The organism is Acrocarpospora pleiomorpha (assembly GCF_009687885.1).
Lineage (GTDB): Bacteria > Actinomycetota > Actinomycetes > Streptosporangiales > Streptosporangiaceae > Acrocarpospora > Acrocarpospora pleiomorpha.
This window is the reverse complement of the sequence record NZ_BLAF01000030.1, coordinates 49,866-106,058: the sequence shown is the minus strand read 5'-3', so window position 1 is coordinate 106,058 and position 56,193 is coordinate 49,866. Positions and strand designations below refer to the sequence as shown.

Genomic DNA, 56,193 nt, shown 5'->3' with positions numbered 1-56,193 from the left:
AAGTCGCCCGCCGCCACCCGGAGGGTTCTGAGCAGGTCGAACATGGCGGTGAGGTCGGGCTCGCCGTACATGCCCAGGCCGAAGTCGGCGGCCATCAGGTCGGCGGTGGCGGCGCGGACGGCGGCGCGGCCCTCGTCGGTGATCTCGGCGAGCACGCCCCGGCCGTCGTTCGGATTCCGGCGGCGGATCACCAGACCCGCCCGCTCCAGCCGGTCCACCGTGTTGGTCACGCTGGTCGGGTGCACCATCAGCCGCTCCCCGATCTTGGAAAGCGGCAGCGCCCCGGCCCGGCTGAAGGTCAGCAGGACCAGCGCCTCGTACCGGGCGAAGGTCAGATCGTACGGCTTGAGCAGCGTGTCCAGTTGCGCGAGCAAGATCTGGTGCGCTCTCATGATCGAGGTGACGGCGGCCATGGCGGACGAGGGCCCGAAGCGCTCCCGCCAGGTCCCGGCGGCGCGCTCGATGGGATCGAACGGCAGGTTGAGAGGCACAGCGTTACGGTAGCGCGGCGATCGTCCAGATTCGCACTTCACGTAGCGTGACCAAACTCAGTCCTTGACCCAAGAATCGGCCCACCAAACATCACGCTCCGTTATGGTTGTCACGTCAAACAGTGAGGCGACGGCAAACTCGCCCCGCGCCACGGGGAAACGGGCGCGGCCGAGCGGGTGGCGGCGTCTACACAGGCACGGGGGGTGCTTGATGGGCAGCACATTGACATGGGTAGGTCGTGCGTGAGCATCGGGGCGTTTCACGCGAGGAGCTGAAGCACAGCGCGGTCGTCACGGTGACCGTGCTGATGGTGCTCGGCCTGGTGGCGGCGTGGAGCGTCCTCATTCCCGGCGTGATGGTGTGGGACAACATCGTCGTCGCCGTCATCGGCTCGCTCCGGCTGACCGGCCCGGTCGCGGCCGCGTTCGCCGCCTGGGTCGCGGTCAGGAAGCGCCGGGCAACCCGGGGCGAACGAACCATCCGGCAGGCGTTGAAAGCGCCCCTGGCGATCCTGGCCGTCGTGGTCGGTTCCTTCGGGGCGACCGTGCTCGTGCTCACGCTGCGCGCGGTGCTCAGCGAGCAGGCCGGCCGACTACTGCCGAGCGGCCTGGCCATGGGCGCGGCCGGCTTGACGCTTTACGTCGTGCTGGGCTGGATGCTCGGCTGGGCCGTGCCATACGCCATCACGCCGATGCTGGCCGGAATGGCCACCTACGCCCTGTTCACCTGGATCGTGGAGGGCTCCGGCTGGGCGGATCGACTGGCACCGGCCCCACCCGAGCCGTACGACCTGTTCCAAGGCCTGAGCGACGGAGCCTTTCTCGATCAGACGATATGGCTCCTGGGCATCAGCGCCGCGCTGCTACTCGGCTGGGCGGCCGCGGTGACACGGCAGCCGCTCGCACTGGCGGCGGCGATGCTCGCCGTGCTGACGGCCGGCACCGGAGTGGCCCGCCTGCTCTCAGAACCCGATGCCCTGGCCAGCGCCCAGAAGATCGTCTACAGCTGCCAGGAGTGGCCGATCACAGTCTGCGTGCACCCCGGCATGCGCGGCGGCCTGACCGAACTGGGCAGCGCGTTCACCGGCATCGCGGCGCGCCTGTCCGGCACCCCCGCCGCCTTCCAGCGAGTCGAGCAGCGCTCCCGCCTGACCGCGGGCGCCGAGGACGCGGCCCGGGGCGTAATCCCCATCCACGTCGACGACCTGGACACCGGCTACGCCGACCGCGCAGCCGCCGAATTCGTCGAACGCCTGTCCCGCCCCTGCACCGAACCCGTCTCCGCCGGCTACCGAGCAATCGTGGCCGCCTGGTTGCGCGGCGAACCCCTCCCCGCCGGCCCACTCGTCGAGCACCAAAACGCCTCCGCATGGTTCTCCGGCCTGAGCGAGGAGCAACGCCGCGAGTGGCTGCGCATGTTCTACGCCGATTTCGCCAACTGCCGGCTGAGCGTCAACCACTTCGGCGGCCCCGCCTACGCACCACGACCAAGCCCAACCCCGCTGATGCCCGTCCCCCTGATGCCCGCGTCTCCCGGCGGAATGCCATCCTCCGCGAGGTGATTGCCGCGTATTAGCGGGAAGATGTCCCTTCGTGAACCGCCAGACACGCGCCCCCCTGACCGAGCCGACCCCCGTCACGCGCCGTTCCCGCCGTGGCTGGCGCTGGTTGGCCGCAGCGCTCTTCGTCGTCCTGCTGCTGGTCGTGGGCGCACGCCTGGCCTGGTCCTGGCTGGACCCGTTCCGCGAAACCACCATCGACCGCAGCCAGCCGGTCCTCCTCCAATCCATCCACAACCTGAGCCGCTTCGAAGCCGCCACCGGCAACTTCCAGGTCGTCGTAGACCTGGAAAAGGACGCCGACTTCCTCCCCGACGCCATCAAGGGCACCCGCACCCTCTTCGTCGGCGCCGGCAACGTCGACGCCTACGTCGAATTCGCCGACCTCGCCAAAGACGCGATCACCGTCTCCCCCGACCGCACCTCCGTAACGGTACGGCTCCCGCGCGCCCAACTCGAAAAGCCCAACCTGGACAACAAACGCTCCTACGTCTACCACCAGGAACGCGGCATCCTCGACCGCGTCGGCGAGTTCCTCTCCGACGCCCCCGGCAACCAGCAGGAGCTCTACATCCTCGCCGAACAAAAAATCGCCGAAGCCGCCACCACCAGCGACCTCCGCGCCCGCGCCGACGCCAACACCAAGTCCATGCTCGAAAACATGCTCAAAGCCCTCGGCTTCACCAAAGTCACCATCACCCACACCGACGAGCCCTAAAGCATGCGGCTCAAAGACCGGCACAAAGGGCTCTAAAGACCGGTCCGAAGTACGGCGGGTCACCCTGCGGGTGGGCAGGGCGGACACGTAGGCCGACATAAGACCGTGCCAGAGACCACCGCGCCCGCGATGGCCGCTGACCAGCGGCTAACGAGACGCTAGCTATCACGGTCGGCCGGAGTGTCCGCCCTGCCCACCCGCTACGGACCTCAACCATTGGCGCAACCCAAGGCTAGAGATAACCCCATTTGGCGCACATTTCGCGCATCTCCTCAGGAACCTCATCAGGTTCCGGGAGCTCCCGACCAGGCTGGACCGTACCGGTCTGGATTTTGTCCCGCCAGTCTCCGATGCCCTTAACGAACGTGCCGTGGTCATGATCGCCATAGCGAAGGATGCCCGGTTCCCACGGAACGCCAAGACGGTCGCAGATCGCCCGGAGCTCGGCCTCTGGGTTCGATGTGAGCCTTTCGTAGGTGACAGTGAGGCCTCCGACCTTCTGGCGGGCTTCCTCGAGGTATGTGGCGTATCTGAGGGCGTGCGGGATGGCCTCCTCCATCGGCCGAGCCTCGGGATCGGCCTCATGCCAGGAGGTGGCGATCGACAACGGATGCCGGATCAGGAACACGAACCGCGCGTCCGGCCAGCAGGTGGAGATCCGTTTCCAGGCGAAGACGTTGCTGGGAGTCTTCTCCACCAGGATCTTCTTGCCACTGCGCAGGAGCTCCCGGTGCAGCATGCGATCCCACAGAATGTGCTCGACATCGCTGTGCGTGTGCCCGAGCGCGGTCAGCGCCTGCTGGAGCGGATCGGTGGGCAGGTTGACGGTCATCCGCCGGAAATGCGTCTCGTGCGGCGCGTGCAGGTGGGAGTGGCTGTTCAGCATCACCCGCAGCAACGTCGACCCGGAACGCACAGAAGCCAGCAGGAATACGGGCTCGCGCAGCAACCGGTCCGCCGCCGCGTCGACCGGCCCCCTGATCATGTCGTCCGGCATGCGCGGCGGCAATGGCGGCAAGGGCTTGGGCGGGAGGCGTACACGCTTGATGGCGTAGCCGGTGACCCCTTCCAGGGTCGAGTTCACAACCTGCTTCCACTTCATGTCGCGAACGTAAAGAGCTGGGGTTACGCGAGGGTGAACAAGGCCTGGGAAAAGCTAGAGCGATGCGATGAGTTCATCGGCGGCCGAGTAGGGATCGATCTTCCCTGCCAGCGCGCGTTCCGCCAGAACGTCCAGCCGCCGGTCGCCGTGAATCGGCCCGCCGATCCGCGCCCGCAACGCCGCCAGCACGATCGCCTCGATCTCGTCCCGGGCCCGCGCCAGCTTGCGTACCCGGCCCTGACCTGATTTTTCGAGATACTCCGCGTGCGCGTCCAGCGCGGCCACGACATCGTCCACACCCTCGCCGCGCACGGCCACCGTGGACACGATCGGCGGCCGCCAGGGCGCCCCGGAAAGCGCGACCATGTTCCGCAACTCCCGGATCGTCGCCTGCGCCCCCTCCCGGTCGGCCTTGTTCACCACGAACACATCGGCGATCTCCAGAATGCCCGCCTTCGCGGCCTGCACGCCGTCGCCCATACCCGGCGCGAGCAGCACGATCGTGGAATCGGCCAGCGAGGCGATGTCCACCTCCGCCTGCCCGACACCGACGGTCTCCACCAGGATCAGGTCGAATCCGGCGGCGTCCAGCACCCGGATCGCCTGCGGCACAGCCCACGAAAGCCCACCCAGATGCCCACGCGTCGCCATGGACCGGATGAACACCCCTGAATCGGTCGCGTGCTCCTGCATCCGCACCCGATCGCCCAGCAGCGCTCCCCCGGTGAACGGCGACGACGGATCCACCGCCAGCACGCCGACCTTCTCGCCGCGCTTACGCGCCGCCTCGATCAGGGTCCCGGTCGAGGTGGACTTCCCCACCCCGGGCGATCCGGTCAAACCCACCACCCTGGCCCGGTACGGCTGTCGCGTGCCGATTACCGCGATGAGGTCACGCAGGGCCGTACCGGCGTTCTCGACCAGGGAGATGGCCCGCGCGATGGCGCGCGGCCGACCGGCCAGAACGTCGTCGGCGAGGGGCGTCACGCGGGAACGCGGATGATCAGGGCGTCGCCCTGGCCGCCACCGCCGCACAGCCCCGCCGCGCCGAGGCCACCGCCCCGACGGCGCAGCTCGTGGGCGAGCGTGAGCACGATCCGCGCACCCGACGCGCCGATCGGGTGGCCGAGCGCGATACCGCCGCCATTGACGTTGACCTTGTCGAGCGGCAGCCCGAGCTCCTTCGCCGACTGGAGCACGACCTGCGCGAACGCCTCGTTGATCTCGACCAGGTCGAGGTCGGCCGCGGTCAGGCCCTGCTTGCCGAGCGCGTGCTTGATCGCGTTGGCCGGCTGGGACTGCAGCGAGTTGTCCGGACCGGCCACATTGCCATGAGCGCCGATCTCGGCCAGCCAGTCGAGACCGAGTTCCTCCGCTTTGGCCTTCGACATCACCACGACCGCGCACGCGCCGTCGGAGATCTGCGACGCCGTCGCGGCCGTGATCGTGCCATCCTTCGTGAAGGCCGGGCGCAGGGTGGCCAGCGTCTCCACGGTGGTATCGGGCCGTACGCCCTCGTCTGCGGTGAACTGCGCTCCCTTGGCGAGCGGGACCGGGACGATCTCGGCGTCGAAGACGCCGTTCTTGGTCGCGGCGGCGGCCAGCTGATGCGACCGCGCGGCCAAAGCGTCCTGATCTTCGCGAGTGAGCCCGAAGCGGGCGTTGTGCCGCTCGGTCGATTCGCCCATCGACACCTGATCGAAGGCGTCGGTGAGGCCGTCCAGCGCGGTCGCGTCCAGGATCTCGGTGGGGCCGTACTTGACGCCCTTGCGGAGGCGGGGAATCAGGTGCGGAGCGTTGGTCATGGACTCCATGCCACCCGCGACCACGATCTCGAACTCCCCTGCCCGGATCAGCTGATCGGCCAGCGCGATCGCGTCAAGCCCCGACAGGCAGACCTTGTTGATCGTCAGCGACGGCACGGTCATCGGGATCCCCGCCAGCACAGCCGCCTGCCGCGACGGGATCTGGCCCGCCCCGGCCTGGAGCACCTGGCCCATGATCACATACTGCACGTCGGCCGGGGCCACGCCCGCGCGCTCCAGCGCGGCCTTGATGGCGATCCCACCGAGCTCGACGGCGGACTGCCCGGCCAGCGCACCGAGCAGCCGTCCGATGGGGGTACGGGCTCCGGCGACAATGACGGAACGGGACATGGGCGGGGCCTCCTCGATAGACCAGGGGCGACGGTGTCACCATACCCAGAGGGGGTCGGAGGATCGCCAAGGAGGGGTGGGCTCAATGTTTCTGCGGATCGATCATGTGGGCATCGCGTGTCACAACCTGGAGGAGAAGATCGAATTCTATGAGTCGACGTTCGGTCTGGTGGTCGTGAGCCGGGAGGTGAACCAGGAGCAGGGCGTGAAGGAGGCCATGCTCCACGTGGCCGACGGCGACAGCGGAGCCTCCTACGTCCAATTGCTCGAACCCCTTCACCCTGACAGCGCCGTAGGGAAGTATTTGAGCAAGCGTGGCGAGGGCGTGCACCACATTGGATACGGCGTGCCAGACGTGGCCAAGGCCATGGCGGACATCGGCGCCAAGGGGGTGCGTCTCATCGACGAACGCCCACGTCACGGCTCTATGGGTGCCTCAATTGCGTTTCTTCACCCCAAGGATGTGGGAGGAGTCCTAACGGAGCTGGTAGAGACATCGAGGCATTGACCAAACGCAAGAAAGGTTCATACGTAACAAGTCGCGCAGAAAGTCCGAGGAGGCCTCCAACACGGCAGCGCCGGAGTACGCTGGCCTACCACCGGACGTGGATCCCGCAATGGGCTCCTCGCCTCGGATGTCCGAAACCCCCCGTCCGGCCCGTGTAGCCGTCTCGACAACCCAGGATCGAGCCTCATGCAGTCCGACATCGACGCCCAGTTGAACAATTTCTTTGAAGACGCCCCCTCCCGGGAATTCGACGTGGTGCTCCGCGGCTATGACCGGCACCAGGTCCACGACCACCTTAAGACGCTGGACACCGACCTGCGTCAGGCCCGGGAGCAGGTCACCGCCCTTCAGCGTGACCTTTCCGACTCCCAGCGCCAGCTGCAGGAGCAGGAGCGCCCGACCTATTCCGGGCTGGGCGCCCGCATTGAGCAACTGCTGCGTCTGGCGGAGGAACAGGCCACCGAGCTGGTCCAGGCCGCCCGGTCGGAAGCCAACGAGATCAAGGCCGCCGCCAAGGTGGACGCCGCCGACGTCCGCGCCGCCGCCGAGAACGAGGCCGCCGAGAAGCGCGCCCTCGCCACCCGCGAGGCCGACGAGATGCGCACCACCGCCGAGCGGGACGCGGAGGAGATCCGCTCCACCGCCAAGCGCGAGTCGGACGAGCTGACCAACACCACCGAGCGTGAGGTCGCCAAGCTCCGCGCCACCGCCGACCACGAGGTCGCCGAGAAGCGCGCCGACGCCGAGCGTGAGATCGCCAAGCTGCGCACCACCACCGAGCGTGAGGTCGCCCAGCTGCGCGCGTCCACCAAGCGCGAGCGCGACGAGGTGCTGACCACCGCCAAGCGCCAGGCCGACGAGATGCGCGCCCAGGCCCAGCGGGTCCTGGAGGAGTCCGAGGCCAAGCGCGCCCAGGACGAGGCCGAGTTCGAGATCCAGCTGGCCGCCCGCCGCGAGGAGTCCGAGCGCCAGGAGTCCGAGCGTCACGCCACCGCGCAGGCCAACACGCAGAAGCTCGTCGCCGAAGCCGAGCAGCGCGCCGCCACCGCGGAACAGCGTGCCACCAAGGCCACCCAGCAGGCCGACCAGACCCGCCGCGAGGCCGACACCCACGCCAAGCAGCTCCTGGCCAACGCCCGCAAGAACGCCGACCAGCTGGTCGCCGAATCCAAGTCCAGCGCCGACTCGATAGTGAGTGACGCCAAGGCCGAGGCCGAGCGCACCCGCTCCAACATGCAGCGCCAGGTCGACGAGCTGACCCGCCAGCGGGACAGCATCACCAGCCACCTGGCCCAGCTCCGCCAGCTCCTCGGCGGCGCCGCCCTGCCCGGCATGGACCCCGAGCCCGCCCCCGTGGTGGCCGCTCCCATCAAGCCGGCCTTGTCCGCCGCGCCCAGCGTCAACGACAAGCCCACCCCGAAGCCCGCTCCGCCCGCCCCCAAGGCGGACGACGACGCCGAATGGTGGCAGGAGTAGAACTCACATCCTCGGGGCGACGTCTACACACTGACACAAGCCCGGCGAAACTTCCGTTTCGCCGGGCTTTGTCACGTTCCTACAACCATCGAGCCTGGTGATCGCCACTTCAGAAAGCCGGACACTTGTCTCCGACGGGTACGCCATTGGGATACGTCTCCGGCTCGGGCATGTCCAGGTCCTTAATCCTGTGGTCGCACCAGTTGGGGTCGGGGTTGACCACCACGGCGTTGGCCACCGAGGTCTGCGCCAACACCATGATGCCGCTCGCGGCGATTGCGAAACCCATCGCCAGAACTATCTTGCCCAGAAATTTCATGCGCTGTTCCCCTTTAGAGAGGACTTCTTACATTAGGTCTCGCCGAGCGTAAGTTAACGTCCCGGCCTCTCGATAGATCACCGCAAGCAACCCATTAACGGACGATTACTTGTAGATTTACTAAATAGACGGTCGGCACTAACCCTCTGGACGGGTGAATCCAGGTCCGCAAGGATGGGCATCCGGTCACCGCCTACGCTGGAGCGGCACGCCTGTACGACACCACGCTCGGCGATCTGCCCGACACCAACACGCAGATGCGTCACATGTGGAGTCGCTGGATGCAGTGCGCCATCCACGACGTCGGCTCGCCCTCAGCCGGCTGACTTCCTCGGATCAGGTCACCCAGGAAAACGCGTGTGCGTGGCGTAGGGCTTGTTGCCCGCCTTTTCCAGAAAGGGCACCGCGCGGTCGAGCTTGTCCTGGCGTACAAGCGTGTCGGCTAGGGAGAACTTGTCGTCAGGCGCAAGCTCGGTGGCCTTGGCCAGGTACGTCTCGACGTCCTGGAACCTATTGGAGGTCAGGGCGATGTAACCCCTGCGCAGCCGCGTGTGCATTTTCTGGATCTGCGCGCAGCAACTGTCCGTAACCCGCTCGAACTCCTCGAACTATCGCCTTCTGAACAGCTCATCAAGGTCATCGCAGGTCGCCGGTCAGAATCCGGGAACGGAACTCCGCGACGATCCGCCGGTAGGGCGGATCCGAACGTTGCGTTGGCATGTGACCTCGATTCAGAGGGTGTCGCGCGCTGCGGCAAGTGTACTAGTTCAATTCTTGGTGAACTAGTTCGCTTTCTGGAGGCACATAGCCTGAATATGCGAGTATTCTGCGCAGTTTGGATACCATGCCCGCATGACAATTGATACACCGTACGCACTCGTACGACGTGCGGATGACGCAGAAAGGCATGCGCTGCTGGACGTCCTCGCCGCAGCGTTTCTGAGCGATTCCGTTGCCACCAGCATGGGCGACACCGGAATGGGGATCGTATGAACCAGTTGTCCGACGCGTTCGCCGAAGTGCGGTCGTGGCACCGACCATTGATGATCATGGTGGCGGCGATGTCCGCGCTCGTCGTCGTCGCGAGCTTCGGTCTCCTCGTAGACGGTCGTGAGCTCCTGCGGGCATCGATCTGGGAGAAGCCGCTGAAGTTCGGGGTGTCGTTCGTCATCTACGGCGCGACGCTCGCCTGGCTGTTGCCGAAGCTTCGCCTGGCAAGGCGCACGATGTGGACCCTCGGAACGGCCTTCGCCGTCACCGGGCTGATCGACGTCGGTTTCATCGCGGTGCAGGCCGCCCGCGGCACCTACAGCCATTTCAACACCAACACCGATGCGTTCAACCAGATCGGGCAGGTGGTCTTCTCCTCAGGCGTGGTCGGGTTGTTCGGGGCGAGCCTGCTCATCGCTGTCATGCTGCTGTTCCAGCGGGTCGGCGACACGGCACTCACCTGGGCCCTGCGCGTCGGGATCGGGCTGTCCGTCATCGGCATGGCGCTGGCGTCCTTCATCCGCGGGTGGGCCGCGACTGGACCACGGACGGTCGAGGACGCCTACGGGGACCCGGTCACGCTGTTGGGGCAGCACGGGGTCGGGGCACCGGACGGCGACGGCATGCCGATCACGAACTGGAGCACTGCGGGTGGCGACCTGCGCGTTCCGCACTTCATCGGCTTGCACTCCGTCCAGGTGTTCGTTCTCGCGGTGCTGGTTCTCACCGCCCTCGCGGCCCGGATCAGCTGGCTGCGCAGCGAACGCGTGCGCGCCCAGCTGACCGGGGTCGTCATCCTGGGCTACACCGCGCTGTTCGCCATCACGACGTGGCAGGCGCTGCGGGGCCAGTCCCTGGTCCACCCCGACACGGCTACGTGGACCGCGCTCGCCGTGACGGTCGTCGTGACCGCGCTGCTGGCGGCTCTGGCCATCTCGGCCGCCCGCCGCAGCGAGGTGGCGCCCGCCGGCGACGGGCACTCGCCCGGCGCACCGCCTCGCGGGCCCGTCGGGTCCTTGAGCCGGGACCATACCGCGGCTCGATGAGAAGGAATCTTTACCATGCCTAAACGGATCCTGGCCCTGACCGCCGTACTCACGTTGGCCGCGGCCGGGTGCGGGATGCTGCCGACGAAGGAAGCCGCGCCCCCGCCCGCCACCACCGCGCCGGCGTCGAGTGACCCGGCCACCAGCGCTCCGCCCGCCACCGCCACGGCATCAGATCAAGACACCCGACCGGCCCTGGCCGAAACCCGCAGCACCATGACCGAGAACCTCAAGGTCGAGGTCGTCGGCCTCAACCGCGTCAAGGGCAAGCACCTCATCGCCCAGATCCGGCTGTCCAACACCGGCACCGAGAAGCACCTGTCCTGGGCCGGCGAGATGGGCGACCGCACCCGCCCCCTCGGCGCGTTCAAGTGGGCCTCCGGCATCGGCGTCCTCGACGCGCAGGCCCGCACCTGGATCCTGCCCTACAAACCCGCCGGCTCCCCCTGCCTGTGCAGCGACCTGGACCGCGACGGCCTCGGCCGCTTCATCGACCCCGGCCAGTCGATCACCGTCTACGCGGTGCTGCCCGCACCGGCGGGCAACCCCGCGACAACCACCGTCGTCACCCCCGTGGGCCCGCCGATGCTCAACGTGCCCATCAGCGACGAAGCTCCGAGCGGTGACTTTCCCGACCCCGAGGCCGAGCCCGTCACGCCGGTCACCCGCCGCCTCATCCTCCCCTCCGAGTCCCTGGACAAATCAGAGGAGACCGCCGACGACGGAAAGGACCTGCACGTCAACCTCTCCTCCGACGTGCTGTTCGCGGTGGACAAGGCCACCCTCACCCCCAACGCCAAGTCGATCCTGGCCCGTACGGCAAAGCTCATCGACGCCTCCCCCGCCACAGTGGTGACGGTGGCGGGCCACGCCGACTCCTCCGGCAACGACGCCATCAACGAGCCGTTGTCGCTGCGCCGCGCCCAGGCGGTGCAGCGCGCCCTGTCGGCAATGCTGTCCGGGGACGGGATCCGCTTCCAGGCCAAGGGGTACGGCTCGCGCCGCCCGCTGTACAGCAACGACAGCGATGAGGGCAAGCGCCGCAACCGCCGCGTTTCGGTGACCTTCCCCAAACCTCAGCCCGCCGCCCAGGAACCGGTGGCCACTACCTCTCCCGGCACACCCGGCCTGACCGGCACCACCAAGGCGGACGGCCAGCCCATCGCCATGGAGATCACGGGCCTGCGGCGGCTGCCCGGCGGCCTCGGCCTGCTCACCTACAAGATCACCAATGAGGGGGCGGCCGAGACCTGGTTCAACGACCTTCACATCGCCCAGGACTGGGAGGCGTACAAGTACCAGGCCGCAACCAACGTCCGCGTGACCGACGTCGCCGCCCGCCGCCAATACCTGCCCGGCCGCCTAGAGGTCCCCACCGACGACGGCGTTGACTTCTACTGCGCATGCACCGACGTCTCCGGCGTCCGCATCAGCACCGAGAAGTTCGCACCGGGCCAGACCCGCGAGTTCTGGAACCTCTTCGCCCTGCCCGACACCGCCGACACCCTCAAGGTCACGATCGGCCCGTTCCGCGACCTCCAGGTCCCCATCCAGTAACGGCATCCGGGGATCGCAGCCCGGAATGAAGCCCGGTGGCCCCGCGTGCGGCTATCCCACCAGGTCGAGCTTGGCCAGCTCGCCCCTGGACACCACAACGAAGGCATCGCGCGAACACACTCGGCACCCTGGAGCGGCTGGCCGCCGTGATCGGAGCGCAGCCCGAGAAGACATACTTCCAGGCCTTGCGAACCGCCAGCGCCGGAAGCTGAACCCGCGGCCCGTGAACCGAGGCAGCTGGGCCCGCGGGCTGGCGGGACCAGCCTCGACTCGATCTCCCGCGCGGCCGATCCCTCGACGACCTCGATCACCCGGCCGGTGTGTGCACCGTCTCCGGCGGCACCTACATTGTCCGGGCCCATCGTGAACCCGAACGCGCAGCCAATGAGATGATCATCCTCATCGGCCACGGCTACCTCAAACCCTTCTCTACCGGTCTGCGCTGGCAAGTTGTCGGTATTTCACAACCTGCACCGCCATCCCGGTCCTTGATAGAGGTCTCGGCGAGATCGGCACACCATGGGGCGCACCAGGCTCTTTGTCTGGAAATCCGCACGGACAGTGACCGAACGGCTCCAACTACCCTCCGCGACGATGACGGCGCAGACTACCGTCATTTCGGCGTCTGAAAGTCATATGCTGAGGGCATGACCGCGTTGCCCGACTGGATGGTGCTGTCGCCCGAAGGGCTCAGTGCCGAGGCCTACGAAGGGCTGCCCGAGGACATCTCCAGGCGCATTGAGATCGTGGACGGAGCCATCGTCGTGAACGCCGCCCCCCGCCGCGCGCACCAGATCCTCGGCCGCCGCCTGGCAAACGCGATCGAGTACGTCTGCGGCGACCACCTGGCTGTCTCCACCGACATTGACTTGAGACTTCGTGACATCCCGCTGCTCAATCGACGTCCTGATATCGCCGTCTACGACGCGTCGCTCCCCGACGAGGAGACTCTGCGCCCTGGACACTGCTTGATGGTCGTCGAGGTCATGTCACCCGCGTCGGTCACTGCGGACCAGAAGGACAAGCCTGCGGAGTACGCCGCTGCGGGGATCAAGCACTATTGGCGAGTCGAACTTGACGACCATGATCACGGACCGGCGGTGTTCCGTTATCGCCTGGACCCCACTACTGGCCTCTACGCTTCTGCCGGGGTCGATACAGGCAAGCTCAAGGTGTCAGCTCCGCTATCTCTGGAAATCGACCTCATCGAACTGATCTGACCCAGCCTTCCCCATTTGCGACTTGCCGGAGTCGAGCACTCTCAAAGATCCCTGCCCAAGCGGGGCGCAGACAGTTCGAGAGATGAGCGAGTGGCTAAATCCAGCCTTTTCGGGCGGCTTGTACGCCGGCTTGGAAGCGGCCCGTAGCGCCGAGGCGGTCGAAAAGGGAGGCTATGCGGCGGCGGAGGGTGCGTTCGGAGATGCCTAGTTGGCGGAGGATGGATTCGTCCTTCATACCGACGGCCAGGAGTTCGAGGATCTGCTGGTCCACGCCGTCGCCGGGGGCCAGGGCGGAGGCGCCCCAGACGGGGGACGATTCCCGCCAAAGGGTTTCGAAGAGGGCTACCAGGGCGTTGGTGAGGGCGCTGCGGCCTACCACTATGGAGGTGAAGCGGGCGCCTTCCTCGTGGTCGGTGAGGGGGAGGAGGGCGGTGCGGCCGTCTACCAGGATCAGCTTGATCGGGACTCGGGAGCGGACTCGGGCCTGCTCTCCTAAGCCGGTCATGCGGCGGATCTCGTCGAGTTTCTGGGGGAGATCCAGGACGATCGAGGAGTAGATGGCCCGGCAGCGTACGCCGCGGGCCAAGGCCGCCTCCTCGGCATCCAGGGATGTGCCCGTCGCGGCGTACGGCGGGGCGTCCAGGGCGAGCACCTCGCGGGTCGCTCCGGCGAGCAGTTCCACGACCCGGCGTCCGGCCGCCGCCGACCCCTCGACGACCTCGATCACCCGGCCGGGGTCGGCGCGGAGCAGACCCTCCTGGAAGTCGGTGGCGAGTTCCTCGGCGGTCATGGCGAGGCGATCCAGCTCCGCCCGCCGTCGCCGGATGGCGGACGACAACGCGACCCGCGGGTCCGCCGGGCGATACCCATACGGTCCGGCGGATTCAAGCAGTCCGGACTCCTGCAGTCGGTCCAGCGCGGCCCGAACTTCAGCGTGTGACGATTCCAGCCTTCGGGTGGACTCCTCGGGGGAAATCTTGGGATCGCGCAGCAGAAGGCGATACAGCCGCTCCTCCAACCCGGACAAGCCGATCGCTTCCCACATACCTCTACCTTGGCAGATTCCGGCCACTGGCCGGTACCGGCCAGCCCAATCGGTACATCACACGCCAGATCCACGTCATCGTTGAAGTGTCTTTCAAGGCAACACCTTGAGGGAGGAAGACCTACGGCCGGCGTTGAGGGAGGCGCCGGCCGTTGTCTGTCATACGGCCGGCCCTCCGGCGCGAGCTCAGCCGCTCTTCCGACCTCGACCGATTCGGCACCAGCCCTCCGCCCGCCATCCCCCGCCATCCGCACCCTCACCGACCTGATTGGCCCGCTGTGTACGCTGCGGCACCATCTACTCCTCGATCGTCCTGGCCCTCCCCCAGAAACTCGACAAGATCCGCCGCATAACCAGCCTGTGTGCCTTCTCTTGTCTCTCCGGTCACTTCGCTCCTTCCGAAGGGACCCGAATGCTGGGTCCGGATCCCTTATCAGACGCGTTTGCGATCTTCGGTTGACCTTGTTGAAGGAGTCGAAGGATGGCGAGGGCACGCCGTCGGCGAGCGTCGTTCCGGGAGAAGAGGGCAACCAGTCCGGCGAGCAACCGCAGCAGGGCATCCGGGCCGCAGCGGAGCACAACGATCACCACGAGGACGGAGGTGGGGATGGCTGCCAGGATGGCCGCGATGCCGGACATAGCGATGTTCTCCTACGGCTTGAGAAACATCGCTGTGCGCCATCCAGGAGGTGCGGTGACGTCGGAGCGACGCAACCGTATCCCTGGACAAACGCGCGGCGGAACCTGTTTGACTCCATCATGCAAGGCAACCCCAAGCCCTCAAAGCGAGGTGAGCCGAATCTCACTGCCTGGTATGCCGACTCTAGGAACTTGATCGGCGGTGCCCGCCAGCGTAAGCCGCAGACAAGATTGCCCACATCGAAGTTCACGAGGCCAGAGAGCCTGTTGGGCTAATGCACAGGGCCCTCGGGCTCCCCGATAACTTTCGAAGACCTGGCTTTACCACGGATAGCTGTGGCCCCTCAGCAGGGCTTCTCCCACATATTTGAGTCTTTGGCCGGGCATGGAATTGAGGCTCACCGAGCTGATCGAGGACTATCGAACGAGTGAGCAGACGTCGGAATTGTTCCGTTGACCTGGGGTAGCCAGGAGAGGATACCGTGGGTGGATGCGATTGTCGTTTCGTGAGGCCGGTCAGGGTATTCCGGTAGTGCTCCTCCATGCTTTTCCGTTTTCGTCGGCTATGTGGTTGGGGCAGCGGGAAGGGCTGGCGAGCCGGTGCCGGGTGATCACTCCGGATATGCGGGGGTTCGGTGGGTCGCAGCTCGGGGATGACGATCCGTCCATGGATGTGATGGCCGATGATGTGGCCGAGTTGCTCGATGGCGAAGGGATCGAGCGTGCTGTTATAGGTGGTCAGTCCATGGGTGGGTACGTGGCCATGGCATTCTGCCGCCGTCATCCGGATCGCGTACAAGCGGTCGTCCTGGCCGACACCAAGGCCGCACCGGACTCCCCCGAAGCCGCCGCCAATCGCGAACGAACCGCCCAGCGTGTGCTGTCTGGGGGTGATCTCACCGACACGATCCCCAATCTGGTGGGACCCACGACGCTGACCCATCGGGCCATGGTTCTCGGCCGTGTCCGTGGCCTGGTGCAGGCGGCGCCGCCCGCCGCCGTCGCTTGGGCGCTCCGAGCCATGGCCGCCCGGCCAGACTCCTTCGACACTCTCCGCGCCCTGAAGATCCCCGCCCTGGTCCTGGTAGGCGAAGAGGACGAGTTGACCCCACTCACCGAGGCCAAGGCCATGACGGAAGCCGCTCCGGACTCTCATCTCGAAGTCCTGCCGAATGCCGGTCACCTGTCGGCGATAGAAACCCCTGAAGCCTTCAACAAAGCGGTGGCGGCCTTCCTCGCGAAACTGTGACCCATTCTCGTACCGATAAAGGAAAAGAAGTATGGACCCAGCCATGTCAGGGACGGCCACGCGTTTTGAAAACATGTGCCGTAATGCCAACGCGGCGCTGGCGTCGTGTGAGGGCTATTTCATTCATCGGATGTCGTTCGACATCGTCAATGACCGCGACGCGCTGGAGATCAGCCTCAGACGAGGCCCGGAATGGCCCGATATCACCATCTCGTTGGAAGGTCTGTATCACTTGTCGATCAGCAAGCCTCCCGACTCCGCGGCCTGTTTCGTCGACGAGATCTCAGTGCGCCACCTTCCGGAATTACCACACCCGTGGCCTGACGGGTTCACCATCGTCCGGCGATTCCCTGGGCAGACCGAACTGGCCTTGTTGCGAGTGGTCGGTCCGATGGAGATCGAAGTCGTCGCATCGATCCTGACGGTCCTTACCGCGATGAGCGACAACCTGGCCGCTACCGAGCCGACGGTGTGAGGACCACACACGAGGGCTGAAGCCACTCCTGTGGTTGGGCGAGCTCCTCATCGAGTGGGTCTGGGAGCTACCGTGCAGCCGTGACCGACTCTGCGCAGCGTCCGCTGCTCTTCCTCGATGTCGATGGACCGCTCATTCCATTCGGCGCGGCAGCGCAGCAGTATCCGACTTATCGAACAGGCGAACCACGGAAGGCTGACTCGAATCCGCTGCTGGCCAGGATTAATCCCGCGCATGGGCCCCGGCTGGTGGCGCTGCCGTGCGATCTGGTCTGGGCCACGGCATGGATGGACGACGCGAATGAGTGCATTGCGCCGCGGATCAGGCTGCCGCGGTTGCCGGTGGTGATGTGGCCGGAGCCGTCCGAGGCTGATGAGCGGGACGAGCGGGAGGGGATGCACTGGAAGACTCGGGCGCTCGTCGACTGGGCGGCAGGGCGTTCGTTCGCCTGGGTTGACGATGAGGTCACTGACATAGATCGAGCCTGGGTGTCCGTACACCACCGAGGACGTGCCCTGCTTCATCGTGTCGACCCCGGACGGGGTCTCGGCGACGCTGACTACGTTGCTCTGGATGAGTGGTTGCGTGGTCACGGAACGCGGTCGTCGCATGGTGCGGGTTGAAACTGTTCGAGACGGCGGGGATCCATCGGCAGACTCTTGCGGTCGCTGCGGGACAGCCGACGTCTGGAACCGCCGTCGACAATTAGGGAAGTACGTATTAAAGTAGTGCTTCATCATGAAGGACGTACATAAATCATTCGAACGTGATCCTGATGGTTCCCTCTTCGACCCACAGGCCAGGGCTGCTATGACCCGGTTCGCTGCGGGAGATGACACCCTTGCCCTTGAGGCCGCGACTGCGGTTCGCACCGCCTTTCATGCCGTCGAGCGCATGCGTGCGCACGGGGCCCAGGGGCGTGGGCTGAGCTCGGGGGCGCTTGACGTGCTGATTCGTTTGAGCGCCGGAGCCGAAGACGGGCTCAGTATCGGCGAGTTGGCCCAGTCAGCCGGGGTGAGCTCCCGCAATGTGACCGGGCTGGTCGACACGCTCGAACGTGATGGACTGGTGCAGCGGGTTCCTGATCGGCGTGACCGGCGCTCGGTTCTGGCGCGGATCACGCCTGATGGGCAGGCGTGGATCGAAGCCTTTCGCCGGCCCACCCAGGCCGCCATGGCGGCGATCTTCCGGGGCTTCACGTCCGCCGAGCTGACCCAGCTTCGGCACCTGTGCTTGCTGCTCGCCGATAACCAGCACCGGGTCTCGGAGTACCTCAGGCAAGCCGATGGCGCGGGAGCCCTTCAGTAGTACGGGCATTGATGCAGGTCACCGCTCCCTGGACAGGCGCGACGACATCGATGAAGCACTCGGACAGGAGATCGGAATGGCTTCCATTCACACAGAAGTCGTGATCAATTCCCGGCCGGAGCAGGTGTGGGCGGCGATACGCGATGTGGGGGCGGTGCACGTGCGCCTTCTGCCGGACCGCGTTGTCGACACCCGCCTGGAAGGCCACGTCAGGATTCTCGTTCTTCCCGATGGCAGAATCATCCGCGAACTGATCGTCGATGTCGACGACACGGCTCGTCGTCTCGCCTATGCCGTGATCGAAGGAGCGCGACCGCCCATCACTCACCACCACGCTTCGTTCCAGGTCTTTCCCGAAGGTTCAGACCGCAGTCGGCTCGTGTGGATTACCGACCTGCTGCCGGATGCGCTGGCGACCGACACCCGCGCTCGCGTCGAACGGGGAGCGCAGGACATGAAACGAACGCTGGAAGATGCCGCAATCGTTTAGTGGTGGGGCGGCCGTCGTGCCGCCCGAATACCTCGATCAGCACCGGACCCGAGGAAGTCACCACACCGAACACACACTCGGCAGCAGCCGTTCTGGAAGCCGGGCCGCCTGGCGATCCATTCTCTCGGCCAGCTCCGAATTGAAGCGCTCCTGTGTGCAGGCCGGAAGTCGACGATCAGAACAGCGTGGGGTTCTCGGGTTCGATGCCGCGCAATGCCGCGTAGTCGAGGGTGACGCAGTCGATGCCGCGGTCGGTGGCCAGGACGCGGGCCTGGGGTTTGATTTCCTGGGCGGCGAAGATGCCGCGGACCGGGGCCAGTAACGGGTCGCGGTTGAGGAGTTCGAGGTAGCGGGTGAGTTGTTCGACGCCGTCTATTTCGCCGCGGCGTTTGATTTCGATGGCGACGGCGGCGCCGGTGTGGTCGCGGCAGAGGATGTCGACCGGGCCGATGGCGGTCATGTACTCGCGGCGGACCAGGGTCCAGCCGGCGCCCAGGGTGGTGATGTGTTCGGCGAGTAATTCCTGCAGGTGGGCTTCGACGCCGTCTTTCTGGAGGCCGGGGTCAACGCCGAGTTCGTGGCTGGAGTCGTGCAGGATCTCGTCGATGGTGAGGATGAGTTTCTCACCGGTCTTGCCCTGGGTGACCGTCCACTGGCCCTCTTCCTCGCGGACCTTGCAGGGCGGGTTCATCCAGTTCAAGGGCTTGAAGGCGCGGTCGTCGCAGTGGATCGACACGGAGCCGTCCGCCTTCATCAGGATAAGCCGGGGCGCCATCGGGAGATGAGCCGTCAGTCGTCCCACGTAATCCACGCTGCATCGCGCGATGACCAGCCGCATGACCCGCAACCCTACCCGCGCGCGTGGCCGTACCAGGACACTCTGGGAGACTACTGAGGAGTAACCGAGGAGGGCGTGCGGTGGAGACTGTTGGGGTTGTCGGGCTGGGGATCATGGGCGCGGGAATCGCGGAAGTGTTCGCCCGGGCGGGGTTGCGGGTTATCGGTGTGGACATCGACGAGGGTGCGGTGAGCCGGGGGCGCGGGCATCTTGAATCGTCCACGGGGAAAGCGGTCGAGCGGGGGCGGCTCGGGGCTGAGGAGCGGGCGGCGATTCTGGGGCGGATCTCGCTCACCGTCAATCGGGAGGAGTTGGCCGACGCGGATCTGGTCATCGAGGCGGTGCCCGAGGTGATGGAGCTGAAGCGGGCGCTGTTCGCGGATCTGGATCGTATCTGCAAGCCGTCGACCGTGCTGGCGACCAATACCTCCTCGCTTTCCGTGACGACAATGGCGGCGAACACCTCCCGGCCTGGGCGGGTCGTCGGGATGCACTTCTTCAATCCCGCGCCGGTCATGAAACTGGTCGAAGTGGTCACCACCGTGCTGACCGACGACGGGCTGGGCGGGGAGATCGCCGAGCTGGCCACCAGGCTGGGGAAGACGCCGATCGTCGTCGGGGATCGGGCCGGGTTCGTGGCCAACCGGCTGCTGCTCGGTTATCTCAACCAGGCCTCCCGGATGCTGGAGGAGGGCGTCGCCTCCCGGGACGCCATCGACACCGCGATGCGGGCGGGCGCGGGGTTGCCGATGGGGCCGTTCCAGCTGCTCGACCTCATCGGGTTGGACACCGCGTACGAGATCTGCGAGGTGCTCTTCTACGAGACCAAGGATCGCCGCCACGCCCCGTCCCCGCTCCTGCGCGAGCTGGTCACCGCCGGAATGCACGGCCGCAAATCCGGCCAGGGCTTCCATCCCCGTACGGCCACGCCGACCGCTCCCCCGGGCGCCGGGCCGAAGGTGGCCGTGACGACGATCGGGCTCGTCGGTGACGGGCCGGACGCGGACCTGCTCCGGGAGCGGCTGGACACGGCGGGCTTCAAGACGACCGACGGGCACCAGGATGCCGATGTGGTGCTCGCTGTGACCGCTCCGCCGGTGGTCGATGTCGCGGTACGGCTGCCGAATCCGGAACGGGTGGTGGGCGTGCGCCTGGTCGGGGCGGAGGTGGCCGAGGTGGTCCTCACGGTGCTGACCGCGCCGGAGATCGCCACGGTGGTCCAGGACCTGATCCGGGTGATGGGGCGCACCCCGGTGGCGTGCGCGGATCGGGCGGGGCTGGTGGTGAACGCGCTGCTGTTGCCGTACCTGAATGATGCCGTTCGGATGGTCGAGTCGGGGTACGCGTCCTTCGCGGACGTGGATACCGCGATGAAGCTGGGCTGTGGGTATCCGCTGGGGCCGTTCGAGATGCTTGAGGCGTTCGGTCTGGAGACCGTACGGGATGGGTTGCGGGCGCTTTACGCCGAATACCGGGAGCCGTCGTTCGCGCCTGCGCCGCTGCTGGAGCGGCTGGTCGCGGCGGGAATGAAAGACGTCAAACAGTGAAAAATGGGAATACGCTCGATGGTGTGGAGGAGAGATGAGCCCGCGCCGGGCCAAACGGCGGGATCAGGATCTCGGATTCGTCGGGCGGTTCGGCATCGGCGAGGTCGAGGAGTGGCCGGACGGTGAGTGGCAGGTGCGGCGGATCGTCGGCGGCGCGGCCGATAAGGTCTACCGGTGCCCGGGCTGCGATCAGGAGATCCGGGTAGGGATGGCGCATCTGGTCAGCTGGCCCAACTGGTCCGGCGGCGAGGGCGAGCGGCGGCACTGGCACACGGCCTGCTGGCGAAACCGGATCAAACGAGGACCGGGCCGCAGCAGGTACTGAAAGGAACTCATGGAGATCAGGGCGTCCACGGTGCTTCCGGCGAAACGGGAGAACATCGAGCTGCAGACGGGCGACGGCCTGACTCTGGTGGGAGAGCTGGCGCTCCCCCACAACGACCCGGTCGCCACGCTGATCTGCCTGCATCCGCTGCCCACGCACGGCGGCATGATGGACAGCCACGTCATGCGCAAAGCGTCCTACCGTCTGCCGGCGCTGGCCGACCTGGCCGTGCTCCGTTTCAACACCCGGGGCACGACCTCGGAGCGTGGCACCTCCGACGGCGTGTTCGAGGACGGCGTCGGCGAGCGCCTGGACGTGGCCGCCGCCCTGGAATATGCCGAATTTCATGATTTGCCGCATCCGTGGCTGCTGGGCTGGTCGTTCGGGACCGAGCTGGCGCTCAGATGGGGCCGCGACCCTCTCGTCGACGGCGCGATCCTGCTCTCTCCCCCGCTGAAGCGCGCCACCGACGAGGACCTGGACGCCTGGGCCGCCTTCGGCCGCCCGCTGACCGCGCTGGTCCCCGAATTCGACGACTACCTGCGACCGGAGGAAGCCACCAAACGTTTCGCCCGGGTTCCCCAGGCCGAGGTTGTCGGCGTTGAGGGCGCGAAGCACCTGTGGGTCGGCGAGCCGTATGTCCGTATTGTGCTCACCGAGATCGTCAAGCGCGTCAACCCCGAAGCCCTTCCCCTTCCCACAGAGGTATAAATGACGGCATTTGATCTTTCCGGGCAGAAGGCGTTCGTTACCGGAGCCTCGCGCGGCATCGGGCGGGCCATCGCGCTCGCGTACGCGGAGGCGGGGGCCGACGTGGCGCTCGTCGCGCGCTCCGCGGAGACGCTGACCGAGGTCGCCAAGGAGGTCGAGGCGTTCGGCCGCCAGGCCGCGGTCATCCCGTGCGACGTCATGGACCGGGATTCCATTCCCGCCGCCGTGCAGGCGGGCATCGACGCGCTCGGGCGCCTCGACATCGTGGTCAACAACGCCGGGGGATCCAACTTCATCGTCGAGTTCAAGGATCTGCGGCTGTCCGGCTGGGACAAGCTCATCCGGCTCAACCTCGACTCCGCCATGGCGGTCAGCCACGCGGTCGCGGGGCACCTGCTGGAGCGCGGCAGCGGCACGCTGATCAACGTCGCCTCGGTCGCCGCCAAGGGCGCGCCCTTCCTCGCCGCGTACGCCGCCGCCAAAGCCGGCGTGGTCGCGCTGACCAAGTCACTCGCCCTGGAATGGGCTTCTCGCGGCGTACGGGTGAACTGCCTGTGTCCCGGCTGGACGGCCACCGACCTCAACCGCGCCCTCTGGCAGAACCCCAACGACACCACGACGGCGTCGGTTCCGATGGGTCGCTGGGGCACCCCCGACGAGATGGCCGCCCCGGCGGTGTTCCTGGCGAGCCCGGCCGCGGTGTACATGACCGGCCAGGTGCTCTACGTGGACGGCGGCCTCACGACCACGCAGTGATCGATCTGACCTCTGGTCCCTCGCTTCAACGTGCTCGTGTGGCTTGCCTGCTTCTGGAACGACCGTGACCAACGAGATTGAGACCTCTTTCCATCAATCATTCACGATCATGAAGGGACCGTGACACAGTGCTGCCCATTACGCGATGGCGGCGTTTACCAAGTTGGTTAATACTTAAGAGTGGAGGATGGGCGTTTGGAGGTGAGATATGTCGATCCACGCCTCCGTGACCTAGTTGCCTCCGACAGGGCACTTCGAGCCAAATTTGGCGATGTCTGTGCGAGGAAGATCAAGATCCGGCTCAGCGCGCTCCGCGCTGCGGAGACGCTCGACGACATCATGAACGGACCCGGACGATGTCACCCGCTCAAGGGTGACTACAGCGACTGCTACGCGCTTCGCCTCGATGGAGGCATGCGTCTGATATTTCGCCTGGAGAACTCCGAGGAACAAGATCGTCCCGACATCACCGTCGGGGTTTGCATCCTCGTCATTGACATCACTGACTATCACGAAGGCTGACGGAGAGTGGAGAGGAGCGACAACCATGGCCGACGACCTAGAGTCCTACCCGACAACCGAGCCTGACTACGCGGTGCCCCCGGGCGAGACCATCCGTGAGTTCCTCGATGATCTCGGCATGAGCCAGCGTCAACTCGCCACCCGACTCGATCTCACTCCGAAGCACGTCAATCAGCTGATTCAGGGGCTTGTCCCGCTCAGCTCAGAGGTCGCACTTCGACTCGAGCTCGTCACCGGACTGTCCGCTCGGATGTGGAACCGCCTTGAGGCCGACTACCAGAGCACCCAGCGGCGTCTGAGGCAGCGAGAAGATCTCGCTGAACTGACGTCGTGGCTCGCGGAGATGCCGGTGCGGGAACTTCAGAGCCGAGGGGCCCTGCCAGAGCAGCCGAAGGACAAGATCAGCCGAGTTCAACAACTTCTGGCATTCTTCGGAGTCGCACATGTCTCCACTTACCGGGAAATCTACGAAAAGCCAGCGGTCCGATTCCGTAAGGCCAAGGCTTACGAGGCAAATCCCGGAGCGGTCGCTGCCTGGCTACGCATGGGCGAACTGGCGGCATACGATAAAGTATGTCAACCTTTCGACAAGCACGGTCTCCAAGAATCTTTGGACCGGCTCCGGCAGCTTACCCTGCAGCCGCCAAAAGTATTCTTTCCCATCATGCGCGACATCTGTAGTCGCCATGGTGTCGCCGTGGTGATGATCCCCGAGATCAAGGGCGCACGGGCGAGTGGAGCAACAAAGTGGATATCCCCTGATAAGGCGATGGTCCTGCTCAGCGGACGACACAAGTGCGACGATCAGTTCTGGTTCACCTTCTTCCATGAGATCGCCCATGTTCTCAAGCATGGCCGCTCGGATGTGTGGATTGAGGACGGTCACGCGATCGAGGATCCACGGGAACTGCAGGCCAACCAGTTCGCGATGGATATATTGATCCCCCCAGAAGATGCGAAGCGCCTTCCAGATCTGCGCACGCTGGCCAAAGCACAGGCCTTTGCCGCCGAGCTTGGCATCGCGCCAAGCATCGTGATCGGCCAATTGCACCGGAAAGACATTCTTCCCTATCGGGTCGGGCAAAAGTTCAAGCGCAAGATCGATGTCGCGGACTTCGAAGAGTGATCTGGTTCCGGGGTAGGTGATGTCCTCCGGAAGGAGGACAATCGGGTCGGTCGGCCGATGGTGCCGCGGGAGGCGTACAGGCCCGACGCTGGAGCCATGACAACAGCGATACATGTACGGGGGCTCACCAAACGCTACGGCGACGTGCAGGCCGTCGGAGGGCTGGACCTGGAGATCAAGAAGGGGGAGGTCTTCGCCATCCTCGGCCCCAACGGGGCCGGCAAGTCGACCACCGTCGAGATCTTGGAGGGCTACCGGACGCGGGACGCGGGCGAGGTTCGCGTGCTCGGCGTCGATCCGCAGAAGCCCACGCGGGAGTGGCGGGCCAAGCTCGGCATCGTCCTGCAGACCGCCAACGACGCGGCCGAGCTGACGGTGCGCGAGACGATCCGCCACTTCGCGGCCTACTACCCGATGGCGCGCGACCCGGAGGAGGTCATCGCCAAGGTCGGCCTGACCGAGAAGGCCGACGTCCGGATCAGGAAGCTCTCCGGCGGCCAGCGGCGCCGGGTGGACGTGGCGCTCGGCGTGATCGGCAACCCGGAGTTACTGTTCCTGGACGAGCCGACGACCGGCTTCGACCCTGAGGCACGCCGCCAGTTCTGGGACCTGATCAAGGGCCTGGCCGCCGAGGGCACCACGATCCTGCTCACCACCCACTACCTGGACGAGGCCGAGGCGCTGGCCAAGCGGGTGGCCGTGATCGCGCGGGGGCGGATCGTGGCTGCGGGCGACCCGGCCACGCTCGGCGGCCGGGCCACCGCGAAGGCCAAGGTGACCTGGGCCGACGGCCTGGTCGAGACCGACACGCCGACCCGGACGGTGCTGGAGCTGTCCCGCCGCTACGACGGCGAGGTCCCCGGCCTGGCCGTCACCCGCCCCACCCTTGAGGACATCTACCTGACGCTGATCGAGGCCCCCGAATGACGACGACCGCCGCCGAGAAGGCGACCACCACCGCCCCCCTGCCCTCCGCGCTCGCCCTCGGCCTGTCCCGGGCGGCGGTGGAGACCCGGATGTTCTTCCGCGAGAAGGACGCCGTCATCTTCACGTTCTCCTTCCCGATCATCCTGCTGGTGCTGTTCGGGTCGATCTTCTCCGACCAGTTCAAAGGCACCGGCATCACCGTCTCCCAGGTCTACACGGCCGGTCTGATCGGCGCGGGCGTGATGGGGGCCGCCTTCCAGAACCTCGGCATCGGCATCGCCATCGACCGGGAGGACGGCACCCTCAAACGCCTGGCGGGCACGCCCATGCCGCGCAGCGCGTACTTCGTCGGCAAGATGCTCAGCTCGCTGGTGATCGCCCTGCTGGAAGTGCTCATCCTGCTGGCCATCGGCGTCCTCATGTACGGCCTGGAGCTCCCCACCGAGGTCTCCCCCTGGATCACCCTGACCTGGGTGCTCGTGCTCGGCCTGGCCGGGGCGGCGCTGCTCGGCATCGCGGCCAGCAGCATCCCCCGCTCGGCCAAGAGCGCGGCGGCCGTGATCTCGATGCCGTTCGTGGTGCTGCAGTTCATCTCCGGCGTCTACATCCCGTTCACCGAGCTGCCGCCATGGCTGATCAACATCTCCTCGGTGTTCCCGCTCAAGTGGATGTGCCAGGGCCTGCGCTCGGTCTTCCTGGGCGAGGAGGGCGCGCGGCTGGAGCTGACCGGTTCGTACGAGCTAGGCAGGGTTGCCCTGGTTCTGGGAGCCTGGGTCATCGGAGGCTTGGTGCTGTGCCTGATGACGTTCAGATGGAAGGGCCGCAGGGACGGATGAACCGGGCCTTCGACGGCCGGCGGCGGGACGAGATCCCGCAGGAGGCCAACGCGTGGCAGTCCTTCCGAGGCTGGGAGATCCTGTTCGCGCTGACCTGGACCGTCTCCACCGTCTTCGTGATCGTCGACGACGGCCATTCGGTCCTGACCCGGTCGGCCACGGTCGGACTCATGGTGGCGTGCGCGGCCGGGTACCTGCTGCTCGGCCGCTCGGCGATCATGGAGGACGAGGACAACAGCCTCCGGGCCATGTGGTACATCGCACTGGTCGTGGTGATCTTCGTCCCCGCGTCACTGCTGGTGTCCGCGGCCACGTTCGGCCTGTTCGCGCTCTGCCCGCAGGTGTTCATGCTGCTCAGCGGCCGGCGCGCGGTGGCCGCGATCCTCTTCCTCAACCTGGCCCCCGCGTTGCACTTCGTCACAGAGCCGGGCCGGGGGGTCGGCGAGATGGTGATATTCACCGGGACCACGCTCATCGCGATCACCTACGCGCTCGTGTTCGGGCCGTGGATCTCGCGGATCATCCACCAGAGCCGGGATCGGGCCAATCTGATCAAAGAGCTGGAGGCCAGCCGAGCGGAGGTGGCCCGGTTGTCGGCCGAGAGCGGCGCGCTGGCCGAACGGGAACGCCTGGCCGGGGAGATCCATGACACCCTGGCTCAGGGGTTCACCAGCATCATCATGCTCATCCAGGCCGCCCAGGCGCAGCCGGATCCGTCCCGGCACCTGGGGCTCGCCGCAGCGACCGCGCGGGAGAATCTGGCCGAGGCGCGCGCCCTGATCGCGGCGCTGGACCCCGCTCCCCTCGACGGCTCCACCCTCGACGACGCCCTGCGCCGCCTGTCGACCCGCCTCTGCGAGGAGGGCGGCGTCACCGTCGCCTGCACCATCGACGGCGAATCCCGCCCGCTCCCGCCCAGCACCGAGGTGGTCCTGCTCCGCGCCGCCCAGGAAGCCCTCACCAACGTCCGCAGGCACGCCGCCGCCTCCTCCGTGCGGCTGGCCATGCGGTACTGCACCGCCGACGTCACCCTCCTCGTCGAGGACGACGGCGCCGGCTTCGACCCCAGCACCTCATCCGGGTACGGCTTGCGCGGCATGCGCGCCCGGATCGAACAGCAAGGCGGCACCCTCACCGTGACCAGTTCCCCCGGCCGGGGCACCTCGCTCCAGGTGACCATATGATCCGCGTGATGATCGTCGACGACCACCCGGTGGTGCGGGAGGGCCTGCGCGGCATGCTCGACGCCGACCCGGGAATCACCGTCGCCGGGGAGGCAGGGTCGGGCGACGAGGCGGTGGTCCGGGCCCGCGAGCTCCAGCCCGATGTGACCCTGATGGACCTGCGCATGCCCGGCGGCGACGGCGTCAGCGCTATCACCCGGATGCTGGCCGATCGCCCCGGAGCGCGGGTGATCGTGCTGACAACCTACGAGAGCGATCAGGACATCGTTCGCGCCGTGGAAGCGGGCGCTGCCGGTTACCTGCTCAAGGACACCTCCCGCGCCGACCTCCTCAGCGCCATCTCCGCAGCCGCCCGCGGCGAAACCGTCCTGTCCCCGTCGGTCGCCACCAAGCTGGTGACCCGGCTGCGCGCGCCGGTGGCGGACTCGCTGTCCCCGCGCGAAACCGAGGTGCTCTCCCTGGTGGCCCGGGGGCTGACCAACGCCGAGATCGGCCGCGAGCTGTTCATCAGCGAGACCACGGTCAAGACGCACCTGCTCCGCGTCTTCGGCAAACTCGGCGTCTCGGACCGGACCGCCGCCGTGACCACGGCGCTGGGGCGCGGCCTGTTGTGAGCTCGATCAGACGGCCGGGGGTTCGAAGTCGACTTCGAGCCGGTGGTGCTCAGCTACGACGACGACGTCGGAATGGTCCGGCCCGAGCGTTCGAATGAGGCGCTCGATCGCATCGTCATGCAGTTCCGCGGCGCGCTCGAACTCATTCACCATGCGGAGATCCAGGCTCAGATTGACCGCGCACGCCAAGGTGAGCGGATGGTCCTCGCCCAGGACCTCACGCAAAGCCTCCAGGCTTCGTTCACCGATGCGGCGTGCTTCTTCCCACTCCCCCAGCCCGGACAATGTGCTGGCGAGATTGATGGAGCACATCAACGTGTAGTGGTGTCGCACACCGAACACGGTGGCGAATTCCGCCAAGGTCGCGTCGAACCGCGCCCGGGCCGTGGGTAGTACACCCCGCACGTACAGCATGAGGGCCGCGTTCATCGTCGCGCCGAGCGTGCACGGGTGACGCGGGCCGAGGACTTCGGCGCATCTCCTGGCGGCATCCGTCACGAGCTGCGAGGACGCGTCGTAGTTCGCCACCACCCGGTAACAGTTGGCCAGGCTCAGCTCGGCGGCGAGAGTGCCGGGGTGATCCTCGCCGTAGGTGGTGTGGTACTTGTCGTACACGTCGAGGGCGAGGTCCCTCGCCTGGTAGGACCATCCAGCCATACGGCGGGCGACGGCCAGTTCCCGAGCCTGGTTGAGCACATCGAGGTGGTTCACGGGGATCATGCCCTGGTCCACGATGTCCCGGTAAATGGCGAACATGCGCTCACCGTGTTCGCGGGCCTCCCGGTAACGGCCGAGCAGGCGCAGGTCACGGGCGATGGCAGTGCCGCTGAGCGCGACGCTTGGATGGACTTCAGTGCCGTAGTGATCGCGGCGGATGTCGTAACTCCGCTGGTCGCGACGTAACGCGTCCTCATATTCCGCGGCGGGCACCTTGTCGACGACCAGATTGCTCAGCGCCTCCTCAGTGTTCATGTGGTTGGCCCCGAAAACGACCTCATGGTGGAGGCCCTGGGTTAGCAGCAGATTCGCCTTGAGCCGCCGCAGTGCCCGCAGCTGCGGGTCGTTTTCCGGGGTGGTCTGTTCCCATTCCTCAAGCGCATCGTCGATCCAGTCCGCGCACGTTCTCAGGTCGCCCTTGACGAGGAGGAACCGAGCCATATTGGTGACGAGCCTGCGTGCGTCCGGTTCGTCGGACTCGATGAGCCTGCTGGGATAGATGTGCCGAAGCAGACCGTCGTATGTTTCCCAGCTGTCCCGGTCGTCCGGCCGATCCGGATCCGCTGCGGCCAGCAGTAGGTGCACATCCTGCTGGGCAGCACTGCGCGCGCTGGCGGAGAGCTCGTTCATGATCCGGACTTGAATCAGGCGGTGCATCTGGATCGTCCGCCGCGAGTCGTCAACCCAGGCCAGGGCGTAGCGCTCGATTGCGCGGAGCGTGTTAGTCATCCGGTCGGGATCTTTGATCGCATTCCTGAGCTCGGACCCTGCCAGCACATGACGACCCTTGGTGATCAGGTCGAGCCGAATGGGCTCCGCCCCGAAGTAGGCGAGCCGATGGAGCAGTTCCATCGCGACGAAGGGCACGTGTCGGCTGATCCTCGCCAGCGAGACATTCCAGGCTGCTCCGAACGGCAGCGGGTATTCGAGCTGAGTTCCCTCCGCGAGAATCTTGCTCGCCTCCTCGCGCATCTCGTCGAGGTATGCCTGGATGCTCGTCGCCGTCTCTCCCATGAGTGCACGGGCCTGCTCCAGGGTCAACGGCAGGTCGCCATGCTCGTCGCTCACCCGGTGCGCGTCGTCGTCATCGATTCCGGGGACCCGGTGCCGGAGGAATTCCAAGCTCTCCGCACGGAAGAAAACGTCCACGTCCAGCACGGTGGCGTGTGAGCTCCACCGCCGGTTGCGCGAGGTGACCAGAACATGTCCGCCTGCTGCCGACAGCAAATCCTGGAGGTCTTCCGGCTCATGGGCGTTGTCGAACACCAGCAACCACCGCCGGTACGGGATGCCCTGCCGCAACGCTTCACACACGGCGTCGATCACATCCTCCTGGCTGCGGCCCGGAACGTCAGCGATGCCAAGGCGAGGAGCGAGGGCCGCCAGCGCGCCGTGAAGCAATGGCAACTGGTCGGCGGGAACCCACCAGATCAACTCGTAGTCGCTCGAATATCGGTGGGCGTATTCGACCGCGATCTGCGTCTTACCGACACCGCCCATTCCCACCAGGGCGAGCGGCCCGGCCTCGCCCCCTGCCCGCACGGCGGAGAGCAGTTCATAGCGCCCGATGAAGTCGGGGTTGCGTGGAGGTATGTTGCCCCAGACCGTCCGCGCGGCGGCTTCATCCCTGTCGGAATCCCATTGGGCGAGCAGATCCTCGCGCCCCGTGAACCTGGGGTTGCGTGAAGGTACGTTGCCCCAGGGCGCAGCGGTTTCATCCCTGTCAGAATCGGCCACCCAGGTCTCCCCGTTGAGGTTCGCTGGAACGATCGTAGAAGGTTCTGGTCGCCTTGAGCCGAGGCGACAGGGGCCATTTCGCGCACGAATACGCCCGCTGCCCGCCCTCACCTTCGCCGATTCGGCCGAGGGTCGGCGCTGTTGTAAGTGCGGGGTTACTAGCGTTATCGTGCCCGCAGGAGGAATACCGACATGTCGCTCACTGAGCTGGAAACCTTCGAGTCGTTAGACCCGGCTACCGGCGAGGTGCTCGCCTCGTATCCGCGGCACGACGCGGCAGCCGTACGAGCCGCGGTGGAGCGGGCCACGGAGGCGGCGCGGTGGTGGGCGGAGTTGGGCTTCCAGGAGCGGAAACGGCGGCTGCTGGACTACAAGGCGGTGCTGACGCGGAACCTGCCGCGCGTGGTCGCCATGGTGTCCCAGGAGACCGGCAAGCCGGAGGGCGACGCCATCCTGGAGACCGCGCTGGCGATCACGCATCTGGACTGGGCCGCCAGGAAGGCCGCCAAGGTGCTCGGGCGGCGGCGGGTGGCGAGCGGTCTGGTGGCGATGAACATGGCCGCCACGCTGGAGTATCTGCCGCTGGGCGTGATCGGCGTGATCGGACCGTGGAACTACCCGGTGTTCACGCCGATGGGCTCGATCGGGTACGCGCTGGCGGCCGGGAACGCCGTGGTCTTCAAGCCCAGCGAGTACACCCCCGGCGTGGGCGTGCTGCTGGCCGAGCTGTTCGCCGAGGCGGTGCCGGAGCAGCCGGTGTTCCAGGCCGTGACCGGGCTCGGCGAAACCGGCGCGGCGCTGGCTGGCGACCCGGGGGTCAAGAAGATCGCGTTCACCGGGTCCGCGGCGACCGCGCGCCGGGTGATGGCGGCCTGCGCGCAGAACCTCACCCCGATGGTGGCCGAGTGCGGTGGCAAGGACGCGTTCATCGTGGACGCGGGCGCGGACCTGGGCGCCGCCGCCGACGCCGCCCTGTGGGGGGCGATGTCCAACTCCGGGCAGACCTGCGTGGGCGTGGAGCGGGTGTACGCGGTGGACTCGGTGTACGACGAGTTCCTGCGCGAGCTCACCAAACGGGCGCAACAGGTGAAAGCCGGGGAGCACTACGGACCGATCACCATGCCCGGACAGCTGGACATCATCCGGTGGCACATCGACGACGCCACCGGAAGCGGGAAGGCGATCGTGGGCGGCCCCGAGTCGGTACGGGCCCCGTTCGTGGACCCGGTGATCGTGACGGACGTGCCGGAGGACTCGCGCGCGGTCCGCGAGGAGACGTTCGGCCCCACGGTAACCGTCAAGCGGGTCGCCGACGTGGCGGAAGCACTGGAGAAGGCCAACGCCTCGGCGTACGGGCTGGCCGGGACGATCTTCTCCGGGGACCGGAAGCGCGCCATGGAACTGGCGCGGCGAATGCTCACCGGGATGACAGCTATCAACTCGATCATCTCGTTCGCCGGAGTGCCCGCGTTGCCGTTCGGCGGGGTCGGCGAGTCGGGGTTCGGGCGCATCCACGGCGCGGACGGCTTGCGCGAGTTCACCAGGCCGAAGGCGGTGTCGCGGCAGCGCTTCGCCATGCCCGGCATGAACCTGACCTCGTTCGCGCGAACACCAGCCGAACTTGACCGGCTTGTCAAGCTCGTGACCTTACTTCATGGTCGTAGAAGAGGCTAATTTTCCGATACTTCCACAAAAAAGATCTTGCGTCCATAATGGTGGCTTCTGGGGGGCCATGACGGCGTGAGGTGAAAATTTTGGCGGGACGGGACTATCGGGGGATGACGGCTGAGGAACGGTTGGCCGATCGGCGAGAACGGCTGATCCTGGCTGCGTACACACTGTTCGCGAACCCAGGGTTTCACGCGACGACGATCGAGCGGCTCTGCGCGACCGCGCGGATCTCCAACCGGGCCTTCTATGAGTGCTTCTCGGGGAGGGAGGCACTCATGCGCGCGGTCTACGACCGCTGCGTGGAGGAGACGCTGCAATCGATCATCAAAGCGATCGATCAGGCGCCACCCAATTTGGACGCCCGAATAGTGGCGGGAATCACGGAGTATGTCAGATTTGTGACCGCGGACGAGCGACGTGCGCGGATCATGCACCTGGAGGTGCGCCGGGCCGGTGACGTGCTGAGCGGCGCCCGGCAGCGCGCGGTCACGGAGTTCACCAAGATCATCGAATCCTCGGTCGGCGATCTGCCCGTGCAGTTGCCCTCCGAACTGCACCTCCTTGCCCTGGCCTTGATCGGCGCGATCACCGAGCTCTTGATCGAGTGGGTGGTGTCGGACCATCCGCCGTCCACCGAGGTGATCATCAAGTCCGCGGTGCACGTGTTCCGCCGGTCGTTCTCGCGGTGAGTTTTTGGCCCGCCTCCCGAAGGAGGCGGGCCAGCATATGTGAAGGCCCGAAACCTAGGCCCGGGCTCAGATCCCGCAAGGACGGCAACACACGCGAAAAGCGCGCAACTGCCTGATGGCATGCGTCCCTTCAGCGAAGCCTGCTATCACGCTCCGTAATCGCACAATGGCACACGAGACGGCCCGACCGGGGCCCTCCACCGACGTGGCGCGCCAAGAACTCGTTAGATCCAGCCCATGTCCTGGGCCGCGCGGATGGCGGTGATGCGGTTGCCCGCGCCGAGTTTGGTGATGGCGTTGGAGAGATAGTTCCGAACCGTGCCCTCGGTCAGGTGGAGGGCGGTGGCGATCTCGCTGACGGCGGCACCCCCGGCGGCCAGGGCGAGGGCGTCGCGCTCGCGGTCGGTCAGCGGGCTCTCGCCGGCCATCATGGCGGAGGCGGCCATCTCGGGGTCCAGGTAGCGGCCACCGGCGTGCACCCTGCGGATGGCGGCGGCGAGCTCGTCGGCGGAGGCGTCCTTGGGGATGAAGCCGCGCACCCCGGCGGCCAGGGCGCGGCGGAGGTAGCCGGGGCGGCCGAAGCTGGTGAGGATGAGCATGGCCTGGCCGGGGAGGGATTCGGCCACGGTGAGACCGTCCATGCCGGGCATTTCCACATCCAGGATGACGACATCGGGGTAATGCTCCGTGACAGCGGGCTTGACGTGGTCACCGCGCCCGACCTGGGCGACGACTTCGATGTCGCCTTCCAGGCCGAGGAGGGTGGCGATGGCCTGCCGTACCAGATGTTCGTCGTCGGCGAGGAGGACACGGATCATGCGGGGACCCCGGCGAGGACGGGGGCGACCGCGCGCAGGGTGAACTCGCCGGAGCCGTTCGGGCGGGCGGTGAGCGTGCCGCCGACGGCGGCGAGGCGTTCGGTCAGGCCGGCCAGGCCGCTGCCCAGGTCCTCGACCGGTTTGGGGGTGACGCCGTCGTTGCGTACTTCGAGAACGGCTTCCTCGCCGGTGAAGCGGACGGTGATGTCGCAGACCGAGGCGGTGCTGTGGCGGAGCACGTTGGTGACGGCCTCCCTGATCACCCAGGCGAAGACCGGGGCCACCTCGGGAGGCACATCCCGGTACGGCAGATGCAGGCGGCAGTCCACGCCGGCCGCCTCCAGGACGGCGCGGACGCTGCCCAACTCGGCCACCAGGTCGAGTTCCCGATAGCCCCGCACGGCCTCCCGCAGCTCCCGCAACGCCTTCCTGGCCAGGGCTCTGACCTCGGCCATCTCGGCCGCGGCGGCGTCGGGATGGGCGGCCAGGCGGGCCGCCAGCTCGCTCTTGACCGCGATCGCGGAGAGCTGGTGGCCGACCAGGTCGTGCAGGTCGCGGGCGAAGCGCAGGCGTTCCTCGGCGACGGCCAGGCGGGACTGGGCCTCCTTGCCGACGTGGGCCTGCTCGGCGAGCTGCCAGATCCAGACCCAGAGCCGGTTGGCCCACGGGAAGGCTGCGGCCAGCAGCAGGTTGTAGAGCAGCACCCCGACGACGACCCCCGTCACCGAGCCATCCCAGTCCGGGTCCTGGAGCATGGCCAGGATCATGATGGGCGAGGCCACCAGGGCGGTGCCGACGCCGAGCAGGACCGCGTTCCTGCGGCTCACCCCGACGGCCGCCACCGAGAGCCAGCCCAGCGGGACGAAGCCCCAGCCGGTCGGGTTGCCGCCGCCGAGCGCGGCGAGGGCGAGGGCCAGGATCCCGGACAGCACGACCTCGCGGGTCGCGTAGGAGCGGTTCAGGATCGCGCGGGTGATGCGCAGGAACAGCCAGCTGAACACCACCAGGCTGATCAGCGTGGCGATCGCCCGGGCCAGGGAGACGGATTCCAGGCCGACTCCGACCAAGGTGCTGACAAGGGCCACGAACCACACGAGCGCGAGCGTCATGTTCAGCATCCAGCGAACGATGCGCCGCGCCCGAGTGATTCCGTTGTCTCCCATTTCAGGCATTTTACGGCTTGTTGCCCATGACGACCTCGCCCAGCCGGACCCGGGCGCCGGTCCGCAGCACCGCCCGCTGATAGATCCTGGCCCCCAGCGCCAGCATCCCGGCCACCGCCGCCACCATCAGCGCCCCGGAGAGGGCGACCTCCCAGAGCGGAACGTCGGCGGCTGCCATACGCACCGGCATGACCATCGAGGAGAACGGCGGGATCAGCGACAGCACGGACGCGATGGGCGCGGTCGGGTCGGCGGAGGCGTAGAAGGAGACGCCGTAGCTGGCCACCAGCAGCAGGGTCATCGGCTGGAGCACGTTGCCGACCTCCTCCTGCCGGGAGACCAGCGAGGCCAGCGCGCCGGCGAAGGAGGCGAAGAACGCGTAGCCCAGGATGAACCAGACCAGCGCGCCGAGCACGATGCCGGTCATGCCGGGCGGGAAGTCGGCGGCCACGCCGGACACCAGCGCCGCGCCCAGACCGGCGGCCACGGTCGCAGCCAGGTTGATCAGGCCGACCACGCCGAGCCCGAGGATCTTGCCACCGAGCAGCTGCCAGGGCCGGATCGAGGTGAGCAGGATCTCCACGATCCGGCTGCCCTTCTCCTCGACCACGCCCATGGCGACCATCATCACCGAGCCAATGATCATGAAGAACAGCAGCAGCACGAGCACCGTGGCGATCCCCCGGCGGGCGTCCTCGTAGCGGGTGTCCGCGCCGACCGACTCCATGGCGAGCGGCGTGATCGTCACCCCGGACGCCCCGATCTGGGCCTCCCGGTTGGCGCTCTGCAGCAGCACCCCGAGCTCGCTGTCGATCTCCCCGTCGGTGAGCACCCGGTTCCCCGCGACCAGGGCCGCGTCCAGGTCACCGTCCAGCACGGCCGCCTTGGCGGCCGCCTCGTCCGGGAACTGCCGCCACTTGACCTCCACATCCGGCGCGAAGGTGGTCAGCTGCAGCTCCGGCACCTGCACCCGCCCCAGCGTGTACGAATCCGGCCCGCCCAGCAGCTTCGGCGCGAACGCGATAGCCCCCACGAGCACCACTGAGACGATCAGACCGATCACGAACGCCTTGGTCCGCACCTGGGCCCGAATCTCCCGCCCAGCAACCAGAAAAAGGTGATTTTTCATGACACGGCCTCCTTGAAGATCTCGGTGATGCTGGGACGCTCGGCCCCGAAGTGCTCGACCCGCCCCGCCTGTACGGCCGCCCGCAGGATCGCCTGATCGTCGCCCCCGGTCACGACCAGGGTCTCCCGGTCCCCCGCCACGGTCAGCGTGCCAGGCAGCTCGTCGGCCCAGCCGGGCTTGGCGTCCCGCACCACGACACGCAGCCGCTGGCCTTCGGCCGAGCGCAGCTCGTCCACGGTCCCGCTGGCCACCATGCGCCCCGCCGAGATGATCCCGATCGAGTCGCAGAGCCGATCGACCAGCTCCAGCTGGTGGCTGGAGAAGATCACCGGAACCCCGCCCCTGGCCCGCTCCTGCAGCACCTCGGTCAGCGCGTCCACCGCCAGCGGGTCGAGCCCGGAGAACGGCTCGTCCAGCACCAGCACCTCCGGGTCGTGCACCAGCGCCACCGCCAGCTGCACCCGCTGCTGGTTACCCAGCGAGAGCGACTCGACGGTGTCGCCGCGCCGCGCGGTCAGCCCCAGCCGCTCCACCAGCTCGGTCGTCGCCTTCGCCGCGTCGGCTTGGGATAGCCCGTGCAGCCGTCCGAAGTAGTCGATCTGCTCGCCGACCTTCATCTTCTGGTAGAGCCCGCGCTCCTCCGGCATGTAGCCGAACCGCCGCCGCTCGGCGAACCCGAGGGTTCGGCCCTGCCAGGTCACCTTGCCGGCGTCCGGGCTGAGCACCCCCATCACGATCCGCATCGTGGTCGTCTTCCCGGCGCCGTTGGCTCCGACGAACCCGAACATCTCCCCGGGCCGTACGGCGAAGCTCACCCCGTCGAGAGCGACCTTGTCCTGAAAGGTCTTGCGCAATCCAGTGATGTCCAACATGCCACCGATCATTTCTTGGCTGGTTCTTGCGCGGTAGACGTGGATATCAAGGGGTTGAGATGGCTTTCACCCGCTCGTGAGGTGACAGATGTCATCTCGTACGCTGAGCGGCATGACACGTGGGGACAACGACCAGCCGGTAGTGCTTTCCAAGATCTACACGCGGACCGGGGACGACGGCACGACCGGGCTCGGGGACATGAGCCGGACCAGGAAGACCGATCCGCGCCTGGCCGCGTACGCCGACGTGGAGGAGGCGAACGCGGCCGTCGGGATGGCCCTGGCCACCGGCGGGCTACCGAACGAGATCGCCGAGACGCTCACGCTCATCCAGAACGAGCTGTTCGACGTGGGCGCCGACCTCTGCACCCCTGTCACGATAAATCCGGAATTTCCGCCGTTGCGGGTGACGGAGGCGTACATCGAGCGGCTGGAAGCGCAATGTGACCGGTTCAACGCGAACCTCAAGCCGCTGCGCAGCTTCATCCTCCCCGGCGGCGACCAGCCCACCGCGCTCCTGCACGTCGCCCGCACGATCGTCCGCCGCGCCGAACGCACCACGTGGTCGGCCCTGGAGGCCCACGACGACGTGAACCCGCTGACCGCGACCTACCTCAACCGGCTCAGCGACCTGATGTTCATCCTCTGCCGGGTCTCCTCGGCAGGCGCGGAAATCCTTTGGAAGCCCGGTGCGACCCGCTAGGCGGGATCTAAGTGTGCACTCGGGGGTGCCGACTCCAGCCAGGCTAGGAAGCCGGTCAGCGCATCCTCGCTCATGGCCAGCGCGATCGGCCCCGCCTCGACCATCCAGTAGCCCTCAGGGCCTTCGCCCTCGTCCAGCGGGCGGCGCCGGGAAACGATGAGGCCGCGCCTCGCGATCGCGTGGCGCGGCCTCAGTCGCAGTCCTAGGAAGGGCACCCAGTGGAGCTCTCCGCCGGCATACCGGGCAACTCCCGATTGCCAGCCCCGCTCCCCTGTCCGTACGCTGCAGGCGACCGAGCCCCGGCGTACGTGCAGGGCCACGGCCCTGATACAGAACAGGGCGGCGAGCACCGCGATCCCCGCGATAATCTCCATCGCCGCCCTTCCTGAACCTGTTGGCTATACGTCTTCCCCGGCCGCGCGCAGCCGGGCCCGGTTGCGCTGGGCCTCGACCCGGGCGTCCGCGTCGTCCTGGTTCGCCTCGATGGACGCCTGCGCCCGCTCCAGCGCGTCCTTCGCCTTCGCCACGTCGACCTCGGAGCCGAGCTCCGCCGCCTCCGCGAGGATCGACACGTCGTTGTCGGCGACCGAGATGAACCCGCCGTGCACCGCGGCCACCAGGTCACTCTGGGAGTCGCGCTTGACGCGCAGCACGCCGCCCTCGACCAGGACGCCGAGAACAGGGGCGTGACTCGGCATAATACCGATCTCGCCGTCCACGGTCTTGGCAATCACCATGTCGGCCTCGCCGGACCAGATCTCACGCTCCGGCGAGACCACGCCTACTCGAAGCTTTGCCACCACATACCTCCCGAATGCCGGCCCGGCGAACCGGGCCGGCGATTCACGATTAGCGAGCCAGTTCCTTGGCCTTGGCGATGGCCTGCTCGATGCCGCCGACCATGAAGAACGCCTGCTCGGGCAGGTGGTCGTACTCACCCGCGCAGAGGCCCTTGAAGGAGGCGATGGTCTCGTCCAGCGACACGAACTCGCCCGGCTGCCCGGTGAACGCCTCGGCGGCGTACATCGGGTGGGAGAGGAAACGCTCGATCCGGCGCGCCCGCTGGACGGTGACCTTGTCGTCCTCGGAGAGTTCGTCGATGCCCAGGATGGCGATGATGTCCTGCAGTTCCTTGTACTTCTGCAGGATGCGCTTGGTCTCCTGGGCGACGCTGTAGTGCTCCTCGCCGATGACCTGGGGGTCCAGGATCCGGGAGGAGGAGTCCAGCGGGTCCACCGCCGGGTAGATGCCCTTCTCCGAGATCGGCCGGGAGAGCACCGTCTGCGCGTCCAGGTGCGCGAACGCGTTGTGCGGCGCCGGGTCGGTGATGTCGTCGGCCGGCACGTAGATCGCCTGCATGGAGGTGATCGAGTGACCGCGGGTGGAGGTGATGCGCTCCTGCAGCACGCCCATCTCGTCGGCCAGCGTCGGCTGGTAACCCACCGCGGACGGCATGCGCCCGAGCAGCGTCGACACCTCCGAACCCGCCTGGGTGAACCGGAAGATGTTGTCGATGAACAGCAGCACGTCCTGCTTCTGCACGTCGCGGAAGTACTCCGCCATGGTGAGCGCGGACAGCGCGACCCGAAGACGGGTGCCCGGCGGCTCGTCCATCTGGCCGAAGACGAGCGCGGTGTCCTTGAGAACCCCCGCCTCCTCCATCTCCAGCCAGAGGTCGTTGCCCTCACGCGTACGCTCGCCGACGCCCGCGAAGCACGAGGTGCCGGAGAACTTCAGCGCGACCCGGCGGATCATCTCCTGGATCAGCACGGTCTTGCCCACACCCGCGCCGCCGAACAGGCCGATCTTCCCGCCCTTCACGTACGGCGTGAGCAGGTCGATGACCTTGATGCCGGTGGGCAGCATCTCGGTCCGCGACTCCAGCTGGTCGAACGCCGGGGACGGGCGGTGGATGCCCCAGGTCTCGGTGATCTTCAGGGAGGCGGTCGGCACGTCCAGGGACTCGCCCAGGGCGTTCCACACGTGCCCCTTGACCACGTCGCCGACCGGCACCGAGATCGGCCGGCCCGAGTCGGACACCGCCGCGCCGCGGACCAGGCCGTCGGTGGGCTGCATGGAGATCGCCCGGACCAGGTTGTCGCCCAGGTGCTGGGCCACCTCCAGGGTCAGGGTCTTGGTCACGTCCTGGCCCTCGGTGTTGAGGGTGACGTCGACGTTCAGGGCGTTGTAGATGTCCGGCATCGCCTCGACGGGGAACTCCACGTCGACGACGGGACCGGTGACACGGGCGACGCGGCCCACGCCGGTCTCAACAGTCTGTGCGGTCATTTCACTCTTTCCCCGCGGCGGCGTCGGCCAGCGCGTTCGCGCCACCGACGATCTCGCTGATTTCCTGGGTGATCTCGGCCTGGCGAGCCTGGTTCATCTGCATGGTGAACACGCGGATGAGCTCGTTGGCGTTGTCGGTCGCCGACTTCATCGCGCGCCGCCGGGCGGCCTCCTCCGAGGCCGCCGACTGGAGCAGCGCGGTGAAGATGCGCGACTCGATGTAGCGCGGCAGGAGCGAGTCCAGCACGGCGCTCGCGGTCGGCTCGAACTCGAAGTACGGCAGCGGCACCGGCGGCGGCTCGGTCGTCTCCTCGACCACCAGCGGCAGGATCCGCTTGACCACGACCTCCTGCGTCAGCATCGACACGAACTCGGTCGAGACGATGTGGATCTCGTCGATCCCGTTCTCGGCCGTGAACGCGTTGATCAGCGTGTCCGCGATGGCCTTGGCGTCGGTGTAGGCGGGCCGCCGGGAGAACCCGGTCCACTGCCCGCCCATCTCCCGATGCCGGAAGGTGTGCCAGGTGACACCCTTGCGGCCGGTCACGAACGGCGTCGGCTCGATGCCCTTGCCGCGCAGCAGCCCGGCCAGCGCCTCGGCCTCACGCAGGATGTTGGCGTTGAAGCCGCCGCAGAACCCGCTGTCGCTGGTGACGATGAGCACCCCGGCGCGCCGCGGCTGCTCCTTCGCCACCGTCAGCGGGTGGCTGACCGTGCTGGTGTTGCTGACGACCGCGGAGACGGCGTGGGTGATCTCCCGCTCGTACGGCACCGCCGCCTGCATCCGCAGCTGCGCCTTCACGATGCGCGAGGAGGCGATGAGCTCCTGCGCGCGGGTGATCTTCGCGGTTGACTTGACCGACTTGATCCGCCGCCGCAGCAGTCTGAGCTGGGCGCCCATCGGTCAGCTCTCCTTGGTCTTGCGTACGTGCTTGACGATCTTCTCCTGGCCGACCTCGGCGTCCTCCAGCGGCGCCACCGGCTCGTCCTTGACCAGCTGCTCGCCGGAGGAGGTGATGAAGCTCTTCTTGAACTCGGTGATCGCGCTCTTCAGCGTGGTCAGCGCGTCGTCGCCGAGGTCCTTGGACTCCCGGATGCCGTCGAAGACGCCCTTGTGGCTGCTCGACAGGTATTCCAGGAACGACGCCTCGAACCGGCGGATGTCCTCCAGCGGGACGTCGTCGAGCTCGCCGGTGGTGCCGGCCCACACCGAGACGACCTGCTTCTCGACCGGGAACGGCGAGTACTGCGACTGCTTGAGCAGCTCCACCAGGCGGGAACCGCGCTCCAGCTGGGCCCGCGAGGTCGCGTCCAGGTCGGACGCGAAGGACGCGAACGCCTCCAGGTCACGGAACTGGGAGAGCGAGAGGCGGAGCGTGCCCGCCACCTTCTTCATGGCCTTGATCTGGGCCGAGCCGCCGACTCGGGAGACCGAGACGCCGACGTTGATGGCCGGGCGCACGCCCGAGTTGAACAGGTCGGTCTCCAGGAAGCACTGACCGTCGGTGATGGAGATGACGTTGGTCGGGATGAACGCCGACACGTCGTTGCCCTTGGTCTCGATGATCGGCAGGCCGGTCATCGAGCCGGAGCCCATGTCCTCCGACAGCTTCGCGCAACGCTCCAGGAGCCGCGAGTGCAAGTAGAACACGTCGCCGGGGAACGCCTCGCGGCCCGGCGGGCGGCGCAGCAGCAGCGAGACCGCGCGGTAGGCGTCGGCCTGCTTGGTCAGGTCGTCGAAGATGATGAGCACGTGCTTGCCCTGGTACATCCAGTGCTGCCCGATGGCGGAACCGGTGTAGGGGGCGAGGTACTTGAATCCCGCCGGGTCGGACGCCGGAGCGGCCACGATGGTCGTGTACTCCAGCGCGCCCGCCTCCTCCAGGCGGCCCTTGACCTGCGCGATCGTCGAACCCTTCTGGCCGACGGCGACGTAGACGCAGCGCACCTGCTTCGCCGGGTCGCCGGACAGCCAGTTGTCCTTCTGGTTGAGGATCGTGTCCACCGCGATGGCCGTCTTGCCGGTGCCGCGGTCGCCGATGATCAGCTGGCGCTGGCCGCGGCCGATCGGCGTCATGGCGTCGATCGCCTTGAGGCCGGTCTGCAGCGGCTCCTTCACCGGCTGCCGCTGGACCACCGAAGGCGCCTGGGTCTCCAGGGCACGACGGCCCTCGGCCTCGATCGCGCCCTTGCCGTCCAGCGGGTTGCCCAGCGGGTCGACCACACGACCGAGGAAGTTGTCGCCGATCGGCACGGACAGGACGTTGCCCGTCCGCCGCACCTGCTGGCCTTCCTCGATGTTGCTGAAGTCGCCCAGGATGACCACACCGATCTCCCGGACGTCCAGGTTCAGCGCCAGGCCACGCGTGCCGTCCTCGAACTCCAGCAGCTCGTTCGCCATCGTCGAGGGCAGGCCGGAGACATGGGCGATGCCGTCGCCGCAGTCCACGACGGTCCCGATCTCCTCGCGCGCCGCGCCTTCCGGCTCGTACGCCTGGACGAAGCGCTCAAGCGCGTCCCGAATCTCGTCCGGCCGGATCGTCAGCTCCGCCATCTCTTCCTGTCTCCCTATTTCGCCTAGCCGGCCAACCGGCGGCGGACTTCTTCAATTCGTCCAGCGATGGTGGTATCGATGATCTCGTCCCCGATCTTGATCGAGAACCCACCGAGCACCTTGGGGTCCACCTCCACGTTCAGGTGGACGTCACGGCCGTAGGTCGCCCGCAGCCAGGCGGCGAGCCGCTCCTTCTGCTGATCCGAGAGCGGTACGGCGCTGCTGACCACGGCCACCAGGCGCTGCCGCTGCAACGCGACCAGCCGGCCGTACTCGTCCAGGCCCGACTCCAGGCTACGCCCGCGCGGGTGCACCGCGAGATGCGTGAGCAGGCGAAGCGTGGCCGGAGCGACCTTGTCGGCGAGCAGTTCGGCGAGCAGCCGCTCCTTGCCGGGCTTGGCCGGGTCGGCGAGCACGCGCCGCAGCTCCGGGTTGGCGGCCAGGATCCGGCCGAACCGGAACAGCTCGTCCTCGACGTCGTCCAGCTGCTCGTGGCTTTCCGCCTCGGTCGCGGCGGCGATCACGCCGAGCCGCTCGACGGCGTCGGCCAGGTCACCCGACGTCGACCATCTGGCCTCGACCACGGCCACCGTGGCCTCCAGCGCGGCCGTGCTCACCTTGCCGTCCAGCAGGGCGCGGATGGCGCCCGCCTTCGCGGCCGCGGGGCGGGACGCGTCGGAGAGCGTGCGGCGCAGACCGTGCTCGCGGTCGAACAGGTCGGCCACCGCGAAGAGCTCGTCGGCCAGCTCGCCCAGGTCGGCCGAACCGGCGACGCTGTTGAACCGCTCCTCGACCTCGGCCAGGGACGTCCTGCTCAGACCGCGCATTACCGAACCGCCGCGTTGGTGGTCTCGAGCTCCTCGAGGAACCGGTCGACGATGCGGCGCTGGCGGGCCTCGTCCTCCAGCGACTCGCCGACGATGCGTCCGGCCAGGTCGGTGGAGAGGCGGCCGATCTCGGCGCGCAGCTGGGTGAGGGCCTGCTGCTTGTCCGCCTCGATCTGGGCGTGCGCGGCCGCGATGATGCGCTGCGCCTCGACCCTGGCCTCCTCCTGGAGTTCCGCCTTGATCTGGGCGCCCTGCTCGCGGGCCTCGTCCCGAAGCCGGGCGGCCTCCTGGCGGGCCTCCTGGAGCCGGTCGTGGTACTGCTTGAGCACCGACTGGGCCTCGGCCTGCGCGTCCTCGGCCTTCTTGATCCCGCCCTCGATCGCCTCGGTCCGGTCGGCCAGAGCCTTCTGGATGCGCGGGGTGAGGATACGACCGACGACGATCACGACGACCGCGAACGAGAAGACGCCGACGACCAGTTCGTACGTGTGCGGGAGTAGGGGGTTGGTGCCCTCCGCGGCCAGGAGCGTAGCTGCCAATTTCATGGGTGCAGCCTTCCGTCAATAAGTCGTTCGTTACTGACCGAACATGAACGGCGCGACCAGGCCGATCAGGGCCAGGGCCTCGGTAAGGACGAAGCCGAGCAGCATGTTCTGGCGGATCAGGCCGTACGCCTCAGGCTGGCGCGCGATGGCCTGGACACCCTGACCGAAGATGATGCCGACGCCGATGCCGGGGCCGATGGCGGCGAGGCCGTAACCGATGGAACCGAGGGAGCCGGTGACCTCAGCGAGGACGCTCATTTTCTCTTCCTTTACTGGGTGGGCCGATAGGGGATGTCCCCCCACCGGTCTGGGCAAACTTGGTGTTGCTGAAGCTCTAGTGGTCGGCGTGCAGCGAGTTGCCGATGTACATGGCGGCCAGCATCGCGAACAGGAACGCCTGCAGGAACTGGATGAACATCTCGAACCCGGTCATCGCAATCGTCATGACGACGCCGACGACCCCGAGGCCCGCGCCCAGCGGGGTGAGTTTTTCGAACACGAACCAGAACCCGACCAGGCTGAAGAAGGCCAGGATGATGTGGCCCGCGAACATGTTCGCGAACAGTCGGACCGCGTGCGTGAAGGGCGCGATGATCAGGTTCGACAGGAACTCGATGGGGGCGAGCAGGAAGTAGATCGGCTTGGGCAGGCCCGGGGGGAACATCATGTTCTTGAAGTAGCCGATCGGCCCCTGGTGCTTGATGCCCAGGTAGATCTTGAGCACGTAGATGGTGGCGGCCAGCACGATGGGGAAGGCGATGTGCGAGGCGACCGGGAACTGCAGGAGGGGGATCACGCCCATCAGGTTCCAGATCCACACCAGGAAGAAGATGCTGAGCAGCAGGCCCATCCACCGGTCGGCGTCCTTGCCCAGGAAGGGCCGGGCGACCTGGTCGCGGACGAACATGTAGCCCATCTCGCCCACGTTCTGGATGCCCCGCGGCACCAGCTTGGGCTTGGCGAAGGCGGACCAGCAGAAGACCACCACGATCAGCGTGCTGAGGATGGCGAGCAGGACCGGCTTGGTGAGCCAGGTGACTCCGGCGATCAGCGGAGGAGCGTCAAAGAGCTCCAGGCCCGGAGGGGTGAACACATCCTCGGAAGCCCCGGAAGCCCCGGAAGCGAGGACCGTCAGCGTATTCACGCGGCGTTCCCTTCAGCGTGATAGTGGATCGTCAAAGAGGCTTCGTCGGCCGGACGGCCAGGGGCTAGCTGCCGTACTTCCGGTAGACCAGGTAGACAGCGAGGACTACGCCCAGGATCAGGCCGATGGGCGTGAACGCGACCACGCCTGTCCACCGGCTCAGCAACCAGCCTGCACCGCCATACAAGATCATCCCGCTGAGCAGATAGCTGGGGACCGACCAGGCGGCGCTGGCGAAGTCGCGGCCGTCGTCCTCGGGCCGGAGTTTCCTGTCGCTCATCGCGGGGCCGACGATAGCAGTCTAGGGGGTGACTAGTCATATCGGGCTGCTCACGCGCCATCGGAACCCGGGACTTTGGTATCCGGGTCTGCATAGAGCATCTTCAACTTCATGAATCCGCGCATCTCACCCACCGTCCAGGCCACGGTGCCGACGATGGCCGCCCAGCCGAAGGCGCGCGGCTCGAAAACGGTGGCCGTCTCGAAGGTCTTCAGCAGCACCATCAGGACGATGACCTTGACCAGGTAGCTGAGCACGGCGGCGGTCATCATCATCATCGGCGAGATCCGGCTCGCGTAGGCGACCACGACCAGGCCGACGGTAAAGAAGACGACCACCACCACCAGGCCGATCACGGCGCCGAGCGCGCCCGGGAATCCCGCCAGGACGGCCGCCAAAGCGATAACGACCAGCCCCACCAGCACTGTAGGCACGGCGGCGCCCTTGAGTACGCGCACGTCGTTGGCCTGCATCACGACTCCCAAAGCCTGTTGTCAACAACCGAGCGTTTGCTTCCCCCTACTTAGGGGTCCCTGCTAGTGAAAGCTATCACAAGCTCTGCGGGGAACGCCTTTACCTGCTTTTTCGGGGCATTTCACCCGGTTGTTGCCGTGGCGCGGGGTGTGGCGGTGGCGGCAGCCGTACCCGACTGGCTGTCGGAGGAGTCGGCCGGCGGGGGCATTCTATTGGCGGCGTGCGCCCCGCCACGCCCGTTCCTGCCGGTGGTCCGCCAGCGCTGGCGGGACAGCAGGACCAGGATGGCGAGGGCGACCGCGATGATCGGCGGGAACACCGCGACGGGCACGCCCTCGACCGAGAGCGCGACCAGGGCGAAGGCGAACAGGAACGTCCAGGCGTACATGATCAGGACGCTGCGGCGGTGGGAGTGGCCGATGTCCAGGAGGCGGTGGTGCAGGTGGCCGCGGTCGGGGGCGAACGGGGACTGGCCCGCCGAGGTGCGCCGGACCACCGCCATGATCAGGTCGGCCAGCGGGAGCACCATGACGGCGACAGGGAGCAGCACAGGCAGCAGCAGGGGGAACCGGTTGACCTGCAGGGCCGCGCTCGGCACCGAGGAGATGATGGTGACCAGCGAGGTGGCCAGGATCAGGCCGATCAGCATGGCGCCGGTGTCGCCCATGAAGATCTTGGCCGGGTTGAAGTTGTGCGGCAGGAAGCCGATGCACATGCCGATCAGGAGTGCGGCCACCACGGCGGTGAGGTTGATGCGGGTGGCCTGCAGGCTCTGCGACAGGACCATCGAGTAGACCAGGGTGGCCAGCGCCGCGATGCCGACGATGCCGGCCGCCAGGCCGTCCAGGCCGTCGACGAAGTTCACCGCGTTGATGGTGACGACCACGATCAGGATGGTGATGACAACCTGGAGGTTGGTGTCCAGGCTCAGCTCGCCGCCCATGTTGGAGGGCAGCGGCAGGTAGCGCAGGGTGACCCCGTAGTAGACCAGCAGGCCCCCGGCGGCGATCTGGCCGCCCAGCTTGACCAGCGCGTCCATGCCGAGCCAGTCGTCCAGGAAGCCGGTCACCACGATCAGGCCGCCCGCCGCGAGCAGCGCCATCGCGGTCTGGCCCGACTGCTGGGCCAACGCGGGGCCCACATAGGGCAGGTTGGTGGCCACGAGCAGGCCCGCGGCCATGCCGCCGAACATGGCGAGACCGCCCAGGCGTGGGGTGGGCACCTTGTGCACATCACGTTCCCTGACCTCGGGCGCCGCGCCGATGCGCAGCGCGAAGGCCCGGACCGGAGGCACCAGCAGATAGGTGACAACGGCGGTGACGAGGGCAACAAGGAAGTATTCCCGCACGGACTTAGTTTCCCGGATTGAAGGACCAGTTGTGACGGTAAAACGGCACAGACTCCGACGAAACATTCGCTCGATTGGGCGATCTGGACGCCTACCGGTCTCCTGACGCTAGCGCACGCCGCTTGCGGGGCACTTGAAGCTTGCCCTCAGGAGTACGCGTGCGGGGCGCCCGCTTTGCTGGGCACCCAGCGCGGCGTGTCGGCCGCCTCGTCGCTGATCGCGGTCAGCACAGCCTGGCGATACAGGCCGAGGCGGTTACGCCACTCGCCGATATCCTGCACGTAGCGTTTCGCCACGGGAGCGTCCCAGACGTCGGTGCTTCTCGCCATCTGGTACGGCTTGTCCAGCGACGTGGTGAGTTGTTCCATCAGCGGGAGGACCTGGAACCAGAGGTCCACCAGGCGCTGGTACTCCGGGTTGAAGACCCAGGTGGTGGCCTGGCCGCCCGGGGCCAGCAGGTCGGCGCTGGACGGCGCGGGCGGGGTCTCGCCCGGCTGGAGTGGGCGCGGCGCGGGGGGATCGACGTAACTCAAGCTCTCTCCTGCGGCTCTTACGCGCCGGGGGCGGGGATCGGCTGGTCTGGGTCGTTGGGGCCGACACTGCCGGCCGGGCCGTCGGGTTCGATCGTCATGGGCGCCCATTCGCCGGTGCCCCACTCCCCTGCGGGGACCGAGACGCTGGGCATGTCCATGGGTTCGATCTCGCCGTGGAGCTGGATGAGGGCGCGGAGCGCGTCGTCGGTCGGCGGGTTGGCCGGGGCGGACAGCACGTCGCCCGGCTGCTGGGCGGCGAGCGCGCGCGGGTCGATCTCCTCGGCGGAACCGATCAGGAGGGTGGGTTCGGGGTTGAGCGAGCCCGCCCATTCGTTGCCCGAGATGCTGGGCATGTCCATCGGGCCGATGTTCTCGTGCAGGGCGATCAGGGCGCGGAGCGCGTCGTCGTCCAGCTGACCGGCGGGCACGGAGAGCACGTCACCCGGCTGCTGCGCGGCGAGCGTCCGCGGATCGATCGTGGCTCCCGACCCGTTCGATCCGTAGTTTCCTGACGCCGTGTTCTCCGAGGTTCCGGGGCGTTCCGAGGTTCCCGGGCTCGGGCAGTCGTCGCCGTCGCGTGCCGGAGGGTTCTGGGCGGACGGCGAATCCTGATCACGCGGGGAATCCTGGACGGGCGGCTGATCCTGACCGCGTGGCTGGTCCTGCGCGGGTGGCTGGTCCTGGCCACGCGGCGAATCCTGCGCGGGCGGCTGATCCTGGCCACGCCCATAATCCTGCGTGGGTGGCTGGTCCTGCCCGCGTGGCTGGTCCTGTACGGGCGGCTGATCTTGGCCGCGCGGCGAGTCCTGGGTGGGGGTGTCCTGGCTGGGTCCAGGGTTCTGGGCGGGCAGGTCGCCGCCCGCTCCGATGGCTGACGGCTCGCCCTGGCCGAGTGGGGCGGTGGGGCCGATGATGTCCGGTGAACCGGACGGCGCCTCGGTCAGGTTGTCCGCAGTTCCGGAGGAACTGTCAGCTCTGGACGGGGGCTCCTCGGTGAGGTTGTCGGCCGGGGTGCCGATGTAGTCACCCATCGGGTCGCCTGGGGCGAGGCCCGGGTTGGTGAGCCCGGCCGGGTTGGCGGAACCGGAGGAGTTGTCGGGTCCGGACGGGGAGTACGGGGGTTCCTCGGTGAGGTTGTCGGCCGGGGTGCCGATGTACTCGCCCATCGGGTCGCCGGGGGCCAGCCCAGGCTGGGGCGGGTCGAAGGGGATGGTCGGTTCCATCGGCTGCACCAGACCGGCCGGGCCTTGAGGTTGCGGTCCGTCGCCGTTGGTGATGTAGACACCGTCCAGCGTGTTGGGGGTGTCGATTGGTTGGATCTCCTGCATGTGCTCGCTCAACCAGGCCAGATACGCATCCGACGGCTGGTTGAGCGGGGTGGAGACGACCTTCACCCCATCCACAATGATCACCTGACGCCCACCGGTCTGATCGATGTCGTCCCGATGATCCTTCCGCGGTGTGTCCACCTGAGAGTCATCGTCACAAGGCTGCTTCGGCTCGACAGGCCGCTCATCTTCACCCTTGGACGGCGGGGGCTGCTCGGACTCGCCCTTAGAAGGTGGCGGCTGCTCCGACTCACCCTTCGACGGCGGAGGCTGCTCCGACTCACCCTTTGTGGGTGGTTTTTCGGGTTCGTCCTTGGAGTCGGGCTTTTCGGGAGGGCCGTCGGAGGCGGGTTTGCTGGGTTTGGGGTCTTCGGCGGGCTGGGTGGTGTCGGTGGAGGGGCCGCCGGAGGGGTTGGAGGGCTTCTCGTCGGTGGAGGGACGAGGTGGGGGGTCCTGCTTCTCGCGCTTCTCGAGGAGGGCGAGGCGGGCCGAGACGTCCCTGACCATGGTGGCGCCCGCGTCGGCGACCTGGGAGGGGCGGTGGGTGGGGCGGATGGGGACGCCGGCGGTTCTGGTGAACTGGGCCACCTTCGCCTCGACGAGGTCCATCTGCTCGCCCGCACGAGTGATCTGCGCCAGGAGTTCCCGGACCAGCTTGGGGTCCATCCCGTCCAGCTTCGCCATGAGCACGCTCCGCGAGAAGTCAGCGTCAATGGTCGCGCTGGCTGCGGGCGCAGCGGCCGGGCGCGCTTCCTTGATTCACGGTAGCTTCGGCGGACGCCGTACACGGAGGGCGATAGCCAGACGGCATGAATCGGCCCTAATGGATCAACCGGAGGTTGGCCAGGCCGAATATCGGGGACAAGACAGGGATTACCCGGGAACCCGAGGTCGTCATTCCCCGGTGAGAATGCCGCTCTTGGCGGTGCCTCAGTCGGTCGCCAGATAGCCCACGATGGCCTTGATCTTGTCGGCCGGGATCGCCCCCTGGCGGAGCACGCGCGGGACCGCTGTGGTGAGATCCAGGATCGTGGAGGGCACACTGTCCTCACACGGTCCACCGTCCAGATAGACGGCGACGGACTCGCCGAGCTGCTCCTCGGCCTCGGCCGCGGTGATCGCGGGCGCCGCGCCGGAACGGTTGGCGCTGGAGACGGCCATCGGCCCGGTCTCCTTGAGCAGGTCGAGGGCGACCCCGTGCAGCGGCATGCGCAACGCCACCGTGCCCTTGGTCTCCCCCAGATCCCAGGTCAGCGACCGGTTCACCCGGCAGATCAGGGTCAGCGGCCCCGGCCAGAACGCGTCCACCAGATCCTGCCCGTACGTCCCGAGCCCCTCCACCAGCGCGTTCGCCGCCCGCACGGTCCCCACCAGCACCGGCACCGGCATGTCCCGCCCCCGGCCCTTGGCTTCGAGCAGCGCGGTGACCGCGGTCGGGGTGAACGCGTCCGCGCCGATGCCGTACACGGTGTCGGTCGGCAGCACGACGAGCTCGCCGCCGCGCACCGCCGAGACCGCGTCGATCAGCCCGGACGCCCGCTCACCGGGGTTCGCACACACATACCGACGACTCATGACATCCCTCACTCTTGACCGAACTTGGCCGTGACAAAACGATCCCGCCCGGTCAGATCCTGCCGCAGCCGCGCGTCCCGCCACCCGTTGTCCTCGGAGAACAGCCAGTAAACGGCGTTGCCCTGCTCGTCCGCGTGCTCCACCGCGACCAGACCGCCGGGCCGCAGCAGCCGCCTGGCCGTGCGCTCCACCGCTCTGACCTCGTCCAGGCCATCCTCGCCCGAGCCGTACAGCGCGCGGCTGGGATCGTAGTCGCGGACCTCGGGGTCGCGCGGCACCGCCCCCGGCGGAATGTACGGCGGGTTTGAGATGACCAGATCCACCTGCCCGTCCAGCTCCGGCAGGCAGTCGGCGAGATCCTCCGGATGCAGCGAGGTACGCCCCTGCCCGTGCTCGAGGATGTTCCGCTTCGCCCAGCCGTACGCCACCGGGTCGATCTCCACCGCGTGCACCTGGGCCAGCGCGACCTCCTGGGCGATCGACAGCGCGATCGCGCCGGAACCCGTACCCAGATCGACCACCACCGGGGAGGCCACGTCCATCTCGCTCAGCCGGTCGATGGCCCAGCCCGCGACCACCTCGGTCTCCGGGCGCGGCACGAAGACGCCGGGCCCGACCTCCAGCGAAAGGTAACGGAAGTATGCCCTTCCGGTTATGTGCTGGAGCGGCTCCCGGGATTCGCGGCGGGCGACGCCCTCCCAGAACAGGGCGTCGAAGTCGGAGTCCTTGACGGAGTGCAGCCGCCCCCGGCTGACTCCGTGGACGAACGCGGCGATCTCCTCGGCGTCGGTGCGCGGCGAGGGCACACCGGCCTCGGCGAGCCGGGCGGTGGCGAGGGCGATCTCGTCCAGGAGGAAGGTCATGATTTCACTGGGTTCATTTACAGGGTTCAGGAGTGGGCGGCCAGTTTCTCCGCCAGCTCGGCGTCGAGGAGTGCCTGGATGACGGCGTCCAGGTCGCCGTCGAGGACCTGGTCCAGGTTGTAGGCCTTGAAGCCGACCCGGTGGTCGGAGATGCGGTTCTCCGGGAAGTTGTAGGTCCGCACCCGTTCCGACCGGTCCACGGTGCGGATCTGCGACTTGCGCTCGGCCATCGCGGCGGCGTTGGCCTCCTCCTCGGCCAGCGCCTGCAGCCGGGCCCGCAGCACGCGCATCGCCGACTCCTTGTTCTGCAGCTGGCTCTTCTCGTTCTGGCAGGAGACGACGACGCCGGTCGGCAGGTGGGTGATCCGCACCGCCGAGTCGGTGGTGTTCACGCTCTGCCCGCCGGGACCGCCGGAGCGGTAGACGTCGATGCGCAGGTCGTTCGGGTCGATCTGGACGTCGACCTCCTCGGCCTCGGGGTAGACCAGCACCCCGGCGGCGGAGGTGTGGATGCGCCCCTGCGACTCGGTGGCCGGAACGCGCTGCACCCGATGCACGCCGCCCTCGAACTTGAGCCGCCCCCAGGCGCCGTTCTTGGCCTTGATCGCGACCGTGACGTCCTTGTACCCGCCCAGATCGGAGTGCTGCGCATCGATGATCTCGGTACGGAAACCGACCCGTTCCGCGTATCGCTGGTACATCCGCAGGAGGTCGCCCGCGAACAGGGCCGACTCCTGGCCGCCCTCGCCCGCCTTGATCTCCATGATGATGTCTTTGTCGTCGTTGGGGTCGCGCGGCACGAGCAGGTGCTTGAGCCGTTCCTCCAGCGCCGGAATCCGCAGCTCCAGCTCGTCCGCCTCGGCGGCGAACGAGGGGTCCTCGCCGGCCAGCTCCCTGGCGGCCTTGATGTCTTCGCGGACGCCGTCCAGCTCGCGGTAGGTGGCCACGATGGGGGTCAGCGCCGCATACCTCTTGCCGTACGCCTTCGCCTTGGCCTGGTCGGCGTGCACGGCCGGATCGGCGAGTTTGCGCTCAAGATCCGTGTACTCGCCGATGAGCTCATCGAGATTCACCGTGCCACCCTTCTTATGGCCGCGCCTCCGGCGCGGCGGGCTTGGCCGCCTTCAGCCTGCGTCTTCCCTCGTCACTCCGGCCGCTCCGCGACCTGCGTTCCTCAGTCCAGACACAGGCGCGGCCAAGCCGGGACATACGACCTACGGTGCGGCGGTTACCCAATCACCAAGAACGCCGACCCGGGTCCGTCCCCCACGACGAAAGGGGACGATCCGAGTCGGCGTCTGGTAAGTAGCTACTTGCCCGCGGTCTTCTTGCCGAAGCGGGCTTCGAAGCGGGCCACCCGGCCACCGGTGTCGAGGATCTTCTGCTTGCCCGTGTAGAACGGGTGGCAGGCCGAGCAGACGTCGGCGTGGATCGAACCGCTGGTGGCGGTGCTCCGCGTAGTGAACGTGTTCCCACACGTGCATGTCACGTTGGTGACGACATACGCGGGGTGGATGTCGGGCTTCATACCTATTTCCTCTCCGAGGGGCGGTCGCCGGGTCGCCTCTGCCAGCCTGGGGGCGGGAACCGGAACCGCTGCGGTTCGGCTACCAGTGTGCCAGATGCTGGAACCCTCCCAGGCCAATCCGCATTCCCGGGGCCAGATCGGGAGCCTGGGAACTCCGTGAGAACCCACACGATCAGGTGGACCTCGCCCCACCAGCCCCAGTAGGCTCACGTGCTCAAACCCGAACTTTTCCCTCAAAATTACCTAAGTTAGGGGAATCCATGAGGAAAGGCCTGCGGAATCTCATTGCAGGCGTGAGCGGGGCGGCGATGATCGCCAGCGGTGTGGCCATCACCGCAACCCCCGCCAGTGCGGCTACCGAGTTCTCCGGTAGCCCTACGTTTGTGGACTCGTTCTTGCCTCCTAGCGGCAGCAGCGTGATTGATTTCTCGATCAAGCTGGTTGATCCCTACATCACCACCGCCGGAGCTGACCTGGGCAAGCCCGCCAAGAAGATCTGGGCGCGCTACACCAAGGACGACACCGCCACGACGCCGACGTATGCCAACGCCAATATCACGCAGCCGGCGAACGTGACGGCGATCCCCAACCCCCACGAAGTCATCGTCAAGGGCAGCGTCCCGGCCTCGGTGAGCGACACTCCGAGCGACAAGTGGAGGCTGCAGCTTGGGCTGACCGCGCCTGACGCTACGGCCGAGCCAACGTCCTGGACGTCCTTCGAATTCGTCGTCGCCGCGGCCACCAAGGTGACCAACTTCGACATCGACCCGGACAACGTCACGCTGAAGTCCGGTTCCTCTGTCGATGTGGGCGTTCGCGCCATCGTCGAGAAGGCCGGGGGCGAGGTCTTCAAGGACGCGCGCGTCGAGAGCGACTCGACCTCTGACTACTACTCGCTGCAGACCGGCTTCGAGGCGGACGACAAGACCTACTACGACTACGTCTCGATGGACTCCTCCACCGCGACCGGTCGCTGGCAGGCCAAGCTCACCTTCACCCGTGGCACCAAGACGTACGAGTTCGTCAAGAGCTTCAACGTCAGCAAGGGCACCACGTCCAAGGCCAAGTCGAAGATCACCTTCAAGGTGAGCCCGACGAAGGTCAAGAAGGGCAAGTCCGTCAAGATGTACGGGATCGTCTACCGCGGCTACACCTCGTGGGGCCCCTGGAAGAAGAAGATCCTCAAGCTCTACTTCAAGAAGAAGGGCACCAAGACCTGGAAGTTCGCGGGCTACATCGGCGCGAACAACTCCGGCAAGTTCACCAAGACCGTGAAGCCGAAGTACGACGGCTACTGGCGTGTTGGCGCCTTCGCCACCTCGGTCACACTCGGTAAGTGGTCGTCCTACAAGTACGTAGACGTCCGCTAGCTCAAACCCCGAAAGCTCGCACAGAAGTCCGTTTCTGTGCGAGCTTTCACGTTTTCAGGTACGTTATGCCCTTTGGCTGGACGACTCCCACCAGCCCCACTAGGCTCACAAGCCCGACTTTTCCCTCCAATTGACAGATGTAAGGGGCCATCCAACATGAGGAAGACCCTGCGGCTGGTACTCGCGGCCGCAACGGGGGCCATGGTTCTCACGGCAGGTGCGGCCATCACCGTCGTCGCTCCCGCGAACGCCATAAGCTCCGCAGTTGCCGACCCCACGATTGGTGCCATCACGGTCAGCGACAACTTTGTCCCCCCAAGCGGGAGCGACAAGATTCCGTTCAAATTCACCGTGACGACTCCGCCTTTCCTCAACGGCAAAGCACCCAAGGTGACAGCCGTCTTCTACAAGGAGGGCGACGCGACTAGCGGTGCCGGTACTGCCGCCACGGTCAACGCCATCGCTGACATAGCGGCTACCGCGACCCCTCCGGCCACGCTCGACGTCACCGGCTCGGTTCCGATCACCTCCTCGGACAAGCCGACCACGGACACCGGAAAGTGGACGATCAAGGTCACGGTCGCCCCTGAGTCGGGAACAACCCCAGCCGCCGTAAGTAGGGACGACACCTTCACTGTCGCCAAGGCCACCCGGGTGACCAGTGCGAGCGTCGACCCCAGCACGGTCAAGCTCAAGTCCGGCTCGGACATCGACGTCTACGCGGCGTTCAAGCTGGAGCGCGGCGGCGCGGCCAACGACGAGAAGGTCACCGATGTCCGGCTGGAGAGCAAGGACAGCGACGACTACTACTCGCTGAACACCGGGCTGGAGTCGGACGACTCCTACCACGACTCGACCTCGATGGACTACGACACCACGGCCGGTGCGTGGCAGCTCAAGGTCAGCGTCACCCGTGGCTCCAAGACGTACGCCTTCGTCAAGGGCTTCTCGGTCACCAAGGGCACCACCGGCAAGGCCAAGTCGAAGATCACGCTGGTCGCGTCGCCGTCCAAGGTGAAGAAGGGCAAGACGACCAAGCTCTACGGCAAGGTCTACCGCGGCTACACCTCGTGGGGCGCCTGGAAGAAGAAGATCCTCAAGCTCTACTTCAAGAAGAAGGGCACCAAGACCTGGAAGTTCGTCGGCTACGTCGGCTCGAACTCCTCCGGCAAGTACAGCAAGACCGTCAAGCCCAAGTACGACGGCTACTGGCGCCTGGGGGCAACCGCCTCCAGCCAGACCAAGTCGTCCTGGTCCCCGTCGAAGTTCGTCGACGTGCGATAACTCGCCGTTGAAATACTCGCCCCCGTGTCCGGGCCTGGACACGGGGGCGTTTTTCATGCCCAGCCCATATCCCAGAACCAACACCAACCCAAAGCCTCACACCGCCCAAGAAACCCCACCCAGGGCCACCTCCACAGCCCAACGCGCGGGCGTGCGCCGGGTGGAGGCCCTTGTCGGCCCAAGAAGCCCCACCCAGGGTCACTTCGACAGCCCAACGCCCCCACCCAGGGCCCAGCTCGATGCCCGAGTGCCGTACCTCAATGCCCCAGATAGGCGAGCACGGCGAGCACCCTGCGGTGATCGTCCGGTGCGGGATCCAGTTCGAGCTTGAGGAAGATGCTGGAGATGTGCTTCTCGACCGCCCCCTCGGAGATGACCAGCCGGGCGGCGATGGCGCTGTTGGAGCGTCCTTCCGCCATCAGCCCCAGCACCTCGTTCTCCCGCCCGCTCAGCCGTTCCCTCGGCAGGCGGCGCCGGCTCAGCAACTGCACGACCACGTCGGGATCGATGACCGTCCCGCCCCCGGCCACCCGCCATACCGCGTCGAAGAACTCGGCCACGTCGGAGATGCGCTCCTTGAGCAGGTATCCGACGGCGGCGGCGCCACCGCCGATCAGCTCGGTCGCATACCGCTCCTCGACATACTGCGACAGGACCAGGATCGGGAAGCCCGGCCGCCGTGACCGCACCTCCAGCGCGGCGCGCAACCCCTCATCGGTGTGCGAGGGCGGCATGCGCACGTCGACCACCGCCAAGTCGGGCAGGTGCTCCTCAACCGCCGCCACCAGCGCGGGCCCGTCCCCGACGGCCGCGACCGTCGCCACGCCGCCGTCGGCGAGCAGCCGCGTGAGCCCTTCCCGCAGCAGCACGGAATCCTCCGCGATCACGACCCGCATGCCGTCCAGATTAGGGCTCACCACGTGCAGGGCAGCTCCGCCCGGACCAGGGTGGGCCCGCCGGGCGGGCTGTCCACGGTGACGATCCCGTCGATGGTCGCGGCCCGATCGGCCAGCCCCGC

At 67.1% G+C, this 56,193-nt stretch carries 60 protein-coding genes (1 of these 60 cut by a window edge); 28 read left to right on the top strand and 32 right to left on the bottom strand.

All coding sequences use genetic code 11. The annotated features are described in order from the left end of the window. Positions 1–491, bottom strand: the 5' portion of a protein-coding gene (locus tag Aple_RS26210; protein ID WP_155347361.1) for a MarR family winged helix-turn-helix transcriptional regulator. Its footprint begins 28 nt before the window's first position; the window shows 491 of its 519 coding nt (coding positions 1–491); it begins with the start codon at positions 489–491; its stop codon lies off the left edge, out of view. 239 nt (positions 492–730) lie between these two features. Between Aple_RS26210 and Aple_RS26205 the strand changes: the two genes are divergently transcribed. Beyond that, on the top strand, positions 731–2,053 hold the full coding sequence (locus Aple_RS26205; RefSeq protein WP_155347360.1) for a hypothetical protein: 1,323 nt from the start codon (positions 731–733) through the stop codon (positions 2,051–2,053). A 31-nt stretch (positions 2,054–2,084) separates the two neighbouring features. Next, entirely contained in the window at positions 2,085–2,768 is a 684-nt protein-coding gene (locus tag Aple_RS26200) for a DUF4230 domain-containing protein (protein ID WP_246264780.1), read from the top strand. 232 nt (positions 2,769–3,000) lie between these two features. On the opposite strand, the gene Aple_RS26195 is transcribed toward Aple_RS26200, so the two are convergent. From Aple_RS26195 to Aple_RS26185, 3 genes are read right to left on the bottom strand one after another with little or no spacing between them, the layout of a single operon-like run. Further along, positions 3,001–3,870: a sulfotransferase family protein gene (locus Aple_RS26195; RefSeq protein WP_155347359.1), complete on the bottom strand. Its 870-nt coding sequence runs from the start codon at positions 3,868–3,870 to the stop codon at positions 3,001–3,003. A gap of 54 nt (positions 3,871–3,924) precedes the next feature. Next, entirely contained in the window at positions 3,925–4,857 is a 933-nt protein-coding gene (gene meaB, locus Aple_RS26190) for a methylmalonyl Co-A mutase-associated GTPase MeaB (protein WP_155347358.1), read from the bottom strand. Continuing rightward, positions 4,854–6,026 carry an acetyl-CoA C-acetyltransferase gene (locus tag Aple_RS26185; protein ID WP_155347357.1) on the bottom strand — a complete coding sequence of 391 codons (1,173 nt, stop codon included), beginning with the start codon at positions 6,024–6,026 and terminating at the stop codon, positions 4,854–4,856. The genes meaB and Aple_RS26185 overlap by 4 nt, the downstream gene beginning before the upstream one ends. An 85-nt stretch (positions 6,027–6,111) precedes the next feature. Between Aple_RS26185 and mce the strand changes: the two genes are divergently transcribed. Next, positions 6,112–6,534, top strand: coding sequence for a methylmalonyl-CoA epimerase (mce, locus tag Aple_RS26180; RefSeq protein WP_155347356.1), 423 nt, complete (start codon positions 6,112–6,114; stop codon positions 6,532–6,534). Positions 6,535–6,720: 186 nt separating this feature from the next. Continuing rightward, on the top strand, positions 6,721–8,010 hold the full coding sequence (locus tag Aple_RS26175) for a DivIVA domain-containing protein (protein ID WP_155347355.1): 1,290 nt from the start codon (positions 6,721–6,723) through the stop codon (positions 8,008–8,010). Positions 8,011–8,119: 109 nt separating this feature from the next. Here the strand turns inward: Aple_RS26175 and Aple_RS26170 are convergent, their stop codons facing one another. Beyond that, positions 8,120–8,329 carry a hypothetical protein gene (locus Aple_RS26170; RefSeq protein ID WP_155347354.1) on the bottom strand — a complete coding sequence of 70 codons (210 nt, stop codon included), beginning with the start codon at positions 8,327–8,329 and terminating at the stop codon, positions 8,120–8,122. 341 nt (positions 8,330–8,670) lie between these two features. Continuing rightward, entirely contained in the window at positions 8,671–8,886 is a 216-nt protein-coding gene (locus Aple_RS26165; RefSeq protein WP_155347353.1) for a tetratricopeptide repeat protein, read from the bottom strand. 295 nt (positions 8,887–9,181) lie between these two features. Here Aple_RS26165 and Aple_RS26160 point away from each other — a divergent pair, with 295 nt between their 5' ends. The 4 genes from Aple_RS26160 to Aple_RS26145 all read left to right on the top strand — a co-directional run bounded on the left by Aple_RS26160 (position 9,182) and on the right by Aple_RS26145 (position 13,142). Then, a complete protein-coding gene (locus Aple_RS26160; RefSeq protein WP_155347352.1) occupies positions 9,182–9,322 on the top strand; it encodes a hypothetical protein in 141 nt (46 codons plus the stop codon). Beyond that, complete coding sequence (locus Aple_RS26155) at positions 9,319–10,365, top strand: hypothetical protein (RefSeq protein ID WP_155347351.1); 1,047 nt, start codon at positions 9,319–9,321, stop codon at positions 10,363–10,365. Before Aple_RS26160 ends, Aple_RS26155 begins: the two co-directional genes overlap by 4 nt. Positions 10,366–10,380: 15 nt before the next feature. Continuing rightward, entirely contained in the window at positions 10,381–11,922 is a 1,542-nt protein-coding gene (locus Aple_RS26150; RefSeq protein WP_155347350.1) for an OmpA family protein, read from the top strand. A gap of 647 nt (positions 11,923–12,569) precedes the next feature. Continuing rightward, positions 12,570–13,142, top strand: a complete 573-nt coding sequence (locus tag Aple_RS26145) for a Uma2 family endonuclease (RefSeq protein WP_155347349.1) — start codon at positions 12,570–12,572, stop codon at positions 13,140–13,142. Between the two features lie 94 nt (positions 13,143–13,236). Here Aple_RS26145 and Aple_RS26140 read toward each other — a convergent pair whose 3' ends face one another. Next, positions 13,237–14,187 (bottom strand): LuxR C-terminal-related transcriptional regulator, encoded by a 951-nt coding sequence (locus Aple_RS26140; RefSeq protein WP_155347348.1) that lies wholly within the window; start codon positions 14,185–14,187, stop codon positions 13,237–13,239. Positions 14,188–15,316: 1,129 nt separating this feature from the next. Between Aple_RS26140 and Aple_RS26135 the strand changes: the two genes are divergently transcribed. The 5 genes from Aple_RS26135 to Aple_RS26115 all read left to right on the top strand — a co-directional run bounded on the left by Aple_RS26135 (position 15,317) and on the right by Aple_RS26115 (position 18,348). Next, positions 15,317–16,075 carry an alpha/beta fold hydrolase gene (locus Aple_RS26135; protein WP_155347347.1) on the top strand — a complete coding sequence of 253 codons (759 nt, stop codon included), beginning with the start codon at positions 15,317–15,319 and terminating at the stop codon, positions 16,073–16,075. A gap of 31 nt (positions 16,076–16,106) precedes the next feature. Beyond that, positions 16,107–16,550, top strand: a complete 444-nt coding sequence (locus Aple_RS26130) for a hypothetical protein (protein WP_218038510.1) — start codon at positions 16,107–16,109, stop codon at positions 16,548–16,550. An 80-nt stretch (positions 16,551–16,630) separates the two neighbouring features. Then, positions 16,631–17,173 (top strand): HAD domain-containing protein, encoded by a 543-nt coding sequence (locus tag Aple_RS26125; RefSeq protein ID WP_155347346.1) that lies wholly within the window; start codon positions 16,631–16,633, stop codon positions 17,171–17,173. Positions 17,174–17,288: 115 nt separating this feature from the next. Then, positions 17,289–17,858: a MarR family winged helix-turn-helix transcriptional regulator gene (locus tag Aple_RS26120; RefSeq protein ID WP_155347345.1), complete on the top strand. Its 570-nt coding sequence runs from the start codon at positions 17,289–17,291 to the stop codon at positions 17,856–17,858. Beyond that, entirely contained in the window at positions 17,836–18,348 is a 513-nt protein-coding gene (locus tag Aple_RS26115) for an SRPBCC family protein (RefSeq protein ID WP_246264779.1), read from the top strand. Before Aple_RS26120 ends, Aple_RS26115 begins: the two co-directional genes overlap by 23 nt. A gap of 175 nt (positions 18,349–18,523) precedes the next feature. Here the strand turns inward: Aple_RS26115 and nucS are convergent, their stop codons facing one another. Next, positions 18,524–19,186 (bottom strand): endonuclease NucS, encoded by a 663-nt coding sequence (nucS, locus tag Aple_RS26110; protein ID WP_155347344.1) that lies wholly within the window; start codon positions 19,184–19,186, stop codon positions 18,524–18,526. A gap of 80 nt (positions 19,187–19,266) precedes the next feature. On the opposite strand from nucS, the gene Aple_RS26105 reads away from it, so the two are divergent. The 10 genes from Aple_RS26105 to Aple_RS26060 all read left to right on the top strand — a co-directional run bounded on the left by Aple_RS26105 (position 19,267) and on the right by Aple_RS26060 (position 27,734). After that, on the top strand, positions 19,267–20,733 hold the full coding sequence (locus Aple_RS26105; RefSeq protein ID WP_246264778.1) for a 3-hydroxyacyl-CoA dehydrogenase family protein: 1,467 nt from the start codon (positions 19,267–19,269) through the stop codon (positions 20,731–20,733). A gap of 34 nt (positions 20,734–20,767) precedes the next feature. After that, a complete protein-coding gene (locus tag Aple_RS26100; protein ID WP_155347343.1) occupies positions 20,768–21,058 on the top strand; it encodes an Rv1322 family protein in 291 nt (96 codons plus the stop codon). Positions 21,059–21,067: 9 nt separating this feature from the next. Then, positions 21,068–21,769 (top strand): alpha/beta hydrolase, encoded by a 702-nt coding sequence (locus tag Aple_RS26095; protein ID WP_155347342.1) that lies wholly within the window; start codon positions 21,068–21,070, stop codon positions 21,767–21,769. Next, positions 21,770–22,525: an SDR family NAD(P)-dependent oxidoreductase gene (locus Aple_RS26090; RefSeq protein ID WP_155347341.1), complete on the top strand. Its 756-nt coding sequence runs from the start codon at positions 21,770–21,772 to the stop codon at positions 22,523–22,525. A 195-nt stretch (positions 22,526–22,720) separates the two neighbouring features. Next, positions 22,721–23,047 (top strand): type II toxin-antitoxin system RelE/ParE family toxin, encoded by a 327-nt coding sequence (locus Aple_RS26085; protein WP_170321662.1) that lies wholly within the window; start codon positions 22,721–22,723, stop codon positions 23,045–23,047. Between the two features lie 25 nt (positions 23,048–23,072). After that, a complete protein-coding gene (locus tag Aple_RS26080) occupies positions 23,073–24,173 on the top strand; it encodes a HigA family addiction module antitoxin (RefSeq protein WP_155347339.1) in 1,101 nt (366 codons plus the stop codon). A 96-nt stretch (positions 24,174–24,269) separates the two neighbouring features. Next, entirely contained in the window at positions 24,270–25,100 is an 831-nt protein-coding gene (locus tag Aple_RS26075; protein ID WP_155347338.1) for an ABC transporter ATP-binding protein, read from the top strand. After that, complete coding sequence (locus Aple_RS26070) at positions 25,097–25,936, top strand: ABC transporter permease (RefSeq protein WP_155347337.1); 840 nt, start codon at positions 25,097–25,099, stop codon at positions 25,934–25,936. Before Aple_RS26075 ends, Aple_RS26070 begins: the two co-directional genes overlap by 4 nt. Further along, a complete protein-coding gene (locus Aple_RS26065; RefSeq protein ID WP_155347336.1) occupies positions 25,894–27,120 on the top strand; it encodes a sensor histidine kinase in 1,227 nt (408 codons plus the stop codon). The genes Aple_RS26070 and Aple_RS26065 overlap by 43 nt, the downstream gene beginning before the upstream one ends. Then, positions 27,117–27,734: a response regulator gene (locus tag Aple_RS26060; RefSeq protein WP_155347335.1), complete on the top strand. Its 618-nt coding sequence runs from the start codon at positions 27,117–27,119 to the stop codon at positions 27,732–27,734. Before Aple_RS26065 ends, Aple_RS26060 begins: the two co-directional genes overlap by 4 nt. A gap of 6 nt (positions 27,735–27,740) precedes the next feature. Here the strand turns inward: Aple_RS26060 and fxsT are convergent, their stop codons facing one another. Beyond that, positions 27,741–30,188 (bottom strand): FxSxx-COOH system tetratricopeptide repeat protein, encoded by a 2,448-nt coding sequence (gene fxsT, locus Aple_RS26055; protein ID WP_155347334.1) that lies wholly within the window; start codon positions 30,186–30,188, stop codon positions 27,741–27,743. 192 nt (positions 30,189–30,380) lie between these two features. On the opposite strand from fxsT, the gene Aple_RS26050 reads away from it, so the two are divergent. Continuing rightward, positions 30,381–31,862, top strand: coding sequence for an aldehyde dehydrogenase family protein (locus Aple_RS26050; RefSeq protein WP_155347333.1), 1,482 nt, complete (start codon positions 30,381–30,383; stop codon positions 31,860–31,862). A gap of 104 nt (positions 31,863–31,966) precedes the next feature. Beyond that, positions 31,967–32,548 (top strand): TetR/AcrR family transcriptional regulator, encoded by a 582-nt coding sequence (locus Aple_RS26045; protein ID WP_155347332.1) that lies wholly within the window; start codon positions 31,967–31,969, stop codon positions 32,546–32,548. Positions 32,549–32,772: 224 nt separating this feature from the next. Here the strand turns inward: Aple_RS26045 and Aple_RS26040 are convergent, their stop codons facing one another. From Aple_RS26040 to Aple_RS26025, 4 genes are read right to left on the bottom strand one after another with little or no spacing between them, the layout of a single operon-like run. After that, positions 32,773–33,366 carry a response regulator transcription factor gene (locus Aple_RS26040; RefSeq protein WP_155347331.1) on the bottom strand — a complete coding sequence of 198 codons (594 nt, stop codon included), beginning with the start codon at positions 33,364–33,366 and terminating at the stop codon, positions 32,773–32,775. Next, the gene (locus Aple_RS26035; RefSeq protein ID WP_170321661.1) at positions 33,363–34,529 is read right to left on the bottom strand and encodes a sensor histidine kinase; all 1,167 of its coding nucleotides are present in this window, start codon (positions 34,527–34,529) and stop codon (positions 33,363–33,365) included. The genes Aple_RS26040 and Aple_RS26035 overlap by 4 nt, the downstream gene beginning before the upstream one ends. 10 nt (positions 34,530–34,539) lie before the next feature. After that, the gene (locus tag Aple_RS26030; RefSeq protein WP_155347329.1) at positions 34,540–35,658 is read right to left on the bottom strand and encodes an ABC transporter permease; all 1,119 of its coding nucleotides are present in this window, start codon (positions 35,656–35,658) and stop codon (positions 34,540–34,542) included. Next, on the bottom strand, positions 35,655–36,530 hold the full coding sequence (locus tag Aple_RS26025) for an ABC transporter ATP-binding protein (RefSeq protein ID WP_155347328.1): 876 nt from the start codon (positions 36,528–36,530) through the stop codon (positions 35,655–35,657). Before Aple_RS26025 ends, Aple_RS26030 begins: the two co-directional genes overlap by 4 nt. A gap of 112 nt (positions 36,531–36,642) precedes the next feature. Between Aple_RS26025 and Aple_RS26020 the strand changes: the two genes are divergently transcribed. Continuing rightward, positions 36,643–37,233: a cob(I)yrinic acid a,c-diamide adenosyltransferase gene (locus Aple_RS26020; RefSeq protein WP_155347327.1), complete on the top strand. Its 591-nt coding sequence runs from the start codon at positions 36,643–36,645 to the stop codon at positions 37,231–37,233. Here the strand turns inward: Aple_RS26020 and Aple_RS26015 are convergent. From Aple_RS26015 to rpmE, 18 genes are all read right to left on the bottom strand, one after another. Next, the gene (locus Aple_RS26015) at positions 37,230–37,607 is read right to left on the bottom strand and encodes a DUF2550 domain-containing protein (RefSeq protein WP_155347326.1); all 378 of its coding nucleotides are present in this window, start codon (positions 37,605–37,607) and stop codon (positions 37,230–37,232) included. The genes Aple_RS26020 and Aple_RS26015 overlap by 4 nt on opposite strands. A gap of 24 nt (positions 37,608–37,631) precedes the next feature. Next, positions 37,632–38,033, bottom strand: coding sequence for a F0F1 ATP synthase subunit epsilon (locus Aple_RS26010; protein ID WP_155347325.1), 402 nt, complete (start codon positions 38,031–38,033; stop codon positions 37,632–37,634). Positions 38,034–38,082: 49 nt separating this feature from the next. Continuing rightward, a complete protein-coding gene (gene atpD / locus Aple_RS26005; protein ID WP_155347324.1) occupies positions 38,083–39,522 on the bottom strand; it encodes a F0F1 ATP synthase subunit beta in 1,440 nt (479 codons plus the stop codon). 1 nt (position 39,523) lies between these two features. Then, complete coding sequence (locus Aple_RS26000) at positions 39,524–40,423, bottom strand: F0F1 ATP synthase subunit gamma (RefSeq protein WP_155347323.1); 900 nt, start codon at positions 40,421–40,423, stop codon at positions 39,524–39,526. A 3-nt stretch (positions 40,424–40,426) separates the two neighbouring features. After that, complete coding sequence (gene atpA, locus Aple_RS25995) at positions 40,427–42,076, bottom strand: F0F1 ATP synthase subunit alpha (RefSeq protein WP_155347322.1); 1,650 nt, start codon at positions 42,074–42,076, stop codon at positions 40,427–40,429. Between the two features lie 23 nt (positions 42,077–42,099). Then, entirely contained in the window at positions 42,100–42,903 is an 804-nt protein-coding gene (locus Aple_RS25990) for a F0F1 ATP synthase subunit delta (protein ID WP_155347321.1), read from the bottom strand. Further along, positions 42,903–43,448, bottom strand: coding sequence for a F0F1 ATP synthase subunit B (locus Aple_RS25985; RefSeq protein ID WP_174889879.1), 546 nt, complete (start codon positions 43,446–43,448; stop codon positions 42,903–42,905). The genes Aple_RS25990 and Aple_RS25985 overlap by 1 nt, the downstream gene beginning before the upstream one ends. 30 nt (positions 43,449–43,478) lie before the next feature. Continuing rightward, complete coding sequence (gene atpE, locus Aple_RS25980) at positions 43,479–43,706, bottom strand: ATP synthase F0 subunit C (RefSeq protein ID WP_155347320.1); 228 nt, start codon at positions 43,704–43,706, stop codon at positions 43,479–43,481. A gap of 76 nt (positions 43,707–43,782) precedes the next feature. Further along, a complete protein-coding gene (atpB, locus tag Aple_RS25975; RefSeq protein ID WP_155347319.1) occupies positions 43,783–44,592 on the bottom strand; it encodes a F0F1 ATP synthase subunit A in 810 nt (269 codons plus the stop codon). 64 nt (positions 44,593–44,656) lie between these two features. Beyond that, entirely contained in the window at positions 44,657–44,872 is a 216-nt protein-coding gene (locus tag Aple_RS25970) for an AtpZ/AtpI family protein (protein ID WP_155347318.1), read from the bottom strand. Between the two features lie 50 nt (positions 44,873–44,922). Continuing rightward, complete coding sequence (locus Aple_RS25965; protein WP_155347317.1) at positions 44,923–45,345, bottom strand: Cg1360 family ATP-synthase-associated protein; 423 nt, start codon at positions 45,343–45,345, stop codon at positions 44,923–44,925. 122 nt (positions 45,346–45,467) lie between these two features. Beyond that, positions 45,468–46,694, bottom strand: a complete 1,227-nt coding sequence (locus tag Aple_RS25960) for a glycosyltransferase family 4 protein (RefSeq protein ID WP_155347316.1) — start codon at positions 46,692–46,694, stop codon at positions 45,468–45,470. A 146-nt stretch (positions 46,695–46,840) separates the two neighbouring features. Further along, complete coding sequence (locus Aple_RS25955) at positions 46,841–47,227, bottom strand: hypothetical protein (protein ID WP_155347315.1); 387 nt, start codon at positions 47,225–47,227, stop codon at positions 46,841–46,843. 17 nt (positions 47,228–47,244) lie between these two features. Next, the gene (locus Aple_RS25950; protein WP_155347314.1) at positions 47,245–49,239 is read right to left on the bottom strand and encodes a hypothetical protein; all 1,995 of its coding nucleotides are present in this window, start codon (positions 49,237–49,239) and stop codon (positions 47,245–47,247) included. A 246-nt stretch (positions 49,240–49,485) separates the two neighbouring features. Continuing rightward, positions 49,486–50,130 (bottom strand): L-threonylcarbamoyladenylate synthase, encoded by a 645-nt coding sequence (locus Aple_RS25945; RefSeq protein WP_155347313.1) that lies wholly within the window; start codon positions 50,128–50,130, stop codon positions 49,486–49,488. Positions 50,131–50,138: 8 nt separating this feature from the next. Beyond that, complete coding sequence (gene prmC, locus Aple_RS25940) at positions 50,139–50,993, bottom strand: peptide chain release factor N(5)-glutamine methyltransferase (protein WP_155347312.1); 855 nt, start codon at positions 50,991–50,993, stop codon at positions 50,139–50,141. 26 nt (positions 50,994–51,019) lie between these two features. Beyond that, positions 51,020–52,066 carry a peptide chain release factor 1 gene (gene prfA, locus Aple_RS25935; RefSeq protein ID WP_155347311.1) on the bottom strand — a complete coding sequence of 349 codons (1,047 nt, stop codon included), beginning with the start codon at positions 52,064–52,066 and terminating at the stop codon, positions 51,020–51,022. Between the two features lie 236 nt (positions 52,067–52,302). Beyond that, positions 52,303–52,521: a 50S ribosomal protein L31 gene (gene rpmE / locus Aple_RS25930; RefSeq protein ID WP_155347310.1), complete on the bottom strand. Its 219-nt coding sequence runs from the start codon at positions 52,519–52,521 to the stop codon at positions 52,303–52,305. Positions 52,522–52,937: 416 nt separating this feature from the next. On the opposite strand from rpmE, the gene Aple_RS25925 reads away from it, so the two are divergent. Continuing rightward, positions 52,938–53,891, top strand: a complete 954-nt coding sequence (locus tag Aple_RS25925) for a hypothetical protein (RefSeq protein ID WP_155347309.1) — start codon at positions 52,938–52,940, stop codon at positions 53,889–53,891. A gap of 156 nt (positions 53,892–54,047) precedes the next feature. Further along, positions 54,048–55,175, top strand: coding sequence for a hypothetical protein (locus tag Aple_RS25920; RefSeq protein WP_155347308.1), 1,128 nt, complete (start codon positions 54,048–54,050; stop codon positions 55,173–55,175). 257 nt (positions 55,176–55,432) lie between these two features. On the opposite strand, the gene Aple_RS25915 is transcribed toward Aple_RS25920, so the two are convergent. After that, positions 55,433–56,071 (bottom strand): response regulator transcription factor, encoded by a 639-nt coding sequence (locus tag Aple_RS25915; protein ID WP_155347388.1) that lies wholly within the window; start codon positions 56,069–56,071, stop codon positions 55,433–55,435. Positions 56,072–56,193: the final 122 nt, after the last annotated feature.

Coding starts and splice junctions, on each gene's coding strand:
- Aple_RS26040 (WP_155347331.1), bottom strand. CDS start 33,366: ATGATCCGTGTCCTCCTCGCCGACGACGAACATCTGGTACGGCAGGCC.
- Aple_RS26150 (WP_155347350.1), top strand. CDS start 10,381: ATGCCTAAACGGATCCTGGCCCTGACCGCCGTACTCACGTTGGCCGCG.
- Aple_RS26120 (WP_155347345.1), top strand. CDS start 17,289: ATGAAGGACGTACATAAATCATTCGAACGTGATCCTGATGGTTCCCTC.
- Aple_RS26075 (WP_155347338.1), top strand. CDS start 24,270: ATGACAACAGCGATACATGTACGGGGGCTCACCAAACGCTACGGCGAC.
- Aple_RS26020 (WP_155347327.1), top strand. CDS start 36,643: ATGACACGTGGGGACAACGACCAGCCGGTAGTGCTTTCCAAGATCTAC.
- Aple_RS26100 (WP_155347343.1), top strand. CDS start 20,768: ATGAGCCCGCGCCGGGCCAAACGGCGGGATCAGGATCTCGGATTCGTC.
- mce (WP_155347356.1), top strand. CDS start 6,112: ATGTTTCTGCGGATCGATCATGTGGGCATCGCGTGTCACAACCTGGAG.
- Aple_RS26000 (WP_155347323.1), bottom strand. CDS start 40,423: ATGGGCGCCCAGCTCAGACTGCTGCGGCGGCGGATCAAGTCGGTCAAG.
- Aple_RS26015 (WP_155347326.1), bottom strand. CDS start 37,607: ATGGAGATTATCGCGGGGATCGCGGTGCTCGCCGCCCTGTTCTGTATC.
- Aple_RS26035 (WP_170321661.1), bottom strand. CDS start 34,529: ATGGGAGACAACGGAATCACTCGGGCGCGGCGCATCGTTCGCTGGATG.
- Aple_RS26170 (WP_155347354.1), bottom strand. CDS start 8,329: ATGAAATTTCTGGGCAAGATAGTTCTGGCGATGGGTTTCGCAATCGCC.
- Aple_RS26165 (WP_155347353.1), bottom strand. CDS start 8,886: ATGCACACGCGGCTGCGCAGGGGTTACATCGCCCTGACCTCCAATAGG.
- Aple_RS26090 (WP_155347341.1), top strand. CDS start 21,770: ATGACGGCATTTGATCTTTCCGGGCAGAAGGCGTTCGTTACCGGAGCC.
- atpA (WP_155347322.1), bottom strand. CDS start 42,076: ATGGCGGAGCTGACGATCCGGCCGGACGAGATTCGGGACGCGCTTGAG.
- Aple_RS26160 (WP_155347352.1), top strand. CDS start 9,182: ATGACAATTGATACACCGTACGCACTCGTACGACGTGCGGATGACGCA.
- Aple_RS26115 (WP_246264779.1), top strand. CDS start 17,836: ATGGCGCGGGAGCCCTTCAGTAGTACGGGCATTGATGCAGGTCACCGC.
- Aple_RS25920 (WP_155347308.1), top strand. CDS start 54,048: ATGAGGAAGACCCTGCGGCTGGTACTCGCGGCCGCAACGGGGGCCATG.
- Aple_RS26045 (WP_155347332.1), top strand. CDS start 31,967: ATGACGGCTGAGGAACGGTTGGCCGATCGGCGAGAACGGCTGATCCTG.
- Aple_RS26155 (WP_155347351.1), top strand. CDS start 9,319: ATGAACCAGTTGTCCGACGCGTTCGCCGAAGTGCGGTCGTGGCACCGA.
- Aple_RS26095 (WP_155347342.1), top strand. CDS start 21,068: ATGGAGATCAGGGCGTCCACGGTGCTTCCGGCGAAACGGGAGAACATC.
- Aple_RS26080 (WP_155347339.1), top strand. CDS start 23,073: ATGGCCGACGACCTAGAGTCCTACCCGACAACCGAGCCTGACTACGCG.
- Aple_RS26025 (WP_155347328.1), bottom strand. CDS start 36,530: ATGTTGGACATCACTGGATTGCGCAAGACCTTTCAGGACAAGGTCGCT.
- Aple_RS26145 (WP_155347349.1), top strand. CDS start 12,570: ATGACCGCGTTGCCCGACTGGATGGTGCTGTCGCCCGAAGGGCTCAGT.
- Aple_RS25970 (WP_155347318.1), bottom strand. CDS start 44,872: ATGAGCGACAGGAAACTCCGGCCCGAGGACGACGGCCGCGACTTCGCC.
- Aple_RS26030 (WP_155347329.1), bottom strand. CDS start 35,658: ATGAAAAATCACCTTTTTCTGGTTGCTGGGCGGGAGATTCGGGCCCAG.
- Aple_RS26195 (WP_155347359.1), bottom strand. CDS start 3,870: ATGAAGTGGAAGCAGGTTGTGAACTCGACCCTGGAAGGGGTCACCGGC.
- Aple_RS25915 (WP_155347388.1), bottom strand. CDS start 56,071: ATGCGGGTCGTGATCGCGGAGGATTCCGTGCTGCTGCGGGAAGGGCTC.
- Aple_RS26175 (WP_155347355.1), top strand. CDS start 6,721: ATGCAGTCCGACATCGACGCCCAGTTGAACAATTTCTTTGAAGACGCC.
- atpE (WP_155347320.1), bottom strand. CDS start 43,706: ATGAGCGTCCTCGCTGAGGTCACCGGCTCCCTCGGTTCCATCGGTTAC.
- Aple_RS26050 (WP_155347333.1), top strand. CDS start 30,381: ATGTCGCTCACTGAGCTGGAAACCTTCGAGTCGTTAGACCCGGCTACC.
- Aple_RS26070 (WP_155347337.1), top strand. CDS start 25,097: ATGACGACGACCGCCGCCGAGAAGGCGACCACCACCGCCCCCCTGCCC.
- Aple_RS26140 (WP_155347348.1), bottom strand. CDS start 14,187: ATGTGGGAAGCGATCGGCTTGTCCGGGTTGGAGGAGCGGCTGTATCGC.
- Aple_RS26135 (WP_155347347.1), top strand. CDS start 15,317: ATGCGATTGTCGTTTCGTGAGGCCGGTCAGGGTATTCCGGTAGTGCTC.
- prmC (WP_155347312.1), bottom strand. CDS start 50,993: ATGACCTTCCTCCTGGACGAGATCGCCCTCGCCACCGCCCGGCTCGCC.
- nucS (WP_155347344.1), bottom strand. CDS start 19,186: ATGCGGCTGGTCATCGCGCGATGCAGCGTGGATTACGTGGGACGACTG.
- Aple_RS26130 (WP_218038510.1), top strand. CDS start 16,107: ATGGACCCAGCCATGTCAGGGACGGCCACGCGTTTTGAAAACATGTGC.
- Aple_RS26185 (WP_155347357.1), bottom strand. CDS start 6,026: ATGTCCCGTTCCGTCATTGTCGCCGGAGCCCGTACCCCCATCGGACGG.
- Aple_RS25990 (WP_155347321.1), bottom strand. CDS start 42,903: ATGCGCGGTCTGAGCAGGACGTCCCTGGCCGAGGTCGAGGAGCGGTTC.
- Aple_RS25985 (WP_174889879.1), bottom strand. CDS start 43,448: ATGAAATTGGCAGCTACGCTCCTGGCCGCGGAGGGCACCAACCCCCTA.
- Aple_RS25950 (WP_155347314.1), bottom strand. CDS start 49,239: ATGGCGAAGCTGGACGGGATGGACCCCAAGCTGGTCCGGGAACTCCTG.
- Aple_RS25965 (WP_155347317.1), bottom strand. CDS start 45,345: ATGCAGGCCAACGACGTGCGCGTACTCAAGGGCGCCGCCGTGCCTACA.
- atpD (WP_155347324.1), bottom strand. CDS start 39,522: ATGACCGCACAGACTGTTGAGACCGGCGTGGGCCGCGTCGCCCGTGTC.
- rpmE (WP_155347310.1), bottom strand. CDS start 52,521: ATGAAGCCCGACATCCACCCCGCGTATGTCGTCACCAACGTGACATGC.
- Aple_RS25945 (WP_155347313.1), bottom strand. CDS start 50,130: ATGAGTCGTCGGTATGTGTGTGCGAACCCCGGTGAGCGGGCGTCCGGG.
- Aple_RS26060 (WP_155347335.1), top strand. CDS start 27,117: ATGATCCGCGTGATGATCGTCGACGACCACCCGGTGGTGCGGGAGGGC.